Origin of the sequence: Haloferax sp. S2CR25 (genome assembly GCF_031624535.1) — an archaeon.
Taxonomy (GTDB): Archaea; Halobacteriota; Halobacteria; order Halobacteriales; family Haloferacaceae; genus Haloferax; species Haloferax massiliensis.
On the sequence record NZ_JAMQOO010000010.1, the window covers coordinates 1 to 55,472 of the forward strand.

61 protein-coding genes and 5 pseudogenes (1 of these 66 running past the window's edge) are annotated in these 55,472 nt (G+C 58.8%); 39 read left to right on the forward strand and 27 right to left on the reverse strand.

From position 1 onward, the window contains the following. From NDI65_RS17940 to NDI65_RS17975, 8 genes are all read left to right on the forward strand, one after another. A partial coding sequence (locus tag NDI65_RS17940) for a heavy metal translocating P-type ATPase (protein WP_310894019.1) occupies positions 1–1,502 on the forward strand: 1,502 nt, incomplete at its 5' end. Between the two features lie 5 nt (positions 1,503–1,507). Then, the gene (locus NDI65_RS17945) at positions 1,508–2,128 is read left to right on the forward strand and encodes an isoprenylcysteine carboxylmethyltransferase family protein (protein WP_310894020.1); all 621 of its coding nucleotides are present in this window, start codon (positions 1,508–1,510) and stop codon (positions 2,126–2,128) included. Beyond that, on the forward strand, positions 2,125–3,252 hold the full coding sequence (locus NDI65_RS17950) for a succinylglutamate desuccinylase/aspartoacylase family protein (RefSeq protein WP_310894021.1): 1,128 nt from the start codon (positions 2,125–2,127) through the stop codon (positions 3,250–3,252). The genes NDI65_RS17945 and NDI65_RS17950 overlap by 4 nt, the downstream gene beginning before the upstream one ends. A 93-nt stretch (positions 3,253–3,345) precedes the next feature. Then, entirely contained in the window at positions 3,346–4,167 is an 822-nt protein-coding gene (locus NDI65_RS17955; RefSeq protein WP_092893782.1) for an IS5 family transposase, read from the forward strand. A 94-nt stretch (positions 4,168–4,261) separates the two neighbouring features. Beyond that, positions 4,262–4,696: a hypothetical protein gene (locus tag NDI65_RS17960; protein WP_092893781.1), complete on the forward strand. Its 435-nt coding sequence runs from the start codon at positions 4,262–4,264 to the stop codon at positions 4,694–4,696. Between the two features lie 154 nt (positions 4,697–4,850). Then, positions 4,851–6,380, forward strand: coding sequence for a YncE family protein (locus NDI65_RS17965; RefSeq protein ID WP_310894022.1), 1,530 nt, complete (start codon positions 4,851–4,853; stop codon positions 6,378–6,380). A 230-nt stretch (positions 6,381–6,610) separates the two neighbouring features. After that, positions 6,611–7,585 (forward strand): sulfite exporter TauE/SafE family protein, encoded by a 975-nt coding sequence (locus NDI65_RS17970; protein ID WP_310894023.1) that lies wholly within the window; start codon positions 6,611–6,613, stop codon positions 7,583–7,585. Between the two features lie 110 nt (positions 7,586–7,695). Then, positions 7,696–9,174: an AMP phosphorylase gene (locus NDI65_RS17975; RefSeq protein ID WP_310894024.1), complete on the forward strand. Its 1,479-nt coding sequence runs from the start codon at positions 7,696–7,698 to the stop codon at positions 9,172–9,174. A gap of 4 nt (positions 9,175–9,178) precedes the next feature. On the opposite strand, the gene NDI65_RS17980 is transcribed toward NDI65_RS17975, so the two are convergent. Next, positions 9,179–9,919 carry a S16 family serine protease gene (locus tag NDI65_RS17980; protein ID WP_310894025.1) on the reverse strand — a complete coding sequence of 247 codons (741 nt, stop codon included), beginning with the start codon at positions 9,917–9,919 and terminating at the stop codon, positions 9,179–9,181. A gap of 158 nt (positions 9,920–10,077) precedes the next feature. Here NDI65_RS17980 and NDI65_RS17985 point away from each other — a divergent pair, with 158 nt between their 5' ends. Further along, positions 10,078–10,611, forward strand: a complete 534-nt coding sequence (locus NDI65_RS17985; protein WP_310894026.1) for a hypothetical protein — start codon at positions 10,078–10,080, stop codon at positions 10,609–10,611. Here the strand turns inward: NDI65_RS17985 and NDI65_RS17990 are convergent. Beyond that, positions 10,604–11,035 carry a hypothetical protein gene (locus NDI65_RS17990; protein WP_310894027.1) on the reverse strand — a complete coding sequence of 144 codons (432 nt, stop codon included), beginning with the start codon at positions 11,033–11,035 and terminating at the stop codon, positions 10,604–10,606. The two genes, NDI65_RS17985 and NDI65_RS17990, sit on opposite strands and share 8 nt — an antisense overlap. Before the next feature lie 69 nt (positions 11,036–11,104). Next, entirely contained in the window at positions 11,105–11,767 is a 663-nt protein-coding gene (locus NDI65_RS17995) for a plastocyanin/azurin family copper-binding protein (protein WP_310894028.1), read from the reverse strand. Between the two features lie 116 nt (positions 11,768–11,883). On the opposite strand from NDI65_RS17995, the gene NDI65_RS18000 reads away from it, so the two are divergent. From NDI65_RS18000 to NDI65_RS18030, 7 genes are all read left to right on the forward strand, one after another. Further along, the gene (locus NDI65_RS18000; RefSeq protein WP_310894029.1) at positions 11,884–12,234 is read left to right on the forward strand and encodes a helix-turn-helix domain-containing protein; all 351 of its coding nucleotides are present in this window, start codon (positions 11,884–11,886) and stop codon (positions 12,232–12,234) included. 2 nt (positions 12,235–12,236) lie between these two features. Then, a complete protein-coding gene (locus NDI65_RS18005) occupies positions 12,237–12,524 on the forward strand; it encodes a hypothetical protein (RefSeq protein ID WP_310894030.1) in 288 nt (95 codons plus the stop codon). A gap of 4 nt (positions 12,525–12,528) precedes the next feature. Then, positions 12,529–12,804, forward strand: a complete 276-nt coding sequence (locus tag NDI65_RS18010) for a hypothetical protein (RefSeq protein ID WP_310894031.1) — start codon at positions 12,529–12,531, stop codon at positions 12,802–12,804. 76 nt (positions 12,805–12,880) lie between these two features. Then, the gene (locus NDI65_RS18015; protein ID WP_310894032.1) at positions 12,881–13,285 is read left to right on the forward strand and encodes a DUF302 domain-containing protein; all 405 of its coding nucleotides are present in this window, start codon (positions 12,881–12,883) and stop codon (positions 13,283–13,285) included. A gap of 2 nt (positions 13,286–13,287) precedes the next feature. Then, on the forward strand, positions 13,288–13,656 hold the full coding sequence (locus NDI65_RS18020) for an SHOCT domain-containing protein (RefSeq protein WP_310894033.1): 369 nt from the start codon (positions 13,288–13,290) through the stop codon (positions 13,654–13,656). A gap of 189 nt (positions 13,657–13,845) precedes the next feature. After that, complete coding sequence (locus tag NDI65_RS18025; RefSeq protein WP_310894034.1) at positions 13,846–14,265, forward strand: hypothetical protein; 420 nt, start codon at positions 13,846–13,848, stop codon at positions 14,263–14,265. Positions 14,266–14,558: 293 nt separating this feature from the next. Continuing rightward, complete coding sequence (locus NDI65_RS18030) at positions 14,559–14,963, forward strand: helix-turn-helix domain-containing protein (RefSeq protein ID WP_310894035.1); 405 nt, start codon at positions 14,559–14,561, stop codon at positions 14,961–14,963. A 250-nt stretch (positions 14,964–15,213) separates the two neighbouring features. On the opposite strand, the gene NDI65_RS18035 is transcribed toward NDI65_RS18030, so the two are convergent. Both NDI65_RS18035 and NDI65_RS18040 read right to left on the reverse strand, forming a co-directional pair. Next, on the reverse strand, positions 15,214–15,513 hold the full coding sequence (locus NDI65_RS18035) for a hypothetical protein (protein WP_310894036.1): 300 nt from the start codon (positions 15,511–15,513) through the stop codon (positions 15,214–15,216). 196 nt (positions 15,514–15,709) lie between these two features. After that, positions 15,710–16,282, reverse strand: a complete 573-nt coding sequence (locus NDI65_RS18040) for a DoxX family protein (protein WP_310894037.1) — start codon at positions 16,280–16,282, stop codon at positions 15,710–15,712. Between the two features lie 99 nt (positions 16,283–16,381). Here NDI65_RS18040 and NDI65_RS18045 point away from each other — a divergent pair. Beyond that, a pseudogene (locus NDI65_RS18045) lies at positions 16,382–17,062 on the forward strand (IS6 family transposase). A gap of 94 nt (positions 17,063–17,156) precedes the next feature. Here the strand turns inward: NDI65_RS18045 and NDI65_RS18050 are convergent. After that, positions 17,157–17,378 (reverse strand): annotated as a pseudogene (locus NDI65_RS18050) (hypothetical protein); the annotation flags it as partial. Between NDI65_RS18050 and NDI65_RS18055 the strand changes: the two are divergent. After that, positions 17,362–17,637: pseudogene (locus NDI65_RS18055) on the forward strand (CopG family transcriptional regulator); the annotation flags it as partial. The pseudogenes NDI65_RS18050 and NDI65_RS18055 sit on opposite strands and share 17 nt — an antisense overlap. A gap of 99 nt (positions 17,638–17,736) precedes the next feature. Here the strand turns inward: NDI65_RS18055 and NDI65_RS18060 are convergent. From NDI65_RS18060 to NDI65_RS18085, 6 genes and pseudogenes are all read right to left on the reverse strand, one after another. Beyond that, entirely contained in the window at positions 17,737–18,252 is a 516-nt protein-coding gene (locus NDI65_RS18060) for an SRPBCC family protein (protein ID WP_310894038.1), read from the reverse strand. Between the two features lie 159 nt (positions 18,253–18,411). Continuing rightward, on the reverse strand, positions 18,412–18,846 hold the full coding sequence (locus NDI65_RS18065; RefSeq protein WP_310894074.1) for a DUF6796 family protein: 435 nt from the start codon (positions 18,844–18,846) through the stop codon (positions 18,412–18,414). A gap of 54 nt (positions 18,847–18,900) precedes the next feature. Next, positions 18,901–19,194 carry a hypothetical protein gene (locus NDI65_RS18070; RefSeq protein WP_310894039.1) on the reverse strand — a complete coding sequence of 98 codons (294 nt, stop codon included), beginning with the start codon at positions 19,192–19,194 and terminating at the stop codon, positions 18,901–18,903. A gap of 103 nt (positions 19,195–19,297) precedes the next feature. After that, positions 19,298–19,597 carry a hypothetical protein gene (locus NDI65_RS18075; protein WP_310894040.1) on the reverse strand — a complete coding sequence of 100 codons (300 nt, stop codon included), beginning with the start codon at positions 19,595–19,597 and terminating at the stop codon, positions 19,298–19,300. Positions 19,598–19,791: 194 nt separating this feature from the next. Beyond that, positions 19,792–20,196: pseudogene (locus tag NDI65_RS18080) on the reverse strand (transposase); the annotation flags it as partial. Between the two features lie 13 nt (positions 20,197–20,209). Continuing rightward, positions 20,210–20,359 (reverse strand): DUF2080 family transposase-associated protein, encoded by a 150-nt coding sequence (locus NDI65_RS18085; RefSeq protein ID WP_129452480.1) that lies wholly within the window; start codon positions 20,357–20,359, stop codon positions 20,210–20,212. A 303-nt stretch (positions 20,360–20,662) separates the two neighbouring features. Here NDI65_RS18085 and NDI65_RS18090 point away from each other — a divergent pair, with 303 nt between their 5' ends. Then, a complete protein-coding gene (locus NDI65_RS18090; protein WP_310894041.1) occupies positions 20,663–22,066 on the forward strand; it encodes a permease in 1,404 nt (467 codons plus the stop codon). 25 nt (positions 22,067–22,091) lie between these two features. On the opposite strand, the gene NDI65_RS18095 is transcribed toward NDI65_RS18090, so the two are convergent. Beyond that, entirely contained in the window at positions 22,092–22,592 is a 501-nt protein-coding gene (locus NDI65_RS18095) for a CBS domain-containing protein (protein ID WP_310894042.1), read from the reverse strand. A gap of 333 nt (positions 22,593–22,925) precedes the next feature. Between NDI65_RS18095 and NDI65_RS18100 the strand changes: the two genes are divergently transcribed. The 13 genes from NDI65_RS18100 (at position 22,926) to NDI65_RS18160 (ending at position 34,013) form a co-directional block, all read left to right on the forward strand. After that, positions 22,926–23,513: a MarR family transcriptional regulator gene (locus NDI65_RS18100; RefSeq protein ID WP_310894043.1), complete on the forward strand. Its 588-nt coding sequence runs from the start codon at positions 22,926–22,928 to the stop codon at positions 23,511–23,513. Positions 23,514–23,637: 124 nt separating this feature from the next. After that, positions 23,638–25,050 (forward strand): multicopper oxidase family protein, encoded by a 1,413-nt coding sequence (locus NDI65_RS18105; protein WP_310894044.1) that lies wholly within the window; start codon positions 23,638–23,640, stop codon positions 25,048–25,050. Positions 25,051–25,278: 228 nt separating this feature from the next. After that, entirely contained in the window at positions 25,279–25,575 is a 297-nt protein-coding gene (locus NDI65_RS18110; protein WP_310894045.1) for a hypothetical protein, read from the forward strand. 61 nt (positions 25,576–25,636) lie between these two features. Then, positions 25,637–25,999, forward strand: coding sequence for an SHOCT domain-containing protein (locus NDI65_RS18115; RefSeq protein ID WP_310894046.1), 363 nt, complete (start codon positions 25,637–25,639; stop codon positions 25,997–25,999). A 528-nt stretch (positions 26,000–26,527) separates the two neighbouring features. Then, on the forward strand, positions 26,528–26,947 hold the full coding sequence (locus NDI65_RS18120) for a DUF302 domain-containing protein (protein ID WP_310894047.1): 420 nt from the start codon (positions 26,528–26,530) through the stop codon (positions 26,945–26,947). Continuing rightward, positions 26,944–27,273, forward strand: a complete 330-nt coding sequence (locus tag NDI65_RS18125) for an SHOCT domain-containing protein (protein WP_310894048.1) — start codon at positions 26,944–26,946, stop codon at positions 27,271–27,273. Before NDI65_RS18120 ends, NDI65_RS18125 begins: the two co-directional genes overlap by 4 nt. A gap of 922 nt (positions 27,274–28,195) precedes the next feature. Further along, positions 28,196–28,417: an SHOCT domain-containing protein gene (locus NDI65_RS18130; RefSeq protein WP_310894075.1), complete on the forward strand. Its 222-nt coding sequence runs from the start codon at positions 28,196–28,198 to the stop codon at positions 28,415–28,417. Positions 28,418–28,461: 44 nt separating this feature from the next. Further along, complete coding sequence (locus NDI65_RS18135) at positions 28,462–29,448, forward strand: beta-propeller fold lactonase family protein (RefSeq protein ID WP_310894049.1); 987 nt, start codon at positions 28,462–28,464, stop codon at positions 29,446–29,448. Positions 29,449–29,472: 24 nt separating this feature from the next. Beyond that, the gene (locus tag NDI65_RS18140; protein ID WP_310894050.1) at positions 29,473–30,195 is read left to right on the forward strand and encodes a class I SAM-dependent methyltransferase; all 723 of its coding nucleotides are present in this window, start codon (positions 29,473–29,475) and stop codon (positions 30,193–30,195) included. An 88-nt stretch (positions 30,196–30,283) separates the two neighbouring features. Then, positions 30,284–30,592 (forward strand): thioredoxin family protein, encoded by a 309-nt coding sequence (locus NDI65_RS18145; RefSeq protein ID WP_310894051.1) that lies wholly within the window; start codon positions 30,284–30,286, stop codon positions 30,590–30,592. A 128-nt stretch (positions 30,593–30,720) separates the two neighbouring features. Beyond that, positions 30,721–32,064: a M20 family metallopeptidase gene (locus tag NDI65_RS18150; RefSeq protein ID WP_310894052.1), complete on the forward strand. Its 1,344-nt coding sequence runs from the start codon at positions 30,721–30,723 to the stop codon at positions 32,062–32,064. Continuing rightward, complete coding sequence (locus NDI65_RS18155) at positions 32,061–33,176, forward strand: aminotransferase class V-fold PLP-dependent enzyme (RefSeq protein ID WP_310894053.1); 1,116 nt, start codon at positions 32,061–32,063, stop codon at positions 33,174–33,176. The genes NDI65_RS18150 and NDI65_RS18155 overlap by 4 nt, the downstream gene beginning before the upstream one ends. 57 nt (positions 33,177–33,233) lie before the next feature. After that, positions 33,234–34,013: a plastocyanin/azurin family copper-binding protein gene (locus tag NDI65_RS18160; RefSeq protein WP_310894054.1), complete on the forward strand. Its 780-nt coding sequence runs from the start codon at positions 33,234–33,236 to the stop codon at positions 34,011–34,013. A gap of 106 nt (positions 34,014–34,119) precedes the next feature. Here the strand turns inward: NDI65_RS18160 and NDI65_RS18165 are convergent, their stop codons facing one another. From NDI65_RS18165 to NDI65_RS18185, 5 genes are all read right to left on the reverse strand, one after another. Next, positions 34,120–34,365 (reverse strand): SHOCT domain-containing protein, encoded by a 246-nt coding sequence (locus NDI65_RS18165; RefSeq protein WP_310894055.1) that lies wholly within the window; start codon positions 34,363–34,365, stop codon positions 34,120–34,122. A 201-nt stretch (positions 34,366–34,566) separates the two neighbouring features. Next, positions 34,567–35,139, reverse strand: a complete 573-nt coding sequence (locus NDI65_RS18170; RefSeq protein ID WP_310894056.1) for a DoxX family protein — start codon at positions 35,137–35,139, stop codon at positions 34,567–34,569. Between the two features lie 186 nt (positions 35,140–35,325). Beyond that, the gene (locus NDI65_RS18175) at positions 35,326–36,627 is read right to left on the reverse strand and encodes an APC family permease (RefSeq protein WP_310894057.1); all 1,302 of its coding nucleotides are present in this window, start codon (positions 36,625–36,627) and stop codon (positions 35,326–35,328) included. 92 nt (positions 36,628–36,719) lie between these two features. Continuing rightward, a complete protein-coding gene (locus NDI65_RS18180; protein WP_310894058.1) occupies positions 36,720–37,019 on the reverse strand; it encodes a hypothetical protein in 300 nt (99 codons plus the stop codon). Next, positions 37,016–37,315: a hypothetical protein gene (locus NDI65_RS18185; RefSeq protein WP_310894059.1), complete on the reverse strand. Its 300-nt coding sequence runs from the start codon at positions 37,313–37,315 to the stop codon at positions 37,016–37,018. The genes NDI65_RS18180 and NDI65_RS18185 overlap by 4 nt, the downstream gene beginning before the upstream one ends. 180 nt (positions 37,316–37,495) lie before the next feature. On the opposite strand from NDI65_RS18185, the gene NDI65_RS18190 reads away from it, so the two are divergent. From NDI65_RS18190 to NDI65_RS18200, 3 genes are read left to right on the forward strand one after another with little or no spacing between them, the layout of a single operon-like run. After that, complete coding sequence (locus tag NDI65_RS18190) at positions 37,496–38,830, forward strand: permease (protein ID WP_310894060.1); 1,335 nt, start codon at positions 37,496–37,498, stop codon at positions 38,828–38,830. 52 nt (positions 38,831–38,882) lie between these two features. Beyond that, positions 38,883–39,266: a hypothetical protein gene (locus NDI65_RS18195; protein ID WP_345784714.1), complete on the forward strand. Its 384-nt coding sequence runs from the start codon at positions 38,883–38,885 to the stop codon at positions 39,264–39,266. Between the two features lie 3 nt (positions 39,267–39,269). Further along, the gene (locus tag NDI65_RS18200) at positions 39,270–40,142 is read left to right on the forward strand and encodes a class I SAM-dependent methyltransferase (protein WP_310894061.1); all 873 of its coding nucleotides are present in this window, start codon (positions 39,270–39,272) and stop codon (positions 40,140–40,142) included. Between the two features lie 122 nt (positions 40,143–40,264). Here NDI65_RS18200 and NDI65_RS18205 read toward each other — a convergent pair whose 3' ends face one another. Next, positions 40,265–41,509 carry a PQQ-binding-like beta-propeller repeat protein gene (locus tag NDI65_RS18205; RefSeq protein WP_310894062.1) on the reverse strand — a complete coding sequence of 415 codons (1,245 nt, stop codon included), beginning with the start codon at positions 41,507–41,509 and terminating at the stop codon, positions 40,265–40,267. Between the two features lie 140 nt (positions 41,510–41,649). Then, on the reverse strand, positions 41,650–43,107 hold the full coding sequence (gene merA, locus NDI65_RS18210; RefSeq protein ID WP_310894063.1) for a mercury(II) reductase: 1,458 nt from the start codon (positions 43,105–43,107) through the stop codon (positions 41,650–41,652). Between the two features lie 74 nt (positions 43,108–43,181). Here merA and NDI65_RS18215 point away from each other — a divergent pair, with 74 nt between their 5' ends. Further along, positions 43,182–43,541, forward strand: a complete 360-nt coding sequence (locus NDI65_RS18215) for a helix-turn-helix domain-containing protein (RefSeq protein ID WP_310894064.1) — start codon at positions 43,182–43,184, stop codon at positions 43,539–43,541. A 69-nt stretch (positions 43,542–43,610) separates the two neighbouring features. Here NDI65_RS18215 and NDI65_RS18220 read toward each other — a convergent pair whose 3' ends face one another. Continuing rightward, on the reverse strand, positions 43,611–46,190 hold the full coding sequence (locus NDI65_RS18220) for a heavy metal translocating P-type ATPase (RefSeq protein WP_310894065.1): 2,580 nt from the start codon (positions 46,188–46,190) through the stop codon (positions 43,611–43,613). A 105-nt stretch (positions 46,191–46,295) separates the two neighbouring features. Between NDI65_RS18220 and NDI65_RS18225 the strand changes: the two genes are divergently transcribed. After that, the gene (locus NDI65_RS18225; protein WP_310894066.1) at positions 46,296–46,820 is read left to right on the forward strand and encodes a winged helix-turn-helix domain-containing protein; all 525 of its coding nucleotides are present in this window, start codon (positions 46,296–46,298) and stop codon (positions 46,818–46,820) included. A gap of 149 nt (positions 46,821–46,969) precedes the next feature. On the opposite strand, the pseudogene NDI65_RS18230 reads toward NDI65_RS18225, so the two are convergent. Next, a pseudogene (locus NDI65_RS18230) lies at positions 46,970–47,878 on the reverse strand (hemolysin family protein); the annotation flags it as partial. Positions 47,879–47,930: 52 nt separating this feature from the next. Between NDI65_RS18230 and NDI65_RS18240 the strand changes: the two are divergent. Further along, positions 47,931–48,758, forward strand: coding sequence for an IS5 family transposase (locus NDI65_RS18240; RefSeq protein ID WP_310894067.1), 828 nt, complete (start codon positions 47,931–47,933; stop codon positions 48,756–48,758). 163 nt (positions 48,759–48,921) lie between these two features. On the opposite strand, the gene NDI65_RS18245 is transcribed toward NDI65_RS18240, so the two are convergent. The 5 genes from NDI65_RS18245 to NDI65_RS18265 form a co-directional block, all read right to left on the reverse strand. Beyond that, positions 48,922–49,629: a cytochrome P450 gene (locus NDI65_RS18245; RefSeq protein WP_310894077.1), complete on the reverse strand. Its 708-nt coding sequence runs from the start codon at positions 49,627–49,629 to the stop codon at positions 48,922–48,924. A 438-nt stretch (positions 49,630–50,067) separates the two neighbouring features. Then, positions 50,068–50,850: a hypothetical protein gene (locus NDI65_RS18250; protein WP_089780626.1), complete on the reverse strand. Its 783-nt coding sequence runs from the start codon at positions 50,848–50,850 to the stop codon at positions 50,068–50,070. 73 nt (positions 50,851–50,923) lie between these two features. Further along, positions 50,924–51,856 (reverse strand): UbiA family prenyltransferase, encoded by a 933-nt coding sequence (locus NDI65_RS18255; protein WP_167344152.1) that lies wholly within the window; start codon positions 51,854–51,856, stop codon positions 50,924–50,926. A 269-nt stretch (positions 51,857–52,125) separates the two neighbouring features. Then, positions 52,126–52,980 (reverse strand): VIT1/CCC1 transporter family protein, encoded by an 855-nt coding sequence (locus NDI65_RS18260; RefSeq protein ID WP_310894068.1) that lies wholly within the window; start codon positions 52,978–52,980, stop codon positions 52,126–52,128. Positions 52,981–53,348: 368 nt separating this feature from the next. Next, positions 53,349–53,759 carry a DUF5518 domain-containing protein gene (locus NDI65_RS18265; RefSeq protein ID WP_052367865.1) on the reverse strand — a complete coding sequence of 137 codons (411 nt, stop codon included), beginning with the start codon at positions 53,757–53,759 and terminating at the stop codon, positions 53,349–53,351. A 1,226-nt stretch (positions 53,760–54,985) separates the two neighbouring features. Between NDI65_RS18265 and NDI65_RS18270 the strand changes: the two genes are divergently transcribed. After that, on the forward strand, positions 54,986–55,472 hold the 5' portion of the coding sequence (locus NDI65_RS18270) for an orc1/cdc6 family replication initiation protein (protein WP_042663107.1). Its footprint extends 791 nt past the window's final position; only the first 487 of its 1,278 coding nucleotides appear in the window; the start codon lies at positions 54,986–54,988; the stop codon falls past the right edge of the window.

Sequence of the window (55,472 nt, forward strand, 5' to 3'; positions counted from 1 at the left end):
TCGGCGAGGACGATGTCGTGCTCGTTCGCCCGGGCGCGAGCGTGCCTGCCGACGGCGAAGTCGTCGAGGGCGAGTCGTCCGTTGACGAGTCGATGATTACCGGCGAATCCAGACCAGTTGGGAAGGAGCCCGGATCAGAGGTGGTCGCCGGGACGGTCAACCAGGACGGGAGTCTCCGCGTCAAAATCACGAAGACTGGCGACGAAACGGCGCTTGCGGGCATCATGCGACTCGTCGAAGAGGCCCAGCAATCCAAATCTCGAACCCAGTTGCTCGCCGACAAGGCAGCTGGCTGGCTGTTCTACATTGCACTCGGCGTCGCGGCGATTACGGCCGTCGCGTGGGTCGTCGCCACCGGGTACAACATCACCGTCCTCGAGCGCGTCGTGACGGTCCTGGTCATCGCGTGTCCACACGCGCTCGGCCTGGCCGTCCCGCTCGTGGTCGCGATCAACACATCGACCGCTGCCCAGAACGGAATGCTCATCCGCGACCGCATTGCCATGGAGGAATCCCGTAATCTGGACACGGTGATGTTCGACAAGACCGGGACACTCACGAAGGGCGAACAGGGCGTCGTCGGTGTCGAAACGGCAGGTGACTGGAGTGAAGAGCGAGCGTTCGAGGTCGCCGCTGGTGTCGAGGGTGACTCTGAGCACATGATCGCTCGCGCCATCCGGGACGCCGCCGAGGAACGGGGCGTCCAGCGAGCGAGCGTTTCGAACTTCGAGAACTTCCGCGGTCTCGGCGTCAGAGCCACTGTGGACGGTGAGACGGTTCATATCGGTGGACCAAACCTGATTGAGAAATTCGGTATCGAACGATCGGACGGCATCGCTGCCTTCGCGGAGGAAGCCGGCTCGAACGCAGAGACGGTTATCTACCTGGTTCACGACGAATCCGAAGTCGTTGCAGCATTCGCGTTAGCGGACGTTATTCGGGAGGAAAGCCGGCAGGCCATCGAGGCGCTACACGCGATGGATATTGAGGTGGCAATGCTCACCGGCGACTCCGAAGACGTTGCACGGGCTGTCTCGGAGGAACTTGGCATCGACCAGTACTTCGCGGAGGTACTCCCCGACGAGAAGGATACGAAGGTCGAACAGCTCCAGTCCGAGGGGAAACTGGTCGCGATGGTCGGCGACGGCGTCAACGACGCGCCCGCGCTCACACGAGCCGACGTCGGTATCGCCATCGGTTCTGGGACTGACGTCGCCATCGAGTCGGGCGATATCATCCTCGTCGACAATAATCCGGTGGACGTAGTGCGGCTCATCAAGCTCTCGAAGGCGAGCTACCGGAAGATGCAGGAGAACCTTGTCTGGGCGACCGGCTACAACGTCTTCGCCCTCCCGCTCGCGGCAGGGATTCTCGCGCCTATCGGAATCCTCCTGTCGCCAGCGATCGCCGCGGTGTTCATGTCGTTGTCGACGATCATCGTTGCGATTAACGCCCGTCGCCTCCGCAACACCGATATTTCCGTGCCCAGCGTGAGTGCGTGATCGCCATGCCATTCGATACGTCACCGGTGTGGTTCAACGTCGGTCTCCTATCCGGGGGACTCCTACTGGGTGGCCTCCTTGCCACCATCGTCAGTCCGACATTCCGGTTCTGGCCGCACGGGACGCGAAACTGGACGTTCTGGGTCGGTTGGAGTGCGTGGACGCTATACGTCGTGGGTCTGGTCGGCGTTGCATACCTCGACTGGTGGCACTGGTACGAACCACCGGTGGTGGTGCAACTCGTCAGTGTGCTTGTTTTCGTAGCAGGCACAGCGCTGTCCATCTGGGCGATGTGGACACTCGGATTCTGGGAGAGCAGTGGTCTCGAAGGCCACCTCCAAACTGAGGGACCGTATCGCTTCTCTCGCAATCCACAGTACGTGGGGTTCATCGCCATGCTCGCCAGCGGAGGTCTCCTCGCAGGTTCGATTCAAACAGTCATTCTCGCCATCGGTGGAATCGTGTGGTTCCTGCTCGCACCACACGCCGAAGAGCCGTGGCTCCGCGAGCAGTACGGCGACGCCTACGAGGAATATCTCAGATCGGTGCCGCGGTTCCTCGGCCGAACGCACCGCGAACCACCGCGGCAGGAACAGACCGACCGAACGAAGCGAGGGAACCAATGACCAGTGATTCACCACACCAGATCGAAGTCGGGGGTAGGACGGTTCCATCCGGTGAGAAGTCTCAGTTCCGGTATGCCGTCGCGACCACGTTTCACGACGACGCGATTGAACTGCCAGTCACTGTCGTCAATGGTGACCAAGCGGGACCGACAGTCTGCTTGACAGCCGCAGTTCACGGCGATGAACTCAACGGGGTCAAGATCATCCAAGAGGTCGCAGCCGAGTACGAACCGAGCGATCTTCACGGGACGCTTGTCTGCCTCCACGTACTGAATGTCCCAGGATTTCTGGCCCAGCAACGGTACATCCCAATCTATGACGAAGACCTTAACCGCTCGTTCCCTGGCAGTGCTCGAAGTACGCTAGCAAAACGACTCGCGAATACGATTTACGAGGAGTTCATCTCGAAGTGTGACCTGGGGCTCGACTTCCACACGTCGACGCGCAACCGCACGACGATGTACCACGTCCGCGCAGATATGCGCGACCCGGCTGTGGAACGACTCGCCCGCGCGTTCGGCACGAGCATCATCCTCGACGGCGAGGGTTCACGAGGGACACTCCGACGCGTGGCCTGTCAGGACGGTATTCCCACGGTCACGGTCGAGATGGGGCGCGCCCATCGATTCCAGACCGCGCACCTCGACCGAGCGCTCCACTGTGTCGCGAGCGTCCTCGCCGAACACGAAGTGCTTCCCAACCAACCGATTTCCTGGCCCGGCTGGACGCGCGTAGTCGCTCGCGACGGCGAGAAAACGTGGCTCCGCGCCGAAACCGGGGGTCTCGTCGAGATGGAGTGGGGCCCACACCCACTCGTCGAGGATGAAGAACCGCTGTTCACGATTTCAGATCACTTCAAGAACGACGTCGAGGTCATTCACGCGCCATCGACCGGCCTCATCGTCGGCGTCCTCGAGAACGCGGTCGCGTACCCAGGCCACCCGCTGTGTCATTTCGTGAGTGTCGATGAATCGACCGCCGAAATCATTCGAGACGACATCGAACGTGGTGTCTTCGATGTCTATCGAGAAGGTGGCTTCCAGTGGCCAGAGCCACGATGGTACACAGAGCACGAACACAGACCGGATTCCGAACGTGGTGGTGAAACCCGTAACACGACGTAAAACCGCTATCCGATTTTCTGAGCTGGAAAATTGTCTCAGTAGGCTCTGTTGAAATCCTCAGAGAGTTACATGTTCGCCGTATGATTCCACGAGATGAAGGCCCTCCCGAAGTCGCAGATTCTACGGTTTACTGAGAAGGCGATCCATCTAGCACGCCGAGTGGTCTCTCGATACTCCTCGAAATTCTCCAAACACCGCTACACACTTCCCCAGCACGTTGTTCTGCTGTGTCTCAAAGTTCGGAAGAACACGACCTACCGTGGTCTGCTTGACGAATTAATCGAGATGCCACGCATCCGCCGAGCTCTTGGACTAGCCGAACTTCCTACGCCATCAACGCTCTGTAAGGCGTTCAACCGACTTGATATGGCCGTATGGCGTGTCATATTGACCCTCTCAACGACACTACTTCCGACGAGCGGTGTCGTTGGAGTTGATGCGTCAGGGTTTGACCGCAGTCACGCCTCGAAACACTACACGAAACGAGCAGAACTCACCATTCAACAGCTCAAAGTGACGCTGCTGGTCGATACGAAAGTGAACGCAATCCTCGATCTACACGTGACGACGACGCGGAAACACGATAGCCAGATTGCGCCGTCGTTGATCAAGCGCAACCCCGAAGATATTGGCATTCTGCTCGGTGACAAGGGCTACGACGACCAGAAGATCAGACGGCTTGCCCGGCAACACGAGGTTCGTCCACTGATCAAGCATCGTGAGTTCACATCGCTCCACAAGGCATGGAACGCACGCTTAGACACTGATCTCTACGGCCAGCGGAGTCAATCCGAGACTGTCAACTCAACGCTCAAGCGAAAATACGGTGCGTTCGTCCGCTCACGACGCTGGTGGAAACAGTTCCGTGAGATCACCATCGCCTGTCTCATTCATAATGTAGACCGATCACTCTGAACGGCCAATACAGAGAGTGGATACAGCAAGTCGTCGGCATTACCGTACATCTGGTCTGAACAAGATATTTACCCTTCACAATCGGAGAGGGTGTATGGAAATTGACCTCCGCACCGCACTGGTCGGAAGCGACCGGAAGCGGTCGTTAGAGGGGGTTCTCGTGGCGGCAGGAGTGTCCGCGCTCGTTTTGGTCATTTCGCTCTTGCCGCTTACTGCGGGTGCAATCGTTGAACCAGGACTCGTCATTATCGGGTTCGGACTGGCGAGCTGGTGGGCCTATGACAATAGTGGGCTCGCAGTCAGCATGACCCTCATGCTGGCACCGGTGGTCGCCAGACTGACGTACTATTGGTGGCTCTACCTCGACCAGCCATCCCCCGTAGCGCTTCCACTATCGTTCGGTGGAGTCGGAGCGTGGGAGATGTGGGTTCCGTTGGCGCTATTACTTGGCGTCATCGCGTTTGGGGCCGGCGTCATCCTCCGTTGGGGACACCGATTCGTTGCCAGAAAATCCCGTCCGGTCGCATGAATACCGGGCAGGCCACTAACAGTCGTGCTACATACGTATTCTTCAGCGATCAGCTGTTTCAGCCCATTTTGTGTCTGAAGAATAGGATTTCAACAGAGCCTCTCAGTATTATATACGAGCACATAGCGTACCAGTGAATCATAGGTGTAGTGATATGACGATGAAATCATCTGTCGAGCCGAGCGACTTCGAGAACTCTGTCGAAAACGACACAATCTTCGCGAAAGCGTATCCTCGTCGACGTGTGCTCCTTGCAACAGGAACCGTCGCCGCTGCTGGGCTAGCCGGCTGTCTCGGTGCAGGGGACCCCATCGGGACAAATCCACAGTCGGGGCCGGACGTCGGTCAACCCACTAATCTGAGTTTAGATGATCTTCGCCGAGTAGGTGAAGGTGGGGGCGTGAGTTTCTCCGTCTATTTCATCAACCCACTGATCGACGCTGGTGGGGATCACCCACTCCGTGTGGAAACCGAAGATTACCTAGTCTTCAAAGTCGAGATGGAGACCCACAGCGGGGATCTGAGGCCCGTCAACTGGGGCGAACGAGCGAGCCTTCGAACAAGTGGCGGCATGGAACTCGACAGGCTTGAGTGGGTCTGGGAGCGCGAATCCGACCACCACCCAGAAGGCTACTTCCGCGGTAAGAAGACGACCAACGCTGGTCAACCACTCCTTACTGATGAAGCCGAGTCGATCGAGGTAACGATTCGAGGAATCGATGACAGGATGGTCTCATTCACGTGGGATCTGAAGAACCTTGATAACCAAAATGCGCCTGTCAAGGCGTCGATTCGTTCGTACATCAGCAATTCCTATAGTGGAACGATAACCGTTATCGACCACGACGCGCAGACAGCGGTCGAGACCATTGCAGTAGCCGACCGGACGTCACACGGAATTGCCGCTCACCCGGATGGTAAGTATATTTACGTCGGCGACTACGAGGGCGGAAATATCTACGTCATCTCGACCAACGACTTCGAAGTCATCGAGACCATCGATGTGGGGTCGAATGCGCATGGCGTCGATATCGACCCTTCCGGAAAGTACCTCTACGTCTCGGGAGGCAGTGTTAACACGCGGGGGGATGTCGTCGTGGTCGATATAAATTCCTACGACGTTGTCAAGGGAATCGAAACCGAGGGAGCCGGACACATCCACTTTGGTCCGGATGGGAAGTACGCCTACGTGAGTAACGTCGATCTGAACCAGATCGCCGTTATCGATACAGAAGCCATGGAGCTGTTAACGACTGTCCCTGTCGGTGCCGGCCCCAATGAAGCAGTCGCCTCTCCTGATGGAGCGTTCGTCTATTCGGCTAACGTGAACGACGACTCGGTGTCCGTCATCAAGGTCGGTCGCTGGGAAGAAGTCGAACGGATTCCCGCCGGCGAGGGAACACACGGAATCGACATCTCTCCGGATGGCAAATACGTCTGGACGGCGAATCGAAACAGCAACGACGTCACCGTCATCGATACCGATGCGAGGAAAGTGATTGCGACCATCGCCGAGGGCGAGGACGCGAATCACTTGGCGATCACGCCAGATGGGTCGGCAGTGTACGTCACCGCCGTTCGATCGGGCGAGGTCTTGATCGTGGATAGCCGAACCTTCGATCTGATCGGTCGGATACCCGTTGGTGAGGAACCCCACGAGATCGCCTTCACGATGGACGCCTAAACGTACGATACAACTCAACACAGATCGGCAAAAGAACTACGCGACTGCGGTCGGTGTCGTTGGTACCCCTTCACGCAAAAAACGTCGCAGTATTTTATAAGCTCATCCCGTACCCGAACTTGCCGTGATTGATGAGCCGACGAAAACACTGTGTTCCTCGATCAAGATTCACTCGCAGATCACAGACAGGGAGCGTCAGTACCAGAATAGGATGACTTTCACCGGAAATAATGGCAGTTTTTGAACTCGAACCGATCTTCTTCATCGGATTCGGATTTCTGGTGGGTATTCTCTTCGGCTTTTTCGGCCTGGGCGGGAGCTTTTTCGTCACCCCAGCGCTCCTCGTGCTTGGACATCCTGCCCAGGCCGCTGTCGGCTCCGGTCTCGTGTTCGTTTTCGGAACGTCCATCGCTGCGGCGATAACTCACCGGTCTGTCGGCCATATTAACTACACACTCGGGGGCCTCCTCATCCTCGGGATGGCGGCTGGTATCGAGGCCGGAAGACGAGTGCTCTTTTGGCTCGTCAGAAGAGGGCTTGCGGACTTCGTCATCAGCATCACGTACGTCCTGTTGTTAGCTCTCGTTGGCGTGTTGATCCTTCGCCGGGCACGCGCAGACCTGGTCGCCGATTCTCGCACACCAAGCGCCTCACCGATCTTCGACCGGTTCGCTTTCGGGCACCTCCCTCCCTCGATCCAGTTGCAATCGGACGTCAGCGTATCTGTGTGGCTTATCCTCGTCATCGGACTCGCTATTGGGACGCTCTCCGGGTTTCTCGGGGTCGGCGGTGGGTTTCTGATGGTTCCGAGCCTCGTGTACGGACTAGGCATCTCCAAAGCTCTCGCGGTCGGGACGGATATCTTCCAGATCGCCGGGTCGAGCGCGTTCGGATCGGTTCGCTACCTCCAGCAGGGAGCAGTTCACTTCTCGGTCGTTCTTCCCTTACTCGGAGGGAGCCTTTTCGGGTCCTATATCGGGTCACGATTGACGGACATCGTCGACGAAAGCGCGTTGATGAGTTATTTCGCGGTGATGTTACTCATCGATAGCGTGGCGGTGGCGAGTAAGACAATCAGCCACACTTACGGAATCGAGTTTCTCCACGATCTCAGCATCACGCTTCTCTTCGGGACGGCACTCGTCGTTGCTGCGCTCGTCGTCTATCGGGGAGGGCGGAACGTTCACCGCGATTCAGCCGCGTAACCGTTCCCTGTCAGTACACTGAACGAGTACTCGTTTTCCACAGACCATTGTTCGCAAACCGACCTTCGGCGAGAGCGTCGTTCTATTACGGCCGGTGTCAAATAGCGCGTATGGAACTCTCCGCAGAAGAGATCGATATCGGGACGCGAACACCCACAGTATTGTTCAATTCGACCGATGCGAGCGAACTGGGCGTCCATCCTCTCGATCGGATTCGGATTCGATACGGCGACCAGGTCACGACCGGCATCGTGGAGATTACGGACGAACTCGTCGATCCAGGATCACTTGGCGTCACGCGACCACTCGGTCACATCACCGGCGACGTGGATGTAACGATCGCCCCGAAACCTGACTCCGTGGCGTACCTCACGAAGAAACTCAATGACGTCGAACTCGAGATGGACGAGATCGGTGCCATCGTTCGCGACATCAATCAGGACCGCTTGAACGATGTCGAGTTGAGCGCGTTCGTCTCTGGCGTCTACGCAAACGGACTCTCGCGTGAAGAGATGATGTGTCTCACGACCTGTATGGTGAGCGTCGGTGAAACCATCGAGTGGGGACGCAATCCCATCGTCGACAAACACTCGATCGGGGGTGTCGCTGGCAACCGGACCACCCCGATCGTGGTTCCCATCGTCGCCGCGGCGGGACTCACCATCCCGAAGACGTCCTCCCGTGCGGTGACCTCTGCAGCAGGTACTGCGGACACCATGGAGGTCTTTTGTGACGTCGAGTTCTCGGTCGAGGAGATCAAAACGATCGTCGATGCGACGAATGGGTGCATGGTCTGGGGCGGAGCGGTGAATCTGTCGCCCGTTGATGATAAAATCATCCGAGCGGAGACGCCGCTTTCACTCGACCCACCGGGGCAGGTCATCGCATCAGTTCTCTCGAAAAAGAAGAGCGCCGGAGCAACGCACGTCGTTATCGACATCCCGTACGGGGAAGGTGCAAAAGTCGAGAGTCTCCCTGAAGCACGCGAGATGGCCGAGGGTTTCAGTCGCGTCGGAGAGACTCTCGAGATGGAAATCGAGTGTGCGATCACTCGTGGAGAACAGCCGATTGGTCGCGGCATCGGGCCGGTCCTCGAAGCACGTGACGTGCTCTCGGTTCTGGAGGGTGCTGGCCCCCGGGATCTCCGAGTGAAGGGTGAGCGCCTCGCGCAAGTACTCCTTGATGCGGCAGGAATCGACACGACCGCCGCCGATCTCATCGAGACGGGAAAAGCAGCCTCGAAGTTCAGAGAAATTATCGCCGTACAGAATGGTGACCCGGACATCTCGCCAGACGATCTGGATCCTGGTCCCTACGAATCAATTCTCTCAGCTGACCGACGCGGGATTGTTACGCACATCGACAATCGACAGATGAACGAGCTCGCACGACGAGCAGGGGCTCCGAAAGACCTCCAGGCGGGCGTTTCTCTTCACTGTCGAGTCAGTGATGAACTGAGACGCGATGACGCTCTATTCACGATTTATGCCGAGAAGGAAGAGAAACTGGAGCAGGCACTATCGTTCGCCGCCGAGAGGGAGCCCGTTCGCATCCTCCCGCCCGATGAAGCGTTGATAGAGCAGATGTGAACGTCTACAGTCGGAAAATCCGATCGACAGCGTCTGCAACCGATTGGACCCCGATGACGCGCAGCCCTTGAACGTCCACGTCGACAGCGTCAGCGGGTGGAACGAGCAGTTTGTTCGCCCCGAACATCTGTGCAGCACGAGCTTTCTCCTTGATCCCGCCGACGGGGAGCAACGCACCTTCGGCGTCGACGATCCCAGTGATGAGCGTCTCTCGCGTGAGTGGTTGCTGGCGGAGACCGGCGGCGAGCGCTACCGTGAGTCCGGCTTCCCAGCTCTTCCCCCGAAGCGCGAGGATATCGGAATTGGGCGTCTCAAACGTGACGTGAGTGGCCGTGTTCGCGAGCGAGCTACCGGTGAGTCGTGTCGCTGTCTCCATCGCCTCCCGGAGCGCGAGCTGGAGATCGTGGCGAACCTCGACCCCGTTCAGATTGACGAACAACTCACCATTTCCTTCGGTGAACTCGAAGTCGACCGCGACGACGAGTCCGGTATCAGACGAATCGACTGCCGGAAGATAGTACCGCGTTCCTGCAGGGAGCGTCACCCCGCCCGCGAGCGTCGCCAGGGACTGAGTTCCCGCGTTCGACCGTGTCAGACCGATAACTGCGCCAGCGCCCCCGACTCCACCGAGTCCGACTCCGGCCAGAAACGCCCGCCGCGACAGAATCCGCTGTTCGAGACGGTCGACGATGTCTCCACTTGATTCGGGAGCGGTCACGGTGGCGGTGGAGTCGTCAGCAGTCATGATGGGGCGAATGTGCGGTGAGGTTCTGATCGTGATCCGTGTCACTCTATACCAGCCATGCGGTAATAAAGACTCTTCGGTGGGTGCGTCCCTTCGATAACAGACACGTCCATGGCGGTCACCCAACGATTATCTGGATTTACGCTCATCAGTGAACGATGACTACTCGATATCGGTCGCTCACCGGAATCTCGGCGTTCAGCGTCGTCGTGACCGGTATCGGTGTCTGGATCGCCTACCTGCTCGAGCTCGTACTGCTTGGAACCACGACGATTTCCGCTTGGACGTTCCTGGTTGGCTTCGTCGAGGAGGCGTTCGTCCGACTCGTCCCACTGATACTCGTCTTCTACGTCTGGAGTTACTGGCATGGCCAGCTCCTCTCGAAGACCGAGGGATTACTCGCAACCGTGGCGTCCGGACTGACCGTTGCGGGCCTCGAATTGGTCCTCAAACTCGAGTATCTCTCGCGCCTCGAGCAAGCCGTCCGGTTCGACTCGGTGATGCTCCCGATACTGTTCGTTCATCTGCCGTTCGCACTGCTCGCCGGGCGGTTCGCGTACGCACTCGGCGAACGGATTCACGGAACTGACGACATCGGACTTCCGACGCTCTCTCGGCGAACCGTGGTGGTGCTCGTGGTCGGGTATCTTTCCCTCGCACTGGCCCACGTCGGCTACAATCTGCTCACCTGAGATACGCTCGAACCGAGGGAGTCAGCGCGAGCACGACGATTCCCATACCCTGTACCAGATGGGGATACTGCAACCGTTTCCCGAATCCGATGATCGCTCCTTCGACGAGTACCCACGTAACGAGCGCGCCCCCGACGAGGATAGTCGCCGACCACGCCCACCGGATCCCTCGATAGAGTCCATAGCATACGACCAGTGGGTAGACTCCCAACACGACGAACAGGATGACGCCAGGGAGGAGATAACTCTCGAACGGTGATCCCAACAGGAGCGTGGGTGAGAGACCAATGAGATCTCCCGACGGTGCAAGGATGAACTGTCCTCCTCCGACGAGTCCGGAGATGCCAAGAACGCCAACCGCGGCCATCAGAACCCAGAGAGCGAGGGGCCGATCGCGCGCATCCGCGGTTCGTCGCTCGTCCATACAGTTCGCTCTCCATCCGAAGGAGAAAATTCGTTGTGACCTGCGGCTGGGTTCCTGCGAACGGTACGGTCACTCGTGGTCGTCGTCAAGTGCCGTCCTAACCATCTCGTTGAGTTCCGCGAGCTTCTCACGGACACGCTCGGGCTTGTCAGCGGGAGGCTCTTCCAGTGCGACCTGCTCGTGGGGGTCCGGCTCGCCAACGATGACGGTTCCGATCATGCCCAGCACCTCGTGAGGCGTGCAGTAGTAGTGGTAGACGCCCTCGGTCTCGAAGGTGTGTTCGAAGGTTGCTCCCTCTTCGGTGAGGATGCCGCTGTCCCAGGCGGCTGCGCCGTCGGGGACGAGCCGGGGCTGGTCGTTGTCGGGGTGATACGCAGTCGTCGAGTGCGTACCGCTCTCGTTGTGCCAGGTCACGGTCCCGCCGGCGTTGACGCGCACGACGTGGGGCTCGAAATGCTCGCCGCTGTCGGTGGACACCATCTCCACCTCGATAGCGTCGGCAGGAGCGCCGACCGCCTCGTCGTGGTCGTCCTCCCCGTCGTCGTGGCCGTCGGCTTCTGCCTCAGCCTCGCTCTCGTCGTGCTGATCCTCCTCGGTAGGTTGATCGGTCGCTGGTGCGTCCGCTTGTGAGTCGTTCGTCGGGGCACCCGTGCACCCTGCGAGTCCAATTACCGCCGCACCGCCGGTCAACTGGAGCATCCGTCGCCGCGTGAACAGTGAATCGTTCGTCATGGCATCGGTCACCTTACGGATGAACCTACACCACCGGGGCATATAGACCGGTAAGCAGATTTGCTGGGTCAGCAAATCGCCGTTTCTTTATATACCTCTCCCACAACATTCTCTCTGTGAGCGAGGAGCGACCCGACTCGAAGGTCTTCGCCATCCTTGATGACGACTATGCACGCGCGATCCTCGAGGCGACCCGCCGAGAACGACTGTCTGCGAAGGCGCTCAGTGAGGAGTGTAGTATGTCGATCTCGACGGTATCCCGCCGGGTCACCACGCTGCTGGAGCAGGACCTGCTCTTCGAACGAACGCACGTCGACCCGGATGGCCACCACTACAGCGAATACGAAGCCCGACTCGACCGAGTCGACATCCAACTCCTCGAAACCGGCTTCGATGTTCGCATCGAACTCCGTGAGGATGCCGCCGACCGCTTTACGCGTATCTGGGACAATATGAGGAACAAATAACTATGCACCCCGGACTCATCGTCGCAAAGCTCGTTACAATGGTTCTGGGATTCCTGATCGCCTACCAGGCGTACCGGGGCTACCGTCGGAACCACAGCCGACCGATGCTTTACGTCGCGATTGGCTTCGTCTTCATCAGCTTCGGTGCGGTCATCGAGGGTCTCCTGTTCGACATCGTCGGACTCACACTCTCCGACTCGGGTACTGTGGCGACCATCATCGTCGCTGTCGGTATGCTCAGTGTCCTGTACGCGCTATACGGACGCGACACTAAGGGAGTGGAGGACTAATCGGATGGTCGAGACAACGACGGCGGTTCTGATCGGCGTTCGATTGCTCGTGCTTGCACTTGGTCTCCTGATCACGTACTACAGCCTGGAAGCATACCGACGGACGCGGACCCACTACATGCGAAACGCCTCGATCGGCTTCGGGATTATCACCCTGGGAGTATTCCTCGAAGGGGTCCTGTTCCAGTTTGCCGGCTTCGACCTCGCGATTGTCCACATTATTGAGTCTATCGCCATCGGTCTCGGATTTCTCGTTCTATTGATTTCGCTTCGTCGATAGTCAGAGGGCCCACGTTACGTGATACCGTGCGTCGCTGCGCAACCTCTATAACCCGTCCGATGTATTATTGTACAGTATGCCCTATACAATGCAACGGGTAGTTGACAGTGAGTTCGACGTCGTCGTCGAGTCGACGATCACCGCGCTCAAAGACGAAGGGTTCGGCGTGCTGTGCGACATCGACGTCAAGAACACACTACAAGAAAAGCTCGGCGAGGAGTTCCGGAACTACCGGATTCTCGGTGCCTGTAACCCTCAGTTAGCCCATCAGGCGCTCGGCAAGGAACTCGAGCTGGGAGCGCTGCTTCCCTGTAACGTAATCGTCTACGAGACCGACGAGGGCGATATCGTGGTGAGCGCCGTCGACCCTGAACAGCTGGTCGGCGTCGCGGACAATTCCGCACTCGACGCGGTCGCCAGCGAGGTTCACGAGCGATTCGAACACGTGCTGTCCGCTGTTGAAGAGGAGGGGGTGAACTGACGATGGCAAATCAAAGCCATAGTGACCTCACGACCATCGTCCTCGTCCTCCTCGGCGTCCTCGTCCTCTGGCCTGTGCTGATGATGGGCTTCGGCGGGTTCGGAATGGGGTTCGGAGGAATGGGATACGGCGGGATGATGAGCGGTCCATACGGAAGCGGTGGTGGGGCCTTTGGACTCGTTGGACTGGGCATCCAGCTTGTCTTCCTGCTCGTCCTCCTCGGCGGCGGGTACTTCCTCGTTCGCCGGGTGCTCGACGAACGCGAGTCACACGATACGGCGCTGGAAGAACTCCGCCATGCGTACGCTCGGGGCGACCTCTCCGAGGAGGAGTTCGAAACGCGACGGTCGAAACTCCAGTCCAATGAGTGACACACTACGATGAGACCACCACGCCGCCGTGAGTTCTTACTTGCCCTGGGGAGCACAGCAGCGGCACTATCGGGCTGTGTCTCCACTCCATTTCCGGGGAGTGGTGGAGACGCCGACGTCACGCTCTACGTCGGCGCTTACCACTGGGGGTTCGTGTTACTCGATGAATCCGGAACTGAACGAGAGCGTGTGACGCTCGACCCGGATACCTCGATCAAGCTCGTGGCGTTCAACACCAGTGCGGAGGATGCACTGGATACGCTCCCGTCGGCGATCAGCGAGGCGATTCCGGACCACGAAGCCCTCGAAGAACGAAACGAAGAGCGCATCCCCCAACCGTCAAGCGGCGATTTACACGACGTTCTCGAGGAAGCGAACGCACGATATCCGAACCATAGCCTCGCCGTGATGCCCTCGGGGCGCAACCACATGGGAGGAGGGATGGGTGGCATGATGCTCCGCCCGATTCCGCTCCCGGCCGACGCGACATCCCCGACAACTGCGGGACTCTCCGCATCTCAGCGCGGGAACTACACGCTCAGCTGTCTCACCGACTGCGGATACGGGCATCCCTACATGGAGCTTGAAGGCGCACTCGTCGTTCGGTGACGTGGATGCGAGCTGAGTGCGCCGTGGCTTGCTATCGGAGAGACTCACCGAGGGATGCCTTTCCTCATCGGATGTGGAGAATTGCTGGGTGGTTGCGGTATAGCGGGGGCACCCCCGAAGGCACGTATTCGTTTTCGGCCGGCCAACGCTAGTGGTGCTACGGTAACCGAGAGGATCATGTAGACTCAGCGGTCCCAAGCGATCTCCCTGCTCAGTTGCCTACTTCGTAGAATTGTGTGATATTGGCTTGTTCATGCAAATACTTTTTTATCCGAATCACCTATACACCTCTCATGGGCAATTCGATGAGTGAACTTCTACGACAGGATCTGACCTGTGACGGACTTCTGGAGTGTTTCCACGGACTCAAAGAACTCGACAAGAACGTATTCCGGTTACTCACTCAAAGTGAAGACCCGCTCACCGTCGACGAACTCGCGGAGCAGACCGATCGCGAACGCTCAACCGCGTATCGGTCGGTTCAGCGGCTGATGCAGACCGGCTTCGTCCAGAAAGAACAGATCAACTACGATCAGGGCGGCTATTACCACGTCTACCGGCCGACTGACCCCGACAAGATTGCTGACGATATGCAGCGATTACTCAACGACTGGTACGCCGAGATGGGCCAGCTGATCGGCGAGTTTCGCGAGAAATACGACAACTCGGTTTCGCAGTCAGCTACCGTCGAAGGGTAGTTCTCCTAACGGTTGATGTCTGGTTCTGGAGGACCGATACGGTGATTTGCCCTCGTTCTGCGGGTCGAGTACGGCTAGAGGTTACATCTCATTTGGATAATGCGACTCCCCGCACCCGGACAGTCAGCACTGGGACGTCCGTGGGCATGAGGATGCGGTCGCACGTGATCTCTCCGTACTATCGAGCCCAGCACTGCTGTCACTCGTTCACCTGTCAGCCTCGGTTGCCGGCCCGTTCTCTCGGTCGACCTCACCGTGCGAAGGCGTTGTACAGCCACGCAACTCCGTAGGTAAGACCGAACGTGATGATGGCTGCTTCGATCATGCCAGCGATCGTGCCGACGACCGTCGGCTCGAAGAACAGGTGCCACTGCTCCATCATCCCAACGGCACCCTCATAGACGCCGATTGCACCGAAAATCCCGAGCAACAACATCACTACGGCCGCAACGACGGCTGCTGCCGACGCGAGTGCTCTTGAGTCCAAGAGACGGATCGATTCGGTAGGCGTTTCAGTGCGGTCGACAGTACCGGTGGTTGTCGTGCTCATGTCTATATGTACGCCGGGATGATTCAATGCGGTTGTTGTTCAGAATCGAAAGTGGGCTGCTCGGTACGTAGCTGAAAGCACGCACTTGCAGAGAATGAGGGTTCGTGGAAATCAGTCGTCAGATTCCGTCTACCGGACTGCAGGCGCTGAGCCCTCCTCCCTCACGGAGCGAGCGAAACGAGCAAGTAAGGGGAGCTCACCCGAGCAGATATCTGAGCCAGGGATTGGACTGAACCACGTTGAGCCGTTCGAGATAGACATCGAGGCCCAGTATCCGGCCAGCACCGAACGCCCCCAACCCGAACAGCAGGACTGCGTAGACGATGTGGTCGTCGACGACCCAGCCGTGTGCAACCGGAAGCCCTGCCAGAAGCCCGCCGGTCAGCGACGCAAGCCAGTAGAACAGCATCATAATCGCGCCCCAGAAGGCGCTCCACCGGACGAACGCGCCGAGGATGAGCGCGAGTCCGGTCAGCGTGAGGCCCCACATATTCAACTGGTCGATGAGGGGGCTGCCAGCCATGCTCCCCCAGAGCCCCATCAACGGATTGCCCGCAGGGACGGCATTCATCAGGAAGCCGGCAGCCGTCCAGTTGTTCGACGGATCTGCGTCGAGATAGGTGATGAGTTTCGTGACGCCTCCTTGGAAGAGCGTCCAGCCCATGACGATTCGCAGGAGGAGCAGCGAGTATCCGACCCAGTGCCCGGAGTAATCGAACGTGACTGAACGGCCCCAAATCTCCGTATCGAGTGTTTCTGTCGTTGCCATGGTTCAGTTAGAGATGACACACTCCTTACTTATGGTAATTGTGGGCACTGTCTAGTTAAGCCAGTTTGAGGAACGAGCAGGTCGTTGAGTGTGTTTGGGATGAAGCTCGCAGACCTGCTCAGCGAGTGCTTTGCGACGGATTTAGAAGAAACTTGGGAGCGTGAGCGGACAGCGACGCCCGTTAGGGCGTTCGCTGTCCAGCTCCACGCGACCGGATATTCGCTCAGAGAAACAAAACAGATTCTTCGATATCTCGGCGTTGAACGGTCTCATCAAGCTGTTTGGCAGTGAGTATATCGACTGGCTGACAGCGGTCACAACCCGCCTGAGGCAACGCCGAAGCGGGTTGCGGTCGACGAGACCGCTGTCAAAATCAATGGCGAGTGGTCTTGGTTGTACGCTGCAATAGACATCGAGACAAAGCTGATTCTTGACGTCGAATTGTTTGGACGACATGGTACCGATCCGGCTGCTGCGTTTCTCCATCGACTCTCGGAGAAACACGATCTCTCAGATGCTGTGTTTCTCGTTGATAGCTACGGCTATCAGACTGCCCTCTCTCGATTAGGATTGAGCGGTCGGCTTGACTATGTAGAGCGAAACCTCATCGAAAAGTGGTTTCACACCCTCAAAATGCGAGTCGACCGCTTCCATAATTCGTGGGTGGGCAGTCACGGAAGCGTCCGCGAGTGATTCATAGAATTTGTGCAATACTACAATTTTCAGAGACCGCATCAAGCGCTCGATGGGCGAACACCGGTTGGGGAGGTCACTAACTAGACAGTGCCTAATTGTGCTTATCATAGTACGATTCTCCGGGTGCGGTAATCTTCGAATCGAAACTGAAAACAGAGCCTGAGGCGGGCGAGCTGATTTAGAACAATCCAGCAATGAACCCAAGACCCATGATTATCAACACTGTGGTCGAAAATAGAGGGAGATGCGGGGTGTACTGTTCGACTTTTTCTTTGTAGTGTGTATAACCAGCAACCAGTAGCATCGTCAAGATAACGATACCGAGAATCACCGTTATCGCGTACGCACTCATCAGTTCGAGACAGTAGTCCGATCCCACACACAGGGCGATGATTTCGAAGTACATCGAACGCCACACGCAGCTCGAAGCGATTGACGGCAACGCTGTGGCGACGATTGCGTTCGATTACGAACACACTCTCGTCATCGGTGATCTCCATACGGTCCAACACGACTTCGAGGACGTCATCAACACAATGCAGCACATGCATCACGGGGACTGGTGTCTCGAGGCGATCTTCTGTACTGGCTCGGCAGCGCGGATTCGTGAGCTGGTTTATCACCTCCGTGATTTCGATGCCGTCGGGCGTGTGAACGTGTCGGGCACGGTCGGTCTGTCGGAAGGGTGTGCGGACGAGAGTGGTACGCACATTCATCAACGCATCCATAGATCGATGAGAGCTACTGCTGTCAGCAGCTTACGCGGTCGGGGAAGACGCTGCGGATTCGAGTCGTTCCTTGAAGAACACGAGCTCCTTGTTGGTGTGGTCGTAGAGCTTTGCCTTCCCGTCGAGAACGTTCGTGAACAGCCACTTCAGGAATCGACCTCGACGATTGTTTGGGAAATCCATCCAGACGGCGTGTGACATCCGGGTTCCCTCGTCAGTCTCATCGAGCCGAATGGTGCCGCCTTCGGGAATCCGAACGGTGACGAGGCCGCGAAGGAGCGGATAGTACGCCGTGCCCGTCCAGACCGCTACGTTCGGATGATCGATGTACTGGAATCGGCCGTGGAGGTCAGCGAACATCTCGGCGACCTCTTCGGCTTGGTGGAACGTCGCACCCTCACGCGGCCGATTGTCGGGCGTGTCGTATTCGAGCCCGTAGTGTTCCTCGGGGTTCGACGCCGTCCAGTGAACCGGGTCGGTCACGTACTCCCAGATTTTTTCGGGCGATGCATCGATGACGATCTCCGCTTTGTCGGTGACGTACATGGGATTTCTCTCCGTGCTGTAGAATAGGTTCTGTAGAATTATCACAGTATCTGCTTCGAACCGAAGGGTTTGCCCCCCGATGTTCTTCTGATGTAAGGTAACGTCGCGATGTGAAGGACATCGTATTTAACTGAAAAGGCGAGACGTGGTGCCGACTGGTCACGCTGCTTCGATTCGAGGCGTCGGGTGCGTGTGGAGTCGGCTTTTGCGGAGGAGTACGGTCGAGAGCGCAAAGAACGCCACCAGCGAGAGGTTGTACGCAGTGACGATGAGGAAGATCCGAATCTCGAGTGGGGCAACGAGGACGACTGCACCGGTCACCCCCTGGATGACGAGCGGGTTCGCCAGCGCGAACCAGCGGGGGTAGTACGTCTCGCTGAACGCAATCGCGAAGAAGATCAGCCCTAGCGAAACGACCAATCCGCCCACCATTATCACGGCCAGCGGTTCGAAGACGAGCGCGAACTGGTCAAGCATCGTCTGCGTCGCCTGTTCCCCCGCGGGCGGAACACCATCGGCTGCCTGTATACTGAACGTGATGAACGCGAACGTGCTGTGGAAGATTGTCCCGATGATGTAGGTGAGAACACCGATGAACTACGCCACACGTGAGAGTACTCAACCTGCGGGCTGGATGGCCTAGTACACTTACCAGAGGCCGAACAACCCGAGCGGGATACCGAAGATGGCCAAGTAGTGTCCAAAAACGACCTGGGAAGGTGGCTTCGACGCTAGAAACAACGAGATGTTATCCAGAGAAAGCACGGAGAACGCGGTCGTAATGGTCGCGGCACCCTCCAGTGAGTACCCGGAGGCGAGATCGGCGATGACGCCAAGTGTATTTCCGATGACACCGAGGAGTCCAGCGAGCAGAATCTTGTTTCGATCGATGTACCCGACGACCGAGCTGTTCGAGCTCTCCGTGTCTGTGAATTCAGTCATGGGATATTCCTCCTGACTAGAGATACGGCCGAATGTTCTTTCACGCTATCTGGTTCGATTCAGGGGGACGTTGCCCAAACGGAATCTCGTCGCGTTCGATACCTCACCGAGTGAAAGCGTTGTACATCCATGCGAACGCGTACACGAGGACGAAGCTGATGACAACAGCCTCCACCATGCCCGAAACGGTCCCGACCACGGTCGGTTCGAAGAACAGGTGCCACTGTTGCATCATCGCGACCGCGTCCTCGTAGACGCCGATCGCTCCGAACACGCCGAGCAGGAGCATTACGACCGCAGAGACCACAGCTGCAGCTCCGGCGAGTGCCAACGGGTCGAGGTGCGTCACACCGGCCATGGTGTCCATCTCGTACGCTTCTTGGTTGGTGGTCGGAGTGCTCATGGGTAGAGATACGTTTGACTCCTTCAAGCGACTTTCTCCTAATATTCAAAAGAGGCACCACCTCGACAACGTGCCCGGAAATACCGCGAGGCAATAGGACGACACAGCACTCCTGTCCGTGAAACGTTTCGTTGCAAGGAAGAGAAGCGATTGCCGACTGGAATCAATGTACACGGAGTGACTTCCTCCCCACCCTACTCGCTCGCGGCGTTCGCGGCTCGCTCCTTGAGGGTGGGGCTTCCTGTTTCCACGACGCGCTTTGCAGGAACCGAATGGGTCACCGTAGGGAGCGCAGTCTCCGCAGGCGTTGATTCGGGACAGCCCGTCCCTACTTGCTTCAGACCGCGTACCAAGATGTTGTACGCCGCGTTCCAGTCCCGGTCAGCGGTGAACGCGCACGACGGGCACGAGTGTTCGCGGACCCAGAGCGGCTTGTCCGTCGAGACACCGCACGCTGCGCACTCCTTGGTCGTTCCCGCTGGTTCGACCGCCACGAAGTGCGTGCCTTCCCGCTCGCACTTGTATTCGAGCATCTGCAGGAACGTTCCCCACGCCGCCCCCGCGCGGTTTCGGGAGTTGCCGGGGAGTTCAACCAATCCTGTAGTTCATGGCCTATTCGTCGTCGTGGTCGGGTTCGGAAACGCGAACGATTTTCACATCCGCGCCGAGCCACCGTCGCGGGACGTAGACGTGTGCGCCGTTGCCGGTGGCGCGAACGTCGCCGTCTACGACTTCGTGGCCGTTGAGTTCGAACCGTTCCATAGACGATGTATAGACGTTGTAGGGACATGAAGATACCGGACCGTTGGCCTGCGGGCCGAGTGTATCGGGCGAATGAACAGGCGATGACGGCGCTGTATCCCCTCCCTACTCGCTCCCTCCGGTCGCTCGTTGAGGGAGGGGCCTTAGCGCCTATCTTCAGGTAATTGATGACCGGGAACGCAGACCTCGAACGGTAGGCGACAGTCGAGAGAGGCGAACACATTCGAATGCACGGTCGGGCGTAATCATTGCTTCATTTTCGTAAGGACAACTAACAAAACAGATGGCTGTGATGGTCTAGATATGCAAGCTGCCCTCTTGGACGGGATTCTCGAGTCGTTACGGATCGGCGTCGGCTTCCTCTGGACCGCTGCGTGGGCGATCATCATGGGGCTGACAATCACGAGCCTCGTCCAGGTCTACGTCTCCAAAGAGCGCATGGCTCAGATCCTTGGAGACGCCGACGTCAGCGGACTCACAAAAGCAACCGTCTTCGGCGCCGCGAGCAGCGGGTGTAGCTTTGGTGCCGTCGCGATCGGCAAAGGGTTGTTCAAGAAAGGGGCGGCCGTCGTGAACTTCCTCGCATTCATGTTCGCGTCGACGAACCTCATCATCGAACTCGGCCTGATGATCCTGATTCTCCTCGGCTGGGAGTTCCTCGTCGCCGAACTCCTCGGTGGCATCATCCTCATCGCCGTGATGGCGCTTCTCGTCCACCTGACGCTTCCCGAGAACCTCTTCGAAGACGTCCGGGAGGAACTGAATCAGCACGATCACGACCAGGGCATCACCGAAGACCCAACCTGCGGGATGGAAGGGAAAGACGAATTTTCGATCGTGACCGATGGTGGTGAAACGCTAAAATTCTGTTCTGCGGGCTGCATGGAGACGTATGAGCAGGAGATTGCGAGTAGCGGCGGGTGGCGTGACGAGCTCCTCTCGTGGGGCGGCTGGTACAAGGTCGGCAACCAGTACCGCAAAGAATGGTCGATGATCTGGAAGGACGTTATCGCAGGTTTTCTCATCTCAGGGTTCGTCATCGTCTTCGTTCCACAGTGGGTGTGGAACACGCTCTTCCTGAAGGGTGATGGCCTGCTCGCGAGTGCGGAAAACGCGGTTATGGGTGTGACCGTTGCTGTTCTCAGTTTCGTCGGGAGTATCGGAAACGTTCCCTTTGCCGTCGCGCTCTGGGGTGGTGGCGTCAGCTTTGCGGGCGTCATCGCGTTCGTCTACGCCGACCTCATCACGATTCCCGTCCTGAACGTTTATCGGAAGTACTACGGCTGGAAGGTGATGGCCTACATCCTCGGTGTGTTCTTCGTGACGATGGCGTTCACCGGCTTCCTCATGGAACAACTCTTCGAGGTACTGGAGATCGTTCCGAACCTCGCCAGCGGTGAAACGGCCACGGAGAAGACGTATTTCGAGCTCAACTACACGTTCTACCTTAATTTGATCGCGTTCGCCCTCTCGGGGTTCCTCATCTATGTTTACAGGCGAGGGCTCGGTGCGCCTGGACAGTACCGTGATCCGGTCTGCGGGATGCGGACGGATGATGACGGGCCGAGTATCACTCACGACGGCGAGACGTACTACTTCTGCTCGAAGCGATGCAAGCGATCGTTCGAGAACAGTCCTTCCGAGTTTGCCCATCAGCACCCGCAAGTCTCAGGAGCTGGGGGTTCCCAGAGCCATGAGCATCACTAACCGCTCTGAGACAGCATTGAGTGTTTCAATCGTGCGTGGACTCCGTGCGGATGATACCCGCTACGTTATCCATCTGTGCTGAAACATGTGCGCTCTCGCCAGCGACGTGCGTAATTAGATCATCCAAGGTGATCATGCCGACGACGCTCTCGTCTTCAATGACTGGGACGTGTCGGGCACCAGCATCGTTCATTTGTCTGAGCACTTTTGGGATCTCAGCATCTGCTGATACGGTGAGAGGGTCACGCGTCATTATGTCATTGGCTCGTATGTTGTCTCCGCTCGTCTCGGCAGCGAGCACACTGAACTCACTCTCCTCGGTGAGTACGTCGGCGATCAGGTCCCGGTCGGTGATGATCCCGGCGAGCTGATCGGCCTCTTCCACCACTACATACCTCGCACACTTCGATTGAGAGATCATCGTGTGAGCGATCTCGGCGACCGTGGCATCGGGGGCGACACGGGCAACCGACTCATCTGCGATTCGCCCGATATCCATCCGGAGGTCCGTGGGCCTAGTTCCCATACTAGCCGGTACGATTCATAACGGGAAATATCTTAGTATTGGCAGGTGACTATGGATGCCTCACGTCCGGTCGTTATCCGCCAGTTGATAGCTCTGTCATCCCTGTACACATAAAGAACAGAGACGAACTACGGCCCACCGAAGCGTGTACAGTACGGGAACATACCGGCCGCGACAACCAGTGTCACCACGAAACCGACTTGTAAGATAATTATCTGTGCCAGTTGAAAAGTGTCTCTCAATAAGTCCGCCAAGACCAATCACAACTGCTACAGCAATGTCTCGCCAACTTTCACTCATGAACGGATGCCACGACATATCGAGGCGGGATGAATGAATCGTCGGCGAGCCGATACAGTAGTCGGTGGCCTGGTCGCTGCCGTCTTCATCGTCGGCGGTGCGCTCAGCTGGCAAGCGTACCAGCAACAGCAGGTCTTCGAGGAGATGGGATCGATGATGGGCATGTCGATGGGGTCAGTTCACGGAACGAACCCGCTCTGGTACGGCCTCGGGACCCTCCTCGTCTCGGCTGTCATCGGTGGGGGGTATCTCGCGGTCCGAGACGACTTCACCAGCACAGACGCAAACGACCGCTCACAGACGGAGATGGCGAATCCAACTGAGAGTATCGAATCGCAGGATGGGGCCGTTCAAGCAGAGGAAAAGATCAATCCGGAGTCCCAGCCACAGGCTCGCGTATTGGACCTCTTGCCGGATGACGAACGCCGAATCCTCGAACCGGTCCTCTCGTCCCCAGGTATCACACAGATCGAACTCCGAGATCGCTCGAACTTCTCGAAGAGCAAGGTCAGTCAGACGGTGAGTGCCCTTGAGAAGCGCGGCTTACTGTACCGCGAGCGCCAAGGGCGAACGTATCGCATCTATCCGAGCGACGACTTACAACAGAAACAGGCGAACTAGCGGGATGTTCTACGCGTGTCCGTGATCGTTCACCGTATCGCCGGGACTAAACTCCGAACGAGGACGGCCGTATGAACCTCCCTCATCGCGAGGCCTTTACTCGCTGACCGCGAAACCGAAGGCAATGACCTCCGTAGAACTTTCTCGGCGTAAGCTCCTCCAATTATCAGGATTATCGGCTCTCGGAGCGCTTGCGGGGTGTGCCAGTCAGCTCCCGGGGACCGACGATGATGGAGATCGTGCGGTGACCCCCCGTCCGACTGTCACAGCTGACCCAGATACATCCGTCAGCCTCACTGCGACGTCTGGGACCATTCGACCAGCTTCGGATGCGTCGACGACTACTTGGCTGTACGATGGACAGTACCCGGGCCCAGAGCTGCGCGTGCAGGAAGGTGACGTGCTCAGCGTGGAACTGGCTAATGACCTTCAGGAGGAGACGACGATTCACTGGCACGGAATTCCCGTTGCGAATCCGGTCGACGGAGTGCCGAACGTGACGCAAGATCCAGTTGCCTCCGGTGATACATTCACATACAAGTTCCGTGCCGAACCCGCTGGGACGTATTTTTACCACAGCCACGTCGGACTCCAACTCGATCGTGGATTACTCGGCCCCCTGATCGTTGAAGAACGTGACCCACACGTCGAATACGACCGCGAGTACGTTGTCGTTCTCGACGATTACCTCTCTAAAGAACCCCGTCTTCCGTCGGACGGTGGGATGGGTGGTGGCGGAATGGGTGGAATGATGGGAGACGTTCGACCGCCATACGAGGGGCTTTTGATTAACGGTCAACTGTCCGAGAACCCCCAGACGTTCGACGTAACGGAGGGCGATCGGATTCGCTTTCGGTTCGTGAATGCCGCCAGCGCGACAGTCTTTGGTGTGCGAATCGCTGGACACGAGCTGTCGGTGACGCATGCCGATGGCCAGCCCGTCGAACCGGTCGAGGCTGACTCGTTCGTCTTCGGAGCCGGCGAGCGGTACGACGTCGTGGTCGAAGCGACGAATCCGGGAAGATGGTTCGTTCAGGCGGACGCACTCGACGGGAACGAACCACCAGCTAGAGCCGTCGTCGAGTACGAATCCACAGGTGGTTCGGGCACCCCCCAGACCCCATCGTCCTCGAGTAACCGATTGCAGTACGGCGACCTTCGAGCACTCTCCTCGCTCGACGGTGTGAGCGACGATCCCGACCGGACGTTCGACTTGACGCTGTCTCGCGGTAGGGGTGAGTACGTGTGGACGATTGACGGACAGGCCTATCCGGACGCCGATCCGCTAAATATTCGACCCGGAGAACACGTTCGGATTCGGATGACCAACCAGAGTCCAGTCGTCCATCCGATGCACCTTCACGGCCACTTCTTCCAGGTCGGCAACGCAGTCAAAGACACCGTCATCGTTCCGGGACATCGAGGGCAGGTGACGATCGACTTCCACGCGGACAATCCCGGCCGGTGGTTGTTCCACTGTCACAATCTCTACCATCTCGATGCGGGCATGGCGCGTGTCGTGAGATACGTCGAGTGACTCGGTTGCAGGTCCGGGTTCCGATCGTTCAGGCTGTTGTTCCTGTGGCCTTGGTCCTCCCGGGAGAGGGCTTGAGTGCTAATCCATCGAATTCGAGCCGGAGAAACGCTCCTTGTCCTGAAAAACGATTAGAACACTCTATACACGTTCTCGAACGTTCTCCTGCGTGGATTCACACCCACGTCGATAACTCCCGAGGGGTCCTACGAGTAACCGAGGAGAAAGACAATGACCAACTTCAAACTCGGCGGCTGGCTGCTCGTGGCGCTCGCGATCGTCGGACTCGCGTTCGCCGCGCCCGTGGTCAGCGCACACGGCACCGACACGACCGCAGACGATGCGCCCACTGACAATGCTACCGCCGATGACTGGGCGGCCTGGATGGAGGCGCAGATGACCGAACACATGGGCCCTGGTAGCGTCGAGTGGATGGAATCGCACATGGGTGTGACCGTCGACGAGATGGCCCAGGACATGGCTGACAACGACTACAACGGCGGGATGTACGGGCAGGGCCACTGCTGATAGGCCCTGAGCGTTTCGACCGCTTCGACCGAATACCGAAACTCACCACCAATTCACAATTATGACGAAACCCACCACTCACCTCGGACGTACTGCTCGTCGACTCGCGCTACTCGCCGTCTCACTGCTGGTCGCAGCGACTGGAACAGCTGCTGCCCACGGTAGTGGAAGCTACGGCGGCGGTATGATGGGCGGCGGCTGGGGCGGTATGGGCGGACTTGGCGGCTTCGGGATGCTCGGGGGCGGGATGTTCCTCTGGCCGCTGCTCCTGATCGGACTCATCCTGCTCTTCGTGTACGGGACTAACCGCGAGGGGCAGTCCTCTGGGCCGGATACTGCACTCACCGAACTCCGCGAGCGCTACGCGCGGGGTGAACTCTCGGACGAGGAGTTCGAGAACCGACGAGCCTCGCTCACCCAGTGAGTGCTGACTCCCTCCGTTCACATCCTCTCGTGGCTTCCACTCGCATCCGTATCGTCGGCTGGCACCTCCGGAGGTGCTCCAGTGACCACGAGAGGGAGCCTTGAATGACGGGGCGATTTGCTGGGCCAGCAAATGGACTCGGCCGGTTATGTCTCCTGCAATCATCCATAGTATTGTGGAGAGAAGGAACGGACACACAAAATGCAGATGGGTTCCTGAACTACCCTGACGACAACGATCTCTCCGACTCCGTCGGGGACGAATCAAGCGATCTGAACAGAACTCGACGTGCGTCGACTCCGGTCACGTACTGACTCGAAACGCGCGTCACGACAAAACCGACCACCACAATGAACGACTCGCAACACACAGCCCGAATCGACTCACGAGAACAACGCAGACAGGCTGCCGAGCGCCGCCGATTCCGTGCCTTCACCGCACCGGAGGCGTGGGGCGGTGCTGGACTGTCGGACGCAGAAGCCGAGAGACTAATCGCGATCTTGGAAACCCAACACACGGCATAGAATCATGACGTACACCATCACTACAACGATCGACGCACCGTTCGACGACGTCGTAACCGCAGTCACGACCGCGCTCCAGGACGAAGGATTTGGCATCCTCTGTGACATCGACGTCAAGACGACGCTGAAAGAAAAGCTCGATGTCGACGTCGACCAGTACCGGATTCTCGGTGCCTGCAATCCCCCGCTCGCCCACGAGGGGCTCGTCGAAGAGCCAGACCTGGGAGCTCTCCTCCCCTGCAACGTCGTCGTCTACGAGACGGATGCCGGTGACGTCGTCGTGAGCGCCGTCGACCCACAGCAACTCGTCGCCATCACGGAGAACTCGGAGTTGGACGGGATCGCGACCGAGGTTCACGAACGCTTCCAGCGAGTGCTCGCAGTTGTAACCGACCAGCTTACCACGGAAAGTGAACTCCAATGACGACAACGAATCGAACCAGCACAGCGACGATCGTCCTCCTCGTACTCGGAGCGCTCGTCGTCCTTCCGCTCCTCACGATGGGCGGGGGGATGATGGGATTCGGCGGCTTCGGAATGCTCGGCGGCGGAATGTTCCTCTGGCCGCTGCTCCTGATCGGACTCGTCCTGCTCCTCGTATACGGCGTGGGCAATCGAGACCGGAGCGACGACACCGGCCAAGCCCAAGCAATCGAAACGCTTCGCGAGCGCTACGCTCGCGGAGAACTGACTGAGGACGAATACGACGACCGTCTACGAACGCTTCGCAACGAACAACTGGGTTCGTAGATCCATCGAAAGGCCGTGCCGACGACTACCCGAAGACTCCGACGACCCGGCGAACCCGATGCTGCTGAACAGCCACGGGTAGCGCTGACCAGCAGAGCGGCTCCGAACGACACCCAGACACGACCGTGACTTCCACACCACCGACCGACGCGCCGGCAGCAGCCAGTAAGCGCGCACAGGCGACGACGCGTCCGCGACTCCCAGCGAACAACTGGCGAGTCATCATCTGTCAGGGGCTCGTCTTTTGGATCGTCGTCTTCGCTGGATTTCTGGGCCTTCCACCGCGGCATCCGCTCCAGTTCGGGGTCGCGATCGCCACGATCTACGTGGTTCCACTGGTTCCGATTGGTCTCTACCTGGACGTGCGTCAGGCCCACCGCACGAGTGAGTGTCGGCTCACCGTCAGGACGTACGCGAGGAATCTGGCGCGCGACTTCGTCAACTGTTTCCCGCGGGACAGCTCGTTCGGCGACTCCCGACAGGACTTGGTCGCCTGTGGTTCAGGGACTCACGAGACGTCCGACACACCGGGACCGGGGTCTGCACTGACCGGTGACTCCGCAAGCAGTGACACCAATCTCACCGCAGTCCAGGGGCATCGGTTGTCCGCCGATCAGGTGGGAGAGAGCATCAGTATCCCCAATCGATGGGTGGCAGGTGTTGAGCGTAGACTTTCGAAAATGAATAGTAATTCCAATAAAGCGCAAGACCGTAGATTCGGTTGTAAAAGGGGTACCAACTCGCGCCCCACAGAACACAGATTGCACTCATGACGAGCTTACTCGAAGCGGTACGGACGGTCGGAGAACAGTTGTCGACCTCGGGATCCAGGAGATTCCTCGAGAGGAGCGGCCACGCTGGCCCACACGGCATGCATGGCGGTCGTGGGAGGAGTCTTGGGAGACTCTTCGGCGGTGGAATGATGGGGCACGGCCATGGTCGGCATAGGGGTCGATCTGGCTGTTCATCGCATCACTCGTCGCACGAGTCTACCCCTCCAACGGAGTCTTCGGAGGCGGGACCGAGCGAAGAGGCACCCGGTTCCGACCGCGCGCTCGCGATACTTCGCGAACGGTACGCACGTGGTGAAATCGACGAAGGGGAGTTCGAGACCCGGCGTGACACGTTGAGAGGTATGAGATGAGAACCGGTCGGAGAACGCAGCAACACGACCCAACAGATTCACACATGACTCGTAACTACACCAGGCGGAACTGGCTGAAGACCCTCGGTATCGCAGGGAGCGTGACCGCTGGCGTTTCATTAGCCGGATGCTCGACACAGGCACCGAACAATGGAGAGGTCTACGTGACCAACCAAGGAAGTAACACAGTATCGGTGATAGATTCAGCAGCAATGGAGGTCCAGACGACCATCGAGGTCGAGAAGCGGCCCCATTTCGTTGCCTTTTCTCCCGATGGCTCGCGAGCGTACGTCGTCAATAACGGTGCGGACATCATCACCGTGATCGACACGGCCGCTCGTCAAGTGATGAGTACCATCGATGTGGGACCAAATCCGCTCCACACAGCGATCAGCCCCAGTGGCAATTACGCGTACACTGCAACTGGGGGTACCAAAGAGGTACGGCGTATCGATCTCCAAAAAGAGATGGTAGATCAAAAGATTTCAGTTGGAACGATCGCCCACGTACCGGCGTTCAGTGCGGACGGAAGCCAACTCTACATCGGTGGTGGTGAGAGCCAGAAGACGATCGTCATCGACACTGAAGCGGGGCAGATACTCACGGAAGTTCAAATCGGTCCGACAACTCACGTGGCGGAGCCATCTCCGGACGGGTCGATCATCTACGCCTCCAGCCGTGGCAAGGACCAAGTCACCGTTATCGACGCTGCTTCGTTGGAAGTGAGCGACACGATCGATATCGGCAGCGGGACGCACGGAATCGCATTTCATCCCGACGGGAACTACGCGTACGCGACCAGCGAGTCGGCAAACGTCGTGTCGGTGATAGACACCGCTACGAAACAAGTAGAGGAGAAAATAAGCGTAGGAGAGATACCGCACATTGTAAAAGTGAGACCGGACGGACGCTACGCCTACGTGACCAATATCGGCTCCGGCAGCATCTCCGTGATCGACTTGACGACCCAGCAGCGGGAAACCGACGTGGAAGTCGGTTCAATGCCCACTGGCGTTGCGGTGCGCCCGTAAAATCAGTACCACGACTACAGAAGAATGACGACAGACGATTCCCCATCACACCCGCTGTTCGCGGCCGTGTACGATCCGGTGACGAAACACGCCGAGGAGACACTTCTCCGGGAGCACCGCGAGTTTCTCACCAAGAATCTGAACGGAGCTGTGCTCGATCTCGGGGCGGGGACCGGTGCGATGTTCCCGTACTTCGAAGCGGCAACCGAGTACGATCCATTGCTCGTCTTCCACGCGATCGAACCGGATCCACACATGCGACGACGAGCGGAACAGAAAGCGAACGACCTCGACCTCGACATCGAGATTCGCCCCGAGGGGGCGCAATCGCTTCCGTACGCCGACGACTCGTTCGATGTCGTCATCGCGTCGCTCGTGTTCTGTACGATTCCCGACGTCGACGCGGCACTCGACGAGGTCGCCCGGGTACTCAAACCAGGTGGCGAGTTCCGATTTCTCGAACACGTCCACGCTGACGGGTGGCTCGCGCACGTCCAAGACGCCGCAAATCCCGTCTGGCGGCGCGGCGCAGCCGGCTGCCATCTCAACCGCGACACGGCAGCGACCTTCAGAACCGACGATCGCTTCGAGGTGGCGGAGCTCGACGAGTTGGAAATCGGCATCCCGCCGGTGAAGCCGTTCGTTCGCGGAACGCTCGTCGCTCTCGACGAGCACCGGAATCCGTGGGAACGTGTCTTCGACTGCATTCCGTCGCGGCTTGGGACACTGCTCACCCCGGAGCGGTGACCGTCCTTTCGAATCGAAGATCCTGTCGGGTCACGGGCTATGATATTGAATAGTAAGTCCAATAACTACCAAGACCGTATAGACACCTGTGACCGAAGTCATCCTCTTCACCCAGGAGACGTGTGGGGCGTGCGCCACGCAACGAGAGAAGAACGAGGGCATCGAGGACGAGTTCCCCGATGTCGAGTTTCGCGAGGTTGACATCCAGAAAGACTTGGAGACGGCTGAAGAATACGGTGTCCGGAAGACGCCCACGACGCTCATCTACGCGAATGGCGAGCAGGTCGGCGAATTCATCGGCATCGTCGAGCGTGACGAGCTGGAGGAGGCGATTCAAGAAGCGAAGGTCCACCGCCTTGGACTCGCACAACGACTCGTCGATTTCGTTCGAGGATAACCACTCACAGAAGACAAAGCACACTGACCACTGATAATGAATGAAACCAGATCCACTCCGAATAGTATTGTACGATTCGAACAAATAAACGTGCGATCAATCCGTCGTACCACCAGAAACCACAGCCCATGACACGCTCCACTATCGACCCCGCTCTCACCTACCTCCGTGACCATCAGGACGACGTCGTTGACCTGACGAGTACGCTCGTCGGATTCGACACGCAGAACCCACCGGGCGACACCCGTGAGATCGTGACGTGGGTCGAGTCGTTCTTCGCCGACCTCGACATCGAAACCGAGCGAGTCGTCTCCGACCCAAAAAAGCCGAACCTCGTGGCGACCCTTCCGGGCTCGTCCGACCGGAGGCTCCTCTATCAGGGACACCTCGACACCGTACCATTCGACCCTGACGAGTGGACGTTCGATCCACTCGGCGAACGCGACGGTGACCTGATCTACGGCCGCGGCACAACCGACATGAAAGGTGCTGTCGCGGCGATGCTGACCGTGGCACAGGCGTACGCCGAAACCGACACAGAGCCACCGATGACCATCGACTTTGTGCTGGTGAGCGACGAAGAAGTCGCCGGCGATGCGGGGTTGCCGACACTCCTCGAGACGTGGGACGTCTCCGCGGACGCGTGCGTCATCGGCGAGACGACCTGCGAGCAGGGCCGACACTCGACGACGGTCGCCGACCGGGGGAGCATCTGGCTCACCCTCGCGGCGACGGGGCAGTCCGCCCACGGATCGCGCCCGATGCTCGGCACGAACGCGATTCGATGTCTATGCGACGCCGTCGACGACGTCGAATCGACGCTCTCCGAGACGACGTTCGATCTCGACCCGACCGTCCAAGCAGTCGTCGACGAGTCGGTCGAGTACTACGAACCACGGTTCGGTGAAGAGATCGCACGGGACCTGTTCGAGCAACCGTCGATGAATCTCGGCGTCGTCCGCGGCGGTGACCGCGTGAACGTCGTTCCAGGGGCCGCAGAGGCTCACCTCGACGTTCGGCTCACCGCCGGTGTGAATACCCCCGACGTGCTTGACAGCATCCGCGACATCGTGGCTGGTCACGACTGCGTCGAAATCACCGACGCGAACTGGTCCATCGGGACGTACGAAAACCCCGACGGGCCGCTGGTAGACGCCGTCGTCGCCGTGGCCAGCGGCGTCACAGGAGACCGGGTCTACCGTCGAAGTGCGACCGGCGGTGGCGACGCGAAAAAGATTCGAAACGCCGGCATCTCGACCGTCGAGTTCGGCCTGGGAACGGACACAGCTCACGCCGTCGACGAGTTCACGACGAGGGACGCGCTCGTCGGAAACGCTGAAGTGTACGCGCGTCTGCCCGCCGAACTCCTGAAACGCCTCGACACCGGGTCGGGACAAGCCAAGTCTTCGAATACGGGCACGGCGAGCACCCACGTCGTCCAGCGGGTCACGCAATCGGGTGACCAGCGGTGACGCCCGCCGAGCTGCGGGCGTCGATCCCCGCACTCGACGAGGCGACCTACCTGAACACGGGCGCGCACGGACCGAGCCCACGGGCCGTCGTCGAGCGAGTGGAGCGATTTCTCGAGTATCATGAGTACGAGTCTCCCGCAGACGATGGACCGTATTCGACGGCGTTCGCAACCTACGAGGACGTTCGCGCGGACGTCGCGGACTTCCTCGGTGCGGACGCGAGCGAGATTGCGCTGACCCAGAGCACCACCGATGGCATCAACCGGATCGCCACCACACTCGACTGGTCGCCGGGCGACGTTGTCGTCAGAACCGATCTCGAACACCCCGCTGGCATCCTCCCGTGGCGGCGGCTCGAACGCGAGGGCGTCGAGGTACGCGTCGTCGAGAGCGAGAACGGTCGGCTCGACCGAGATCAGTACACCGAGGCGGTCGAGGGTGCATCCCTCGTCTGTTTCAGTGCCGTGACGTGGAACTACGGGACACGCCTCCCCGTCGGTGACCTCGTCGACGTCGCACGTGACGCGGGAGCACTCACACTCGTCGACGCGGTGCAGGCCATCGGGCAGCTCCCCGTGGACGTCCACGAGTGGGGGGCAGACGTGGTCGCCGGGGCCGGGCACAAGTGGCTCCTCGGACCGTGGGGCGCGGGATTCCTCTACGTCCGCCGCGCGCTCGCCGATCGACTCGAACCCCGGGCGGTCGGCTATCGCGGCGTGACGGAGCCGACGAGTGAGACGACGACGTTCAAACCGGGCGCGCCTCGATTCGAGATCGGGACGACGAGTCCGGCGGTACACGTCGGCCTCCGCGAAGCCATCGACCTCGCCGAGCGCGTCGGACTGGACCGAACCGAGGACCACATCACGTCGCTCGCGGACCGGTTCGTCGATGCGGTCCCTGTCGACAGGCTGGTGAGTCCGCACACTCCCGAGTCAGGCCTCGTCACGATCGACGTGGACGATCCCGCAGCGACGGTCGACCGGCTCGCCGCCGAGGGTGTCGTCGTTCGAGCGCTTCCCGAGCCGAACGCAGTTCGGGCGTCGTTCCATTCCTTCAACGACGAATCGGACGTCGACACCCTGCTCGATACGCTCGCCAACGAATGGTAGGTGGCGTGCCTGCTGACAGGCTGACGATGAATACATCAGGAACACCGAAACCAACTCATGAACTCCAATAGACGACAATTCCTGCAACTGCTCGGCACTGGTGCCGTCGCAAGCGCGGGACTCACCGGAACGGCAGCCGCACAGGAGACGCCCGTCGTGAAGATGGGCAACAACTACTTCGACCCGATCGGCTTGTATGTGGAGCCAGGCACGACGGTTCGATTCGAGATCGAAGCTGGCGCGCATTCGGCAACGGCCTACTCGGAGCGGATTCCGGCCGACGCTGATACGTTCGACAGCGGGACAATCTCCCGAGGGAGTTTCGAACATACCTTCGAGACACCGGGAACCTACGATTATTACTGCATTCCGCACCGCTCGGTGGGGATGGTCGGCCGCATCGTGGTCGGGCAACCCGGCGGGCCAGCCGAAGACAGTCAGATTCCGGACGGCGACGTGCCCGCGAGTCAGACGATCGTCGAGCAGGGCACCGTTCCGTACGGCTCCTCGTCGGGGACAGGGAGTAGTCGAACTGACGACGGAATGATGGGATCTGGCGGGATGGGCGGCGGAATGGGTGGTGGGATGGGTGGTTCGAACACCGGGGTAGGCGGCGGGTCACTCGTCGGGGTGTTCGGCGGGCTGGTCGCCATGCTCGGCGTCGCTGGTGGAGCCGTCTACTGGCTGATGCGTCGGGGAGACGCTGAAACCGCTACCGATGCTGATTCGGCCATGGACGCACTCCGGGCGCGCTACGCACGGGGCGAAATCGACGACGAAGAGTTCCACGAACGTCGCGCCCGGCTCGAAGAGGGTGACGGCCACTTCGAAGAGTAAGCCAAATGCAGGTTTGTCGACGAAGGTCTTCGAATCGTGCGGTGTCAAATCGGTGCGGGTGAGGGTACTCGGCTAGCGGTATCGATTCACCGATGGAGGGAGAGGTCTACGAGAGACGAGCACGCCGCGTTTCGAATTCTTCCTCGGAGAGTTCGCCGCGTGCGTACCGTTCCCGAAGGAGTTCGAGCGCACGGTCCGAGCCGTTCTCGCGGGACTGACCTTGCGTCGTCACCCAGTAGACGAGAACGACGGGGAGACCGATGAGGAGAACTATCCAGACGAGGCCGAACAGCAGCATACCACCGCCCCAGACGCCCCATCCCCAGCCGTCCATGTGGCCGTCATCCCACATGTGATCCCATCCCCAATCAGACTCGCCATCGGCTGCGTGTGCAGCCACGCTTCCAGTGGCAGTCGACAGTACGAGAGTTGCGATGACGAGGATCGTCAGTGAGCGAGTCATCATCCAGCGCATCGTGTGTTGCATTTCGTGTCTCCTGTTTCGTGTGGTTGTGTTATTGCGTGCTTGTTGGCTCGTGTGGGTTACCCAAGGTTACCCAAGGACGTATTCGAGCGCGGGGTAGCGCTCGACGAGCGCTTTCCCACCGATTTCGTACTGTTCGAGGTACGCGTCGAGCCCGAGGATGCGTCCTGCGCCGAAGGCGGCGACGGCCAGGAACACGAGCATGTACGCGAAGTCACCGTTGACCAGGCCGTGTTCGACGCTCCAGTTCCCGAAGTAGAACATGAGCATCATGAGCGCGCCGAAGAACGCCGCGAGGCGGGTCAGCGCGCCGACGAGCAGTCCGAGACCGATGAACAGCTCGCCCCACGGAACGGCGAGGTTGGCGAACTCGACGAACCACGGGGTCGACCCCATCCACGCGAACATACCCGCGAGGGGGTTGCCGTTCGCCGCCGCGACGTTCGTCAGGTAGCCGCCAGCCGCGAACGGTTCCGGGCCGGTGAGCTTCGTGAACCCGGAGTACGCGAACGCGTACCCCATCATGAGCCGGAGTGCGAGGACGAACCACGCGCTCAGACTGTGGGCACGACCGCGGACGGTGAAGCGCCCGATACGACTCTCTAACTCGTTCACACCGGATTGAGGGGTGGTAGTAGCCATCTGTGATACACCTACAGATATCCATAGGGTGACTGAGACGATATACCCGGGAGACGATTTGCTGACACGGAAAATCGGGAGTGTCGTCGTCGCGTTCTGGCTGTTCGTGCATTTATGATCACTACGGTGATAGGTTGCCAATCTTCGAGCCAGAAATCACGCCGTCACTGAGTCTCGTAGCCGTCCCTATCGAACGCCATCGATCCCAGAAGTGATCGTGTCGCGCTCGAAGTAGAGAATCTCCAACCCGAGGACTACGGCGGTCACGACGAGAACCACACCGAAGACCGCAGGTTCCATCACGGCGAGATGGTATACCAGCGAGGGGAAGAACAGTATAGCGCCGAGGGCACCGATAGCCGGGAGGAATGCCGTCCACACCCCATCACGGTGTCTCAACGCGAGCACGCTCATCGAGCCGAATACAGAGATGAACGCGAGCGACGCGAACGATGTAATTCCCTGCAGGCTTCCGTAGGCGGTGAACGCAGCGGTGATCACACCCAACACCACGAGCGTTCGCGACGGGACGCCGTCGGCATCGGAATCCCCGATCTGGTCGGGCAACAGGTCGTCTTCGAGCATCCCAGTCGCGAAGTGTGCCGACGAGAACAGCGTCGCGTTAATCGCGCTCCCGGTCGAGAACAGCGCGGCCAACGAGATGAGGAAGAAACCGATTCGTCCCATGAACGGTTCGGCTGCAATCGCCAGGGAAATCTCCGGGTTGGCCGCGATCGTCTCCGGCTGGAGCAACCCCGTTGTCACGACCGTCACTAACACGTAGAGCCCGAGTGACGCCGGGATCGAGAGGTAGATTGCTCGTGGAATCGTCGTTCGCGCCTCTCGGAGGCTTTCCTCGTCGTAGAAGAGCAGCTGCCATCCCTGGAACGCGACGAACGAGAGTGCCGCAGACATGAGCAACCCGCCCGTCGCAACCGACGAGAGCCCGGTCGTCAGCTGGCCCGTCTCGAGTCCGAAATAGAACCCCCACACGCCGAACAGGACCAAGATCCCGACTTTCGCAGCAACGAGGAGTACCTCCGTCGATCCACTTGCTCGCGCACCGAGAATGTTCAGTCCCACAAATCCAAATACCGCCAGTACTGATACGACCGGTCGTAGTGGGAGACCGAAGGCTTCCTCGACACCGAGAAGCCGCGTCGAGAAGCTACCGAACGCATACGCGTACATCGCCATCGAGCCGACATAGCCGAAGAGAAGCGTCCAGCCGACCATCCCCGCTATCGTCATCGACTCCACGAACTCCTCGAGGAAACTGACTGACCCACCGCTCACGTCACCCAGCCGCTGGAGGCGAACGTACGAATAGCCGGCACACAACGCCACGATACCACCGCCGGTGAAGGCCAACCACGCCGACGCTCCAGACATCTCTGCGACGACACCGAGCACGGCGAAGATTCCGCCTCCGATCATCCCGCCAAGCGCGATTGAGACAGCACCGAGGAGGCCCAGCTTCTCACTCATCGTCTCTCTTTTCGGTCGCTTCGTTTACCCTGTTTGTCGTTACGAATCCAAATCGATTCGGAACAGCATCGAGGAGTTGCGTGAATCGATAGTCAGGTTCGAAAGAGCGAGTAAAACCACGCTTCGGTATCGGGGTGGAGCCCCCGATGGACGGCGTGAACCGCTGTAGCGACCGACACCGCAAAGACGGCGTGGACCAGATGCATCGGGATCCACGTAATCAGCAACGTGCCCACCCCAATTACCACTGTGAACAGCGCACCGACTCCAATCCTGAAAAAGAGCGGGCGCTGAATTACCAGGACAGACTCCCGATAAAGGAGCGCGTAACACAGAGCTGCAAGCACACCAGCGACGAGTATCGAAAGCACCGGGAGTAGTAGTGGATTCATCGCGGCTCACCCCCAGAGTATCCCAACCGTGGGTGAATATACCCCATCCCAGCGACCACAGCGGTCACACCGAGGATAGCACCCGTTTCAACCGTTGCGAGAAGGCCGTGCGGAAGCGGCGTGAGCATCACGAAGTGCGCGAGGCCGAACAGCAGGCCAACGAGCGGAATCCCGACAAGCAGTCGACCGTACACCCCCTGGTACTGCTGCCAGATAGCGGGCGTTTTCGCGGCTATGTAAGCGGTACTCATGAGGATAATGCCCGTCGAGAGTGTATCGCCGACTGTGGTGAGCATATGGCTATCTACTCCTGCCAGCCACAAGTCCGTTATCCCTCGTCGGCGACACACCGTTCTTGATTCCCAATTCCTGCCGGAGTGAGACAACGCAATCGAAAGAATCGAACACGATATATTCCACATGGGAAGCCACAATCGCATTAGGAAAGGGGGACGTATACACACGCCACCAAGACAATGGACAGATCAGATTACGCGATCCTCTCGGTCATCGCCGTAATCACCGTCGCCATCGGCGTCGTCACGACGACAAAACCGCTCGGGACGTTCGTCGTGGAGAGCACACGACAGGCCGCGACGACGACCGCCGCGATGGCGTGGATCACCTGGTGGGCGCTCGTGATCGGGTTCGCCATCGCCGGTGGCGTGGAGGCATGGGTCTCGACCCAGCAAATCTCGGAGCTGCTCGAAGGACACGGTCCGCGATCCATCGGTCTCGCCACATTCTTCGGGTTCGTCTCCTCGTCGTGTTCGTACTCGGCCATCGCCACCGCGAAGAACCTCTACAAGAAGGGGGCGTCCGCGGCGGCGGCGCTGGCGGCATTCCAGTTCGCTTCGACGAACCTCGTCATCGAGATTGGTATCGTCATCTGGTTGTTGCTCGGCTGGGAATTCCTGCTGGCCGACGTGGTCGGTGGCCTGCTGCTCATCGGGCTGATGTCGGTCGGCTTCGTCTACGTCGTCCCCGACAAGATCCTCGACGAAGCACGCGAGAACGTCACCGACGACGAGGGTATTACCGTGCAGGATCCCGTCTGTGGGATGGAGGTCGATCCTGAGGAAACCGACTACTCCATCGAGCACGATGGCCAGACGTACTACTTCTGCTCGCAATCCTGCAAGGACTCCTTCGACCCGGAGGAAGCGAACACGTCGATTCCAGAGAAGGCGACCTCTCTAGCGGGGTGGAAATCGCTTGCGGACAAACAGTGGAAAGAGTGGGCGATGCTGTGGGACGAGATCGCTATCGGGTTCATTTTCGCCGGCCTCATCGCCGGGTTCATCCCCGAGTCGGTCTGGACGAGCGTCTTCTCCGGGGCCGTGTTCGGTTTGCCGGTGTACGTCCTCTGGACGGCCGCGCTGGGTGCGATCATTGGCGTCGTCACCTTCGTCTGTTCGGTCGGCAACGTCCCGTTCGGGACCGTCCTCTGGACCAAGGGACTCCCGTTCGGCTCGGTGCTGTCGTACATCTTCGCGGACCTCATCGTCCCGCCGATTATGAAAGCCTACGACGAGTACTACGGGACGACCTTCGCGGCGGTGCTGTCCCTAATGATCTTCGTCAGTGCCGTTATCGTCGGGTTCGTGGTCCACTTCCTGTTCCTGGGGCTGGGCCTCATCCCCTCGCGGGCCTCCGCGCAGATCGCCGAAGTGTCCATCGAGCTCAACTACAAGCTCGTGTTGAACGTCCTCGCGACGGCGTTCTTCGCGTTCCTCTACTGGCTGCACAAACAGGATTCGGTGGCTGGCGGGGAACGCGGTGAGGAAGGGCACGCGGCGATGACGGACTGAACAACCAACAGCCACTCAACGTATTTTATTCTGGGGAACATCGGTACGACTGATGATTCGACGGCTCCTCCACGGGTTCGGATATATTGCAGCTCACGTGCTCTTTCTCGGCACGAATACACCACAGGCTGTCGTTCGACGGCTCCGAATCGCGTACCGGCTCGTCGGCGTTCGCATCGTCGAGACGCCGCGAGTCGATGCAGTCGAGCGAACGATCTTCCTGTGCCCGTACCGGAATCTGGGTGCCACGTGGTTCGGGGAGAAGTGGGTCTGTCACGACATCCTCGACCGCGTCGACGACGGCTACGTCACGTATCTCCGCAGACACAAGGGCATCAACTACCAGCGCCCCCGTGGGTGTGCCGATCTCGAGTACTGTAGCGAGTCGACGTACTGCTACTCGGAAGTCTCAGAACGATCGGAGATCTCGGAGTAACGGATGACGTCGGACTCGCTCCACGACCGGATTACGGACCAGTTCTCGTATCGGGGGGAGCAGGCCGATATCTGGCGCGGATTCGACCTGCTACTCGACACCGAGTCGTTTCTCAATATGGGGTATTCGCGTTGGTATCAGCCGCTCTTCCTCGGATCGAGTCAGCGACGTCTCGCAGCGAAGGTGGCGACCGAACTGGAGCCTCGTCTCCCCGACAGCGAGGATGTGCAGCTACTGGATGTCGGCTGTGGGCGAGGAGGTCCAACAATCGAACTCGCCGAGAAACTACACGTCCCTGCGATTGGAGTTGATCTCGTCCCGTTCAACATCGCTACCGCATACACGAACGCGGCAGATCATGGGCATCCTGCGGCGTTTCTCGTGGGTGATGCGACCAGACTACCGATTGCGACGACTTCGGTCAGTGTCTGTACCGCAATCGATTCGCTGGTCTACATCCCAGACAAGCCCAGTGCGTTCGCAGAGCTATCGCGTGTGCTCGAACCAGACGGGGTGATCGCGGTGTCGGACCTGCTCACGAGTAGTACGATAGGAGCGGCTGAAGCTGATGTTATCACTGATTTCGCGGAGGCGTGGGATATGCCGCCACTCTCGAACGTCGACCAGTATCTGACCGATCTCGAACACGCTGGTTTCACCATCGATACTGTGCAGGACATTACTGCGAACAGCGTCGGTCGGTTCAGAAAGTGGACAGGCCTAGTTTTGTTCCTCAACGCGTATGCCGACGGGATCGTTGAACGGGCTCTCTCACGCCGGGGAATAGATCGACAGGCGGTCATCGATCAGATTCGACGGGCGCATCGAGCGCTTCCGCATCTCAGACACCTGCTGGTCACCGCTACACGCCGATGAAAACAGGTGAGATAGAGGTCGCTGTCAGCAGTGGAAAGCCACTGCTTGGGGACTCCTACGTCAGCAGGGTGCTCATCGATGTCGTTCTAGAGAATTGACTCCCCAGATCATACCAACATCGATTATCGAGGCGCGAGTGCGTAGAGTGTCCCATCACCGTATCGGCCGGCGACATAGGCAATCCCGTCCGCAACAACGACGCGAGAAAACCCATCGCAGGTGCGTTTGAATCGCCACTGTTCAGTCCCGGCGGCATCGATGGCGTACAGGGTCGTGAGATCGTCTCGACTTCCTCGGTCACCTGCTGCTTCTGTCGCACTGACGTACAGCGTGCCGGGAGCCGCCGAGAGCGCACTCCACGTTTTCAGGCGACCGGGAATAGGTCTGGACCACAGTTCGCTTCCGTCGCGGGGGTCTACCGAATACACGGTCGATTGGGTCCCCTCGGGAGTGAAATCACCCGCGTACACAGCCTCACCATCGGTGACAGGCGCTGTTTTGACACCCCCAAACGTCCATCGAACATCGCCCGAGGAGGGATCAATGCCGACGAGCGACCCACCCGAAATCGCGACGAGCGTCTCGCCAGCCATTACGGGGCCTTCGTACGCTCCGCCACGGCCTGCAGGCATCGGTGTGTGCCAGATCGTCGTTCCGTCGGTGGGATCGAGCGCGTACACGTCCGAGGATTCGACCTGCGCGTAGAGTCGCCCGCCAGCAACGAGCGGGTCGCCCCCCAATTCGTCATGATCCCCCAGCGATCGCTTCCACCGAACCGATCCATCATCGATAGCCAATGCGAACAGGTCCTCGGGATACGACGAGGGGTCGTGGCTGAGTTCGGGATCAGTGTTACCGACGAAGACCGTGTCGCCATCGATCGTCGGCATCGAGGAGAGCCACCCTTCCCACTCGTGAGTCCACCGATGGCCACCATCGGACGTCGCTCTGGCCAGCAGATCGTTGCCAGCGGGACAATAGACAGTCTCGTCGGCCACTCGTGGACCGAGATACGATGCGCCCCCGGTCGAGACTCGCCACCGTCGATTACCACCGGTCCGGTCGAAGGCTGAAAGACCGCCCTTGGAACTCGTTACGTAGACCGTGTCCTCGTCGACGGCTGGAATCGGAATGCGCCCACCAATCGAGGCTGTCCACTGGACGGTGACTCCTGACTCTCCCTCGTTCGCCTCTGAAGCGGTGGCTGTCGTCTCCGTCGTGGATGATGTGGTTGATCGAGCTTCCGTACCCGTCGACGAGCGTTCGGGAGTAGTTCCCCCTGGGTTTTCCGTCGTACAGCCAGCAAGAGCCGCCAATCCGACGGCACCGAGGTGGAGGGCCGAACGTCGCGTACAGGGACGCTTCATGACAGCATGTGTAGCAGTGTCGGTAAGTGCTTTCTCGTGAACTCCTGCCTCTGTGATCTCAATCGCGTCGACGGAGTAATGACACTGCTACATCAGCCTACTGACGAACAGGTGTCGATCTGGAGTTCTCGTACTCGGATTCACTCGACGCAACAGCTCATGGTCGAGGTATCACGTCGGAACGCCTGACACGCGTGCTTGAATCCTTCGGAGAACGTCGGGAACGGATGAACGGTATCGATGATGTCGTCGACGGTAAGTCCGAACTTGACGGCGAGTGTCGCTTCGGGGATCATATCTGCCGCCCGTGACGCGACCATATGGACGCCAACGATCTCGTCGGTTTCGTGGTGCTTGACGACCTGAACGAGCCCGGCAGTATCCTTCACGGCCTTGGCTTTCGGTACGTCCTCCATTCGGATCGTGCGACACGTACAGGTCCCGTACTCGTTCATGTACTCGCGTTCGGTGGTCCCTACGGATGCGACCTCGGGACTCGTGAAGACGACCGCCGGGACGCTGCTGTAGTCAATCGTCTTCCCCTCTGCACCGAAGGCGTTCGTGACCACGTGATTCCCCTCCTTCGCGGCAACCGTCTCCAGCATCGGCTCGCCGATGACATCCCCCGCCGCGTACACGTCGGGGTTCGCCGTTTGGAAGTGCTTGTCGACGACGACCGCACCGCGCTCGTCCGTATCGACGCCGATCGTGTCGAGCCCGATATCCTCGCTATTGGGCCGTACACCGGTCGCCACGAAGAGTTCCGCTGCGTCGAAGGTTTGCTCCACACCGTCAGCGATGGTTCGGACGACGACGCCCGAGTCACGTGCTGCCACTTCGCCGTTCACGGCAGCGGTCACCACTTGCTGGACGTTGTTCCCGGTGACGACTTCGATGCCCTCGTTGCGGAAGCATCGTTGCATCTCGCGGCCGAGTTGGCCTTCCATCCCAGACAGGACGTGCTCGGAGCGCTGGAGGATCGTCACGTCGACGCCGATTCGGTGGAGGATCTGTCCCCATTCCAGTGCGATGTAGCCGCCGCCGAGGACGATGATGCTCTCGGGAAGGTCACGGTGTTCGAGAATGGTCTCGCTGGTGTAGTAGTCGATTTGATCGAGCCCGTCGATAGGCGCGGCCCACGGAGAACTCCCGGTTGCGATGAGGGCCTTCTCGCCCGTAATATGCATCCCTGCGTCCTCGCCGTTGACGACCTCGATGATTGTCGAGTCGACGAATCGGCCGTAGCCCTCGTAGATGTCGGTGTCGAAGTGCTCTGCGACATCGACGTAGTTCTCCTGGTGAAGTCGTCCGACGAGTTGGTCTTTCTCGTCCAGGGCCGTTTCCCAGTCGACCGCTGGCTGGTTCTCGCCGTACGTGATGGCCTCGAACGGCGTATGTGGTGGTTCGTACGCCGTCTCGGCAACCGCAAGGAGGTGCTTGCTCGGGATACATCCGACGTTCACGCACGTCCCACCGAGTGGCAAGCCGGTATTGACCATCGCCGTCGAGAGGTCACGGCGATCCGCCTCGGTGATCGCAGCGAAGGCAGCTGCGCCCCCACCCAGAATCACGAGATCGTACGGCCGAGCGTTAGACATGCCTCTACGTTCGAATGTGGAGTAGTTATACTATCGAGTATAAAGCCGTGGAGTCTCTTGCAGGCCGTACAGCTATGGCCGACGCAACCGCATCCGCCCCGATCTGCGACGTTGACGGCACGTGTTACTGTCCGCTCACCGGTGTCATCGAGACGCTGAGTCGGAAGTACGCGATGCAACTCATCAGTATTATTGGAGCCCACGACTCGCTCCGGTTCGCCGAGATCGAAGAGCACCTCCCGACAGCGAGCTCAACGACCCTCTCACGACGATTGACTGAATTCCAGGATGCGGGATTCATCACGCGGACGCAGTACAACGAGATTCCACCGCGTGTCGAATACGAGCTGACAGCAACCGGCTGTGAAGTCAGCTCACGGCTCGAACCGTTGCTCGAGTGGGCGACTGATCAGGCGACGACGCCCCCCTCGTAATCGAAGAGTGATACCACCGAACAGCATCCCGAGGGGACCACAGGACATCTCGAATCAGTGCCGACCAGACTACTCGGAGATCGCCGAAATTGAGTCAGACACCCTGTAGCCGAGGTCGACGATCACCTCACGGAGTTGCTCAGCGCTTGTGACGTGGGGATTGAACTCGATCTCGACTCGCTGGTGGGTCGCGTCCGGCTTGATAGACCGTACGCCGTCGAGCTCACGGAGTGTCTCTCTGACGCGCTCTTCACAGGCCCCGCAGTGGAGATCGACGTCGAATAGCACCGACTCGCGCGCCGGCTGTTCGTTCGTCATCTCGTCCTCGTTCGATTCGGCTACCAGATCGGTTCCATCGTGCTCCTCGGTACTCTCCGAGTCGACGGTCTTGACCGAGAAGTCCGTCTTGATGCCCTCACCCGAGAGGAGCTGGCCGGCGAAGCTGTTGGCCAGCACCGCTGACACCGACGCGATCATCGCGATCATGGCGAACACGGGGTGGACGAGGCCCGTGGTCGCGGCTGTGACACCGATCCCGTTGAACGAGAACGCCGCGATCAGATTCTGCTTGGTCTTTCGATAGCTCGTTTCGCCGATCTCGTAGGCATCCATTACGCCGCCGAGACGGTCACCCATCAACACGATGTCAGCCGACTCGATGGCGATGTCCGTCCCTGCACCGATGGCAATCCCGATGTCGGCCTGGGTGAGTGCGGGCGCGTCGTTGATCCCGTCGCCGACCATTGCGACGCGGTGGCCTTCGTCTTGGAGTTTCGTGATTTCCTCGCGCTTGGCGTCGGGTAGCACCTCGGCCATCACACGTTCGATGCCGACCGCTTCGGCGACCGCGTGGGCGGTCCGTTCGTTGTCACCCGTAATCATCACCGGCGTGATCCCCCGTTCCGTCATCCGATCAACCGTCTCCTTCGCGTCGGGTTTGAGTTCGTCGCCGATACCGACGAGCCCGACGAGTATCCCATTACTGACGACACCGACGGTAGTAAGCCCCCTGCTCTGCAGTCGCTCGGTCTCCTGCTGGGCCACCGTGAGGTCGACGCCTTCAGCTTCGAGCCAGCCGGGCTTGCCAACCAGCACGTCGTCGCCGTCGATAGTCGCACGGACGCCCTTGCCGGTGACGGAGTCGAAGGACTCGGGGTCCGAGAAGTTCAGGTCGTGGTCGGCGGCGGAGTCGAGAATTGCGTCCGCGAGCGGATGTTCGGAGAACGCTTCTGCGCTCGCCGCGATTCGCAGCACGTCGACCTCCGCGTGGTCACCGATTCTGACGGTCGTATCGACGGCGGGCTTCCCCTTCGTGATGGTGCCGGTCTTGTCGAGGACGATGTGGTCGACGTCTTGGAAGACCTGGAACGCATCGCCGCTGCGCATGAGAATACCCCGTCGGGCTGCCTCGCCCCCACCGCGGATGAGCGCGAGCGGCGTGGCCATCCCGAGCGCACACGGATACCCGAGCACGAGCACTGCGAGCGCCGCGAACGCTGCCGTTTCGAACTGTGGGCCGGTTCCCAAGACCGTGCCGGGGAGGACGGTTGGGACAACCGTCCAGAAGAGGAACGAGGCGACCGAGATCGTGAGCACACCGGGAACGAAGTACTTCAGGATGCGGTCAGCCAGCTGGACGATCCCAGGTTTCATCGCACGGGCCTCCTCGATCTGTCGGGCAACCTGATTGAGGAACGCGTCGTCGCCGACGGCGGTTACCTCGATGAGGAGCGTCCCGGTCTCGTTGACGCTGCCGCCGATGACCTCGTCGCCGGGCTGTTTATCGATGGGTGCGGACTCGCCGGTCGCGACTGACTCGTCGACCGCCGACTCGCCCTCAACGACTTCGCCGTCGATAGGCAGGGTTTCGCCGGGCTTGACACGTACTTTGTCACCGACTTCCAAGTCGTCGACATCCACCTCTTCGACCTCGTCCTCGGCGGTGACGCGGCGGGCGGTGTCAGGCTGGAGGTTCATGAGGTCGTTGACGGCTCGAGAGGCGCGCGTCCTGACGATGAGACTCGTGTACTCCGAGAGGATGTGGTAGGTGGTGATGAACGTCGAGACGACGAAGAAGTGCACGACGGGAAAGCCCGACCCGGCGAAGACGAACCAGCCGAGGAAACCACCGGCGAGGCCCGCGAACGCGCCCGCCTCCAGAAGTACGTGCTGGTTGAAGATGCCCCGGCGGAGGCTGTTGTAGGCCTTCGTTTTGATGTAGATCCCCGGCCCGAACATCGTGACGAGCGCAAGAGCGAGCGATCCGTACCACATCCACTGCTGGTCGGTCTCAGCGAAGATGTTCCAGTCGTTACGCGCGACCATCACGCCCATCAGCACCAGCGAGAGGAGAGACGCGATTCCGCTGATGAGGAGTCGTCGCCTGCCATCTTCGAGTTCTGCTTGCTGTTGTTCGAAATGTTTCTCCTTATCGGGGTCGCGAATCGTGTAGCCAAGGTTGCGTAGCGTGTCCCGTAGCGCGACCTCCGAAATGACGTTGTCCTCGTACTGGATCAGTATCTCTTCGTGCGCGAGGCTGACAGTAGCGTCCTCGACGCCGTCGGTCCGTTCTAACGCTTTGTTGATCGTCTCGGCGCAGAACGAGCAACTCATCCCGCCGACGTTGTACTGGACCTGTGTCGCCGCCATGTATTCGCCTATGGGCGGAGTATTCTTAACCATTATGACGAATATTGTAGCAGTATAACGTGTTTCCCGCTATTCTTATGTTGATAGACCGGCTACACGCTCGTAATGAGTCTCTTTGAAGTGGACGTGCCCGTTCGGAACGTCATCACGACCGACCCGAAGAAGGCGAAGGCACTTGAGCAGGACGTGCGGGCCAAAATCCTGGATATGCTTGCCGACGAGGAGCTGACGATCGGCGAAATTCACGAGGAGCTGCAGCGGCGCGGTGAGGAGAAGGCGGAGACGACGGTCCGCCATCACGTCAACGTGCTCAAAGACGCCGGGATGGTCGAAATCGCTCGCCTCGAAGAGGCAGGCGGTGGGACGCGGAAGTACTACAAGTCGAACACTCGCGTCTTCTCCTACGACCTCCCGGAGGATGCGGAGAAACGCCTCGCCGGGGCGAGTGCACAGCTTCGCGACGACCTCGCTACCGTCATCGACACGCTCGTCGAGGAGCACGGAGACGACATCGAAGCAATCGCCCGGGAGATGAAGCCCTGTGAGTACTGTGAAACCCAGCATTACGAGGAGTTCATCATTCGTGAATTACTGAATCGGGCGCTCACCGACCTGAGTGAAGTGGGGTGAACACTCCTCAACGGGGTCATACACCAGAAGAACTCGAACAGCGCCTCACTGTGGTAGTCGATGACTTCCAGACTTACTGTCAGAGTATACCCGGTCGAGCCGGACCGCTCTCTTCTGCCCCGATACAAACACCACCGTTGGAGGAGTCGTCATTCCTCAGTAGGCTTCTTCTGAGACTGTTCTGGGGGGTGGATCACGAGCCGTTCGATTCGCGCGTTGTCGATGGCGTCGACGCGAAGGACGTATCCATTCCGCTCGATCTCATCACCTATTTCGGGTTCTCGCCCGAGCTGGCTGAAGACGAATCCGCCGATCGTCTCAACCTCGTCGGTCTCGAACGTGATGCCGAACCGTTCGTTGACTTCCTGAACTGGTACCCCGCCGTCGACGACGTACGTCCCGTCGTTTCGTGTCTCGATAGTGGGCCCTTGTGGTTCCGTGTCGAATTCGTCTCGAATGTCGCCGACGATCTCTTCGAGGATGTCCTCGATCGTGACGATTCCCTCGAAGACGCCCCATTCATCGATGACGACGGCGATCTGTCCACCACCGTGTGTCTGAAACTCGGCGAGAATCGCGTCGATCCGTCGCGTTTCCGGAACGACGAGCACGTCTCGTGCGAGATCACGAGCAGTGATCGGGTCGTCGTGATCGGTCTCGGTTTCACTTGCCTGGAGAATGTCCTTTGCGTGGACGAATCCAATCGGCTGTTCCCCGTCGTCGTCGAGCACGATATACCGCGTGTAGGTCCCGCTGGCGGCAACTGACCGGAGTTCCGAGAGTGCCATCGAGGCGGAGACGGTTTCCACGTCGGGGCGTGGAACCATTATTTCGCGGGCGATGGTGTCGCCGAGCTCGAAGACGCTCTCGATCATCTCGACCTCGTCGAGGTCGATCTCTCCGGTTTCTTCGGAGCGGCTGAGAATCATCAGAATCTCCTCCTCGGAGTGGGTCTCTTCGCCTTCTGAGGCTGGCGAGACGCCAACGAGGCTGGTGAAGTAGTTGGCAGTCCCGTTGAAGACGATGATGCCCGGCATAAACACGTAATAGAAGAATTTGGCTCTGTTGAAATCCTCAGAGAGTTACAGGTTCGCCTCGTAGTCTGACCAGATGGAAGCCCTCCCGAAGTCGCGGTTACTCAGGTTCGTTGAGCAAGCGATACACTTGGCTCGGCGAGCCGTCGCTCGTTACTCCTCGAAATTCTCGAAACGGCGGTACACACTTCATCAGCACATCGTCTTGCTCTGTCTCAAAGTTCGGAAAAATACGACGTACCGAACGCTTCTCGACGAACTCATCGAGATGCCCCGGATTCGAAGCGCCATCGGCCTTGAGGAACTCCCGTCTCCCTCGACGCTGTGTAAAGCGTTCAACGGGCTTGATATGGCGGTTTGGCGCGTTCTTCTCAACCTCTCAGTCACGCTTCTCCCGACCAACGGTGTCGTCGGCATCGACGCCTCCGGCTTTGACCGCAGTCACGCCTCGAAGCACTACACGAAGCGAACGAAGCTGACGATTCAGCAATTGAAAGTTACACTTCTCGTGGACACGAGAGCGAATGCTATCATCGACTTACACGTGACAACGACACGAAAACACGACTCCCAGATAGCGCCGTCGCTTATCAAGCGGAATATTGGTGATGTCGCGGTTCTGCTCGGTGACAAGGGATACGACGACCAGAAGGTTCGTGCATTAGCTCACGAGGAGGACGTTCGTCCGCTCATCAAACACAGAGAGTTTTCGTCGCTCCAGAAGGCGTGGAATGCTCGACTGGACGCCGACCTCTACGGTCAACGTAGTCAGAACGAGACAGTAAACTCACGCCTCAAACGAAAGTACGGGGCGTTCATCCGCTCACGGCGGTGGTGGAAGCAGTTTCGTGAGATTACTCTCGTCTGCTTGGTTCACAACCTCGACAAGGCCCTCGCATCATAGAGCGACTATCGGAGTGTGATTACCGAAACCCGCAGAAGCCTCATATGAGGTGGCGATAATGGCTAAACGATGACCGAAGATACGCTTGTACCGTGGCAGACACTCATCAATATGGTTGGGTTAGGACTGATAGCCGCGCTGGTGGCAGTTCTTCTCATTATGTTTATTCCACTTCCAACTCTTCCGTCATGGGCTCCAATTCTACTGGGGCTACTCGTCGCATTTCTGTATTATTCCTATGAGGAATTTGGGCAGGACGAAGTGACCGCGCCGTAATTCGCAGAACACTATTTGGCACGTGTTCGTGTCTATCTAATAGGATTTCAACAGAGCCGTCGAGTTCGGAATACTCGTTGTTGTACCCGAAGAAGTAAGAAAACGGCTTCTCTCGGACCTCACGCGCCACAGTCTCTTGGACTTCCGGATGTCGCACCAATAAGTCACCAGTAAACGTGAGCATGAGCGCAGTTGTCTCGTGACCAGCGAGTAACAGCGTCACGATTTCGTCTCTGAGGTCTTTCGTGTCCCAGCCTTCGTCCGACTCAAGGAGATAGTTGAGGACCGTTGGCCCGTCGATATCTCCCGCACGGTGAGCCGCTATTAGGTCCTCGACGGCGGAATCAAGCGTGCTAATCGCACTTCTGTATGCTCCGTTTTCAGGGGTCGGAATCCACTCTGGAAGATACAGGTACGTTTGGCTGATGCGTTCGAAATGTGTTAAGATTCGCTTGAAGGCGGGTTCTAAGTCCCAGTCTTCTGTGGAAAGGTCGACTCCAAAGAGTGCATCCACGATAATATTGAGCGTGAGATGCTTCATCTCCTGTTCTAAGTCGACTGTGTCCCCCGCCGAAATCCGCTCGATCGTCGACAGGGTGTGACGTGATTACTGACTGGTACTCCTCCATCCGTTTTGGATGGAAGACTGGCTCGATCCCTTGGCGCTTTGCCCGCCACTCCTCGCCTCCCGCGATGACAAGCCCACTCCCGAGCAGTGACCTGGTCACCATCTTTTGGAACCCACCTTTCTCGTAGTTCTCACTATTCGTGAGAAGGACCCGTTCGATATCGTCCGGTTCTGTCGGAAGGATGAGTCGCTGCCCAGCAACTCGAAGCTGGACGACTGGACCGTATGCTTCGTTTAATTCCGTGAACCAATCGAGCGGGTCACGACGGAGGAATTGATAGGTGTGCCCGACAATCGGAGGAGAGGGTGGCTCAGGCGGTGTTTCCCGAGTACGCGAGCGGGTATCTGGTGACTCATACGACTACTTCACCTCGTGGAGTCGGGCTTGTTGTCTGCTGCTCATCGTCAATTCTCTACGAGTTGGTACCGAGTCGTATCCGCTTTGAACGACTCATACTGCTCACGCGCCCACTCGACGGCTTCCGATGCGATGTTCGTCAACATTCCCCGTACGCCACCGTGTTGATGGACAGTTATCCCAGCGACCTCCCCGTCTACTCCTTCCATGATCCAGAGTGCGTAGGGGAGTTCGTCATCCGTGACAAGGAGAACCACCCGTCCGGAGTCTATCAATTCAGTAAACGACTCTCGGTAATCAACCAACTCAGACAGAACGCCCTCGGATACGATGATCTCTGCTGTGCATTGCGTCTCTCGAACAGCAGCCTCAACATCGTCGATATATGATTTGAGAACGACAGGTGCAAGGCCGACCATCCTCTCAGACTGTCGCAACCGCGCAGTACTCGAACTGAGCGCAGATTCCGGGAACTGTGGATCTGCCGTCGAGACCGTCACTTGACGAAGGAACACTGACGGGAGCTCTTTCAGATTTGGATTTTTATTTAGTATATCGCTAGCACGCTGCACGTCGTGTATCTTATCGAGATACTCCTGTCGAATATTTAGTGAGGCTCGCCCGAGTGGAGTCGTTCGATATTCTCGATTATGAGACTCGACGCAGTCATACTGGAGTAACTCCGTGATCGCCCGGTCGACGGTCGACCGCGAACAGTCGACTGACTCGACAAGTTCCGGTTTCCGCTGCGGTTGCTCGTTAAGCGTGTGTAAGATCTCAAACCGCTTCGCAAGTACCTTCGAGAAATCAGAACCCATCAAGCCAGTCATGATAATTCTAAGTCAAATTTCGCCAACACTAAAACGTCAGGGTTGGCGCAGTCGATATCCGACATCAAATAAATTATATTAACAGACTGAGTGCGAATGCTGCGTTCAAGAACGTCGCAACGTAGGCCGTATTGAACCGCTGTGCCGTAATGTCTGTTTGTTCTTTCTCGGTCTGTTCTCGTACTCGATAGTAGAGCCACACGTAACGGCCAGCAACGAGAAACATCGCAAACGCACCTCCCAGGGCGTGGAGTATGCCTGCACCAACGCCAGCCATGGCCGTACAGATCGCTGACAGTAGTATGCTCGCTGACACTCCAAGGTTCTGTGTGAACGTCCGAATTCCTGCTTGCCGGTCATAGTACGTATCCGCGGCTTGATGCAGTGTATGATACCCAAACGTATAGAGAAAAATAACACCGAGAGCGGTAGCCGCATACTCAACTGATGGGTCCCCTGCTAGTATGACGAGCGGAAGGACGACGAACCCGACATCGGTACCCGTCGTTACGAGGTGGTTCAGTATCCCTCGCTCCTTAATTCGGGGCGGGTATGAGTATACGAACCCAGATATCGAAAACAGGGCACCGACAGTAGCGAACAGAAGTGACGACGTCTGTAGTGAGACCCACATCCAAAGAAACAGACCAGCTGTGAGTTCAATAACGAGGATAGTATGCGCACTCTCGTATCCGATTTCATCGACTGCGGTCGCGTTCTGTTGTTTCTCAGGATTTTCTTTGTCAACGGCATAATCGTGCAGGACGTCTGCGACTGACGCCTGCATTTTCGTTAGCATCGCCGCACTAAATGTGGCTGAGATCTGTATCAAACTCTCTATTTCGAGGCCTAAATCTAGCCGTGAGCGAGCAATTGCAACGGCGAGGAGGGCATACGCTACGTTATACCCTACTGTTTCAGGCAGTCGATTGATCTGCGAAAACGCCCATACTTTCGTTGAATATCTGCGCTCGGTCTGCCCGTGTTTTGCTAACCATGATGACATTATCATCAAGTGGCCCGCAACATCATATTACCACATTCATTGGTGACATCATCACTGTCTAATAAATTGGAACGAAGGTCCTTCCGAATGTCAACAGTGAACAGTTCCGACAGAGTCAGCGATCTGGCCACTAATTACATACTCCCGGTGAGCGCGCCACCGGTCCCGCGGACGGTCTCGGTCATCGCTTCGAACACATCAGTCGACTCGTCGTACTCCCGCTGCCATACGAGGAGACATGTATGAAATGACAGTTATTTTCGGTCCCGTCAGCTGACCAGCGTCACCCCAATCACGCTCCCGACGCCGTAAGTGAGGACCGCAGCGGCGAGGCCGATACCGACCTGACGCAGTCCGGAAAAGAGCACGGAACGTCCCGTGAGGAGCGTGATTCCCGCCCCGATAACGAACAGGGCAACCGCGCTCAACACGAGGCTCGCACCCACGGCGACCAGTTCGCTCAACACGAAGTACGGAAGTACCGGGACGATGGCTCCAAGCGCGAAGAGGACGAACGACGTGGTGGCTGCTTCCCAAGCAGAGCCACCAAGTTCCTCCGGATTAATTCCCAGTTCCTCGCGAGCGAGCGTGTCCAGCGCCATCTCCTCGTCGGCGATCAACTGCTCGGCCACCTCTCTGGCGCGTTCTTTCGAGAGCCCTTTCGCCTCGTAGATGAGCGCCAGTTCTTCTGCCTCTTCTTCGGGGACTTCGGCGAGTTCTTCGGCCTCGATTCCGATCTGTCGTTGGTAGAGTTCCCGAGAGCTCTGGACGGAGAGCCACTCGCCCATCGCCATCGACCCCGACCCAGCGAGAAGTCCGGCCAAGCCGGTAATCAGAATCGCCGTCGAATCTAATGCCGCGCCGGCGACGCCCATCACGAGACTGAGATTTGAAACGAGACCATCGTTCGCGCCGAGCACTGCGGCACGGAGGGCATTGCCACTGGTCGCTCGGTGGCGGCCTTCGAGTCGGGCGAGGACCTCCCCCTGCGCACCCCGCCCGGGAGCTTCCGCGATGGCCGCTAGGAGACGATCATGCGAGCGTTCGTCGGCCGCCATCCCGGTTCCCATGACCTCCGGTTGGGTCGCGTAGTCGTCCGCGCCGATGGCTTCCCCCGCTTTCATCGAGGAGATCACAAATCCCGGCCCGAATCGACCGGCCAGCCATGCGAGTGTTCTGGCTCTCCGGGACGGGTTGGCTTCTCCCGGGTCGGAACCGGCCTCGCGAATCTTCTCTGTCCAGAAGTCTGCGTGGGCTCGCTCCGCGTCGGCAAGTCGCCGATACACTTCTGCGACCTGCGGTTGCGATTCGGCGTCAGCCATCGCCGCGTAGACCGTCGCACTGTCGAGTTCGTCTTGCCGATTGCGACGATAACGTTCGACATCCTCTGAAGGAGCCATATAGTGTAATCGCGCTGTGAGGACTTAGTGGTGCGCTCAGTACGCCACGGGAGCGTTCTGACCACCGTATACCTCCCCAGCAAGAAGCCGTGCTATCTTGCCTCGTGACCGGGTTCAGACATCGTCGACTCCGTGGAATCGGCGTGCGCGCGAATGTACGCACCCACGTAGCCACCCACCGCGCCCAAGCCGGCGTTCCAGAGCACGCCGAGAGGGACGATGAAAAGCAGGACGACGGCTAGCTCCACACCTCCCGGAACACCGAACCCGCCTGCCGGAGCCGTCCCGAAGAACACGGCGACCCCAAGGCCGAGTACGAGGAGGAACGGGATGCTCGCTATCGCGCCGGAGATGGCCCCAACTCTCGCACCTCCTACCGGAGGTTCGCGCTGAAGGTAGCCAGCCACGGCCCCACCAATCGCCGGCGAGACAGTGGTGAACGCGAGAACGATTGTGACGACAGCACCGATGACTGCGTTTCGAAGCGTCTCTGTCTTGCTCATATGTATCGATTCGTCAACGAGAGAGATATATACGAACGCTCGCTCTCCTGATACGAGATTCACTCACGTCGAAAGCAAGTAGTTCGGCCCGCAGCGAGAGAGACACACAATCAGCGGTGGGGGGGGGAATCGAGAGAGCCCCAGAACGAACAACGGAGGACCTTCTCCGAGAGCCAGTCGGTCGCCCAGATGATGTCGCTCGACGTCCTTGGACTCGAACTCCGAAGTAGACGAAACCTGTGGGAACACACACCCCTCGTCCAGAGTGAAAACGGTCGAAAGGGTGGGGATACTGTCCACGGGAAACGGAGGTTTGTGAGGGGAGAAAAACGACGAACCCACGGAGAGAGCCCCTGAGACGGAGATTGGCGACAGAATGTAAATAAAAAAGGCGAGTAACGCTTCGCGAGACACAGACGAATAGCGGCTCGTCTTACTTAGTAGGGAGAATATACTTGGCGGACTATACGGATTTATAGGATATAAAACTTTCATATAATGCTAAAGAATGTGACTAGTTGCTGGTTCGAGTCGGTTCTACGGGTGTTCGACAGCAGCGTTCCTACGTCTGACCCGGATTCACGGCGTTTTTAATCGGTCCAGTCGTTCGATTCTCGTCAACTACCGGACTCTCTTCGTTTCAGTTTCACTCTTGACGAGGGGTGGGTGGGTCTCATCTCGTCGTGGTTTGAATGTGATGATTTCCTCGATATTCCATATTCTCGACAGCCGTTAAATTGGTTCAGGATGGGATTGATTCAGAGTAGAGGTTGACGACTGCGATTTACGTCCGTACTCCGACTGGGAATGGGAACCACCCGAACCGCCAGTCGACTCACTTCACGACTGTTTTCACTCTTGACGGGGGGTGTCTGCCGCACGTCAGACGCCGCTCGTGTCCCGCGTTGTGCGATTGTCTGGACTCGGTTTGAGTTACACTCGTGATGAGGGGTGTGTCCGCCGAGGCGATCGGCCGAATCGCGGCGTTTCACTCGGGACGAGGGGTGGCCAGATATTGGCTTCTGTTCGTTTTTCACTCTGGACGAGGGGTGTGTCCTCGTGCGAAGCACCTGCACGGGTGGGCCGTCTTTCACTCTGGATAGCCTCTACCCCTTCTCGACTGACATTGGACACACTGCGCAGTAGGTCTCTGCTACGGGACGATTTACACTCTTGTCGAGGTGGGCGAATAATTAAGTAGCCGGGTAGCGGGATATCTTGTAACGATGGCTAAGGACCCGTCGCAACTCTCCGACTTCGACGACCGGTACGAAGACCCGGCTGAGGATCCGCTGTTCAATATCGAGGGAGACGATCCCGACCGGGTCGATATTTTCACTCGCAAGGAACTCCTGAAGGTCGGTCACGTCCCGGAGAGTGCTCGAATCGTCGGCCGCGATGAGGAAATCAAGGACATCGCCGCGGAACTCAGGCCCATCGTGCAAGACGACCCGCCGAACAACGTCATGATCTACGGCAAGACGGGGACGGGCAAGTCGCTGGTCGCCCGCCATGTTACGGAGCGTGCCCGTAGGGCCGCAGAATCGAACGGTGTCTCGGTCGGGACTGTCTACGTCGACTGTGCACAACACAATACGCAGACGCGCGTTGCCCGTACTGTGACGCGGGAACTCAACAAGACCGAGCGAACTGATTTCGACGTCCCGCGTGCGGGGATTGGCAGTGGTGAGTATTACGATTACCTCTGGGAGA

Excerpts from the sequence above, each read along its gene's own strand:
- NDI65_RS17945 (WP_310894020.1), top strand. The coding sequence starts at position 1,508 with ATGCCATTCGATACGTCACCGGTGTGGTTCAACGTCGGTCTCCTATCC.
- NDI65_RS17950 (WP_310894021.1), top strand. The coding sequence starts at position 2,125 with ATGACCAGTGATTCACCACACCAGATCGAAGTCGGGGGTAGGACGGTT.
- NDI65_RS17955 (WP_092893782.1), top strand. The coding sequence starts at position 3,346 with ATGAAGGCCCTCCCGAAGTCGCAGATTCTACGGTTTACTGAGAAGGCG.
- NDI65_RS17960 (WP_092893781.1), top strand. The coding sequence starts at position 4,262 with ATGGAAATTGACCTCCGCACCGCACTGGTCGGAAGCGACCGGAAGCGG.
- NDI65_RS17965 (WP_310894022.1), top strand. The coding sequence starts at position 4,851 with ATGACGATGAAATCATCTGTCGAGCCGAGCGACTTCGAGAACTCTGTC.
- NDI65_RS17970 (WP_310894023.1), top strand. The coding sequence starts at position 6,611 with ATGGCAGTTTTTGAACTCGAACCGATCTTCTTCATCGGATTCGGATTT.
- NDI65_RS17975 (WP_310894024.1), top strand. The coding sequence starts at position 7,696 with ATGGAACTCTCCGCAGAAGAGATCGATATCGGGACGCGAACACCCACA.
- NDI65_RS17980 (WP_310894025.1), bottom strand. The coding sequence starts at position 9,919 with ATGACTGCTGACGACTCCACCGCCACCGTGACCGCTCCCGAATCAAGT.
- NDI65_RS17985 (WP_310894026.1), top strand. The coding sequence starts at position 10,078 with ATGACTACTCGATATCGGTCGCTCACCGGAATCTCGGCGTTCAGCGTC.
- NDI65_RS17990 (WP_310894027.1), bottom strand. The coding sequence starts at position 11,035 with ATGGACGAGCGACGAACCGCGGATGCGCGCGATCGGCCCCTCGCTCTC.
- NDI65_RS17995 (WP_310894028.1), bottom strand. The coding sequence starts at position 11,767 with ATGACGAACGATTCACTGTTCACGCGGCGACGGATGCTCCAGTTGACC.
- NDI65_RS18005 (WP_310894030.1), top strand. The coding sequence starts at position 12,237 with ATGCACCCCGGACTCATCGTCGCAAAGCTCGTTACAATGGTTCTGGGA.
- NDI65_RS18010 (WP_310894031.1), top strand. The coding sequence starts at position 12,529 with ATGGTCGAGACAACGACGGCGGTTCTGATCGGCGTTCGATTGCTCGTG.
- NDI65_RS18015 (WP_310894032.1), top strand. The coding sequence starts at position 12,881 with ATGCCCTATACAATGCAACGGGTAGTTGACAGTGAGTTCGACGTCGTC.
- NDI65_RS18020 (WP_310894033.1), top strand. The coding sequence starts at position 13,288 with ATGGCAAATCAAAGCCATAGTGACCTCACGACCATCGTCCTCGTCCTC.
- NDI65_RS18030 (WP_310894035.1), top strand. The coding sequence starts at position 14,559 with ATGGGCAATTCGATGAGTGAACTTCTACGACAGGATCTGACCTGTGAC.
- NDI65_RS18035 (WP_310894036.1), bottom strand. The coding sequence starts at position 15,513 with ATGAGCACGACAACCACCGGTACTGTCGACCGCACTGAAACGCCTACC.
- NDI65_RS18040 (WP_310894037.1), bottom strand. The coding sequence starts at position 16,282 with ATGGCAACGACAGAAACACTCGATACGGAGATTTGGGGCCGTTCAGTC.
- NDI65_RS18060 (WP_310894038.1), bottom strand. The coding sequence starts at position 18,252 with ATGTACGTCACCGACAAAGCGGAGATCGTCATCGATGCATCGCCCGAA.
- NDI65_RS18070 (WP_310894039.1), bottom strand. The coding sequence starts at position 19,194 with ATGACTGAATTCACAGACACGGAGAGCTCGAACAGCTCGGTCGTCGGG.
- NDI65_RS18075 (WP_310894040.1), bottom strand. The coding sequence starts at position 19,597 with ATGAGCACTCCGACCACCAACCAAGAAGCGTACGAGATGGACACCATG.
- NDI65_RS18085 (WP_129452480.1), bottom strand. The coding sequence starts at position 20,359 with ATGGAACGGTTCGAACTCAACGGCCACGAAGTCGTAGACGGCGACGTT.
- NDI65_RS18090 (WP_310894041.1), top strand. The coding sequence starts at position 20,663 with ATGCAAGCTGCCCTCTTGGACGGGATTCTCGAGTCGTTACGGATCGGC.
- NDI65_RS18095 (WP_310894042.1), bottom strand. The coding sequence starts at position 22,592 with ATGGGAACTAGGCCCACGGACCTCCGGATGGATATCGGGCGAATCGCA.
- NDI65_RS18100 (WP_310894043.1), top strand. The coding sequence starts at position 22,926 with ATGAATCGTCGGCGAGCCGATACAGTAGTCGGTGGCCTGGTCGCTGCC.
- NDI65_RS18105 (WP_310894044.1), top strand. The coding sequence starts at position 23,638 with ATGACCTCCGTAGAACTTTCTCGGCGTAAGCTCCTCCAATTATCAGGA.
- NDI65_RS18110 (WP_310894045.1), top strand. The coding sequence starts at position 25,279 with ATGACCAACTTCAAACTCGGCGGCTGGCTGCTCGTGGCGCTCGCGATC.
- NDI65_RS18115 (WP_310894046.1), top strand. The coding sequence starts at position 25,637 with ATGACGAAACCCACCACTCACCTCGGACGTACTGCTCGTCGACTCGCG.
- NDI65_RS18120 (WP_310894047.1), top strand. The coding sequence starts at position 26,528 with ATGACGTACACCATCACTACAACGATCGACGCACCGTTCGACGACGTC.
- NDI65_RS18125 (WP_310894048.1), top strand. The coding sequence starts at position 26,944 with ATGACGACAACGAATCGAACCAGCACAGCGACGATCGTCCTCCTCGTA.
- NDI65_RS18130 (WP_310894075.1), top strand. The coding sequence starts at position 28,196 with ATGGGGCACGGCCATGGTCGGCATAGGGGTCGATCTGGCTGTTCATCG.
- NDI65_RS18135 (WP_310894049.1), top strand. The coding sequence starts at position 28,462 with ATGACTCGTAACTACACCAGGCGGAACTGGCTGAAGACCCTCGGTATC.
- NDI65_RS18140 (WP_310894050.1), top strand. The coding sequence starts at position 29,473 with ATGACGACAGACGATTCCCCATCACACCCGCTGTTCGCGGCCGTGTAC.
- NDI65_RS18150 (WP_310894052.1), top strand. The coding sequence starts at position 30,721 with ATGACACGCTCCACTATCGACCCCGCTCTCACCTACCTCCGTGACCAT.
- NDI65_RS18160 (WP_310894054.1), top strand. The coding sequence starts at position 33,234 with ATGAACTCCAATAGACGACAATTCCTGCAACTGCTCGGCACTGGTGCC.
- NDI65_RS18165 (WP_310894055.1), bottom strand. The coding sequence starts at position 34,365 with ATGTGGGATGACGGCCACATGGACGGCTGGGGATGGGGCGTCTGGGGC.
- NDI65_RS18170 (WP_310894056.1), bottom strand. The coding sequence starts at position 35,139 with ATGGCTACTACCACCCCTCAATCCGGTGTGAACGAGTTAGAGAGTCGT.
- NDI65_RS18175 (WP_310894057.1), bottom strand. The coding sequence starts at position 36,627 with ATGAGTGAGAAGCTGGGCCTCCTCGGTGCTGTCTCAATCGCGCTTGGC.
- NDI65_RS18180 (WP_310894058.1), bottom strand. The coding sequence starts at position 37,019 with ATGAATCCACTACTACTCCCGGTGCTTTCGATACTCGTCGCTGGTGTG.
- NDI65_RS18185 (WP_310894059.1), bottom strand. The coding sequence starts at position 37,315 with ATGCTCACCACAGTCGGCGATACACTCTCGACGGGCATTATCCTCATG.
- NDI65_RS18190 (WP_310894060.1), top strand. The coding sequence starts at position 37,496 with ATGGACAGATCAGATTACGCGATCCTCTCGGTCATCGCCGTAATCACC.
- NDI65_RS18195 (WP_345784714.1), top strand. The coding sequence starts at position 38,883 with ATGATTCGACGGCTCCTCCACGGGTTCGGATATATTGCAGCTCACGTG.
- NDI65_RS18200 (WP_310894061.1), top strand. The coding sequence starts at position 39,270 with ATGACGTCGGACTCGCTCCACGACCGGATTACGGACCAGTTCTCGTAT.
- NDI65_RS18205 (WP_310894062.1), bottom strand. The coding sequence starts at position 41,509 with ATGAAGCGTCCCTGTACGCGACGTTCGGCCCTCCACCTCGGTGCCGTC.
- merA (WP_310894063.1), bottom strand. The coding sequence starts at position 43,107 with ATGTCTAACGCTCGGCCGTACGATCTCGTGATTCTGGGTGGGGGCGCA.
- NDI65_RS18215 (WP_310894064.1), top strand. The coding sequence starts at position 43,182 with ATGGCCGACGCAACCGCATCCGCCCCGATCTGCGACGTTGACGGCACG.
- NDI65_RS18220 (WP_310894065.1), bottom strand. The coding sequence starts at position 46,190 with ATGGCGGCGACACAGGTCCAGTACAACGTCGGCGGGATGAGTTGCTCG.
- NDI65_RS18225 (WP_310894066.1), top strand. The coding sequence starts at position 46,296 with ATGAGTCTCTTTGAAGTGGACGTGCCCGTTCGGAACGTCATCACGACC.
- NDI65_RS18240 (WP_310894067.1), top strand. The coding sequence starts at position 47,931 with ATGGAAGCCCTCCCGAAGTCGCGGTTACTCAGGTTCGTTGAGCAAGCG.
- NDI65_RS18250 (WP_089780626.1), bottom strand. The coding sequence starts at position 50,850 with ATGACTGGCTTGATGGGTTCTGATTTCTCGAAGGTACTTGCGAAGCGG.
- NDI65_RS18255 (WP_167344152.1), bottom strand. The coding sequence starts at position 51,856 with ATGTCATCATGGTTAGCAAAACACGGGCAGACCGAGCGCAGATATTCA.
- NDI65_RS18260 (WP_310894068.1), bottom strand. The coding sequence starts at position 52,980 with ATGAAAGCGGGGGAAGCCATCGGCGCGGACGACTACGCGACCCAACCG.
- NDI65_RS18265 (WP_052367865.1), bottom strand. The coding sequence starts at position 53,759 with ATGAGCAAGACAGAGACGCTTCGAAACGCAGTCATCGGTGCTGTCGTC.